The organism is Microbacterium sp. AG238, from assembly GCF_003610405.1.
GTDB lineage: Bacteria > Actinomycetota > Actinomycetes > Actinomycetales > Microbacteriaceae > Microbacterium.
This window is the reverse complement of the sequence record NZ_RAQC01000001.1, coordinates 1872411-1928767: the sequence shown is the minus strand read 5'-3', so window position 1 is coordinate 1928767 and position 56357 is coordinate 1872411. Positions and strand designations below refer to the sequence as shown.

At 70.7% G+C, this 56357-nt stretch carries 55 protein-coding genes (1 of these 55 only partly in view); 18 read left to right on the top strand and 37 right to left on the bottom strand.

Annotated elements, in window-relative coordinates; all coding sequences use genetic code 11:
* Positions 1-57 precede the first annotated feature (57 nt).
* The gene (locus DEU36_RS08980) at positions 58-1692 is read left to right on the top strand and encodes a molybdopterin-dependent oxidoreductase (RefSeq protein WP_120263845.1); all 1635 of its coding nucleotides are present in this window, start codon (positions 58-60) and stop codon (positions 1690-1692) included.
* 100 nt (positions 1693-1792) lie between these two features.
* Here the strand turns inward: DEU36_RS08980 and DEU36_RS08975 are convergent, their stop codons facing one another.
* The 5 genes from DEU36_RS08975 to DEU36_RS08955 all read right to left on the bottom strand — a co-directional run bounded on the left by DEU36_RS08975 (position 1793) and on the right by DEU36_RS08955 (position 8194).
* Positions 1793-3691 (bottom strand): FAD/NAD(P)-binding domain-containing protein, encoded by a 1899-nt coding sequence (locus DEU36_RS08975; protein ID WP_220700907.1) that lies wholly within the window; start codon positions 3689-3691, stop codon positions 1793-1795.
* Positions 3688-5013, bottom strand: a complete 1326-nt coding sequence (locus tag DEU36_RS08970; protein ID WP_120263844.1) for an NtaA/DmoA family FMN-dependent monooxygenase — start codon at positions 5011-5013, stop codon at positions 3688-3690. The genes DEU36_RS08975 and DEU36_RS08970 overlap by 4 nt, the downstream gene beginning before the upstream one ends.
* Positions 5010-6212 carry an LLM class flavin-dependent oxidoreductase gene (locus tag DEU36_RS08965; RefSeq protein ID WP_120263843.1) on the bottom strand — a complete coding sequence of 401 codons (1203 nt, stop codon included), beginning with the start codon at positions 6210-6212 and terminating at the stop codon, positions 5010-5012. Before DEU36_RS08965 ends, DEU36_RS08970 begins: the two co-directional genes overlap by 4 nt.
* A 102-nt stretch (positions 6213-6314) precedes the next feature.
* Positions 6315-6878 (bottom strand): dihydrofolate reductase family protein, encoded by a 564-nt coding sequence (locus tag DEU36_RS08960; protein WP_120263842.1) that lies wholly within the window; start codon positions 6876-6878, stop codon positions 6315-6317.
* On the bottom strand, positions 6875-8194 hold the full coding sequence (locus tag DEU36_RS08955; protein WP_120263841.1) for a hypothetical protein: 1320 nt from the start codon (positions 8192-8194) through the stop codon (positions 6875-6877). Before DEU36_RS08955 ends, DEU36_RS08960 begins: the two co-directional genes overlap by 4 nt.
* 107 nt (positions 8195-8301) lie before the next feature.
* Here DEU36_RS08955 and DEU36_RS08950 point away from each other — a divergent pair, with 107 nt between their 5' ends.
* Positions 8302-9090 carry an inositol monophosphatase family protein gene (locus DEU36_RS08950; protein ID WP_183045325.1) on the top strand — a complete coding sequence of 263 codons (789 nt, stop codon included), beginning with the start codon at positions 8302-8304 and terminating at the stop codon, positions 9088-9090.
* Here DEU36_RS08950 and DEU36_RS08945 read toward each other — a convergent pair.
* On the bottom strand, positions 9080-10060 hold the full coding sequence (locus DEU36_RS08945; protein WP_120263839.1) for a cation transporter: 981 nt from the start codon (positions 10058-10060) through the stop codon (positions 9080-9082). The genes DEU36_RS08950 and DEU36_RS08945 overlap by 11 nt on opposite strands.
* Positions 10057-10554, bottom strand: coding sequence for a transporter substrate-binding domain-containing protein (locus DEU36_RS08940; RefSeq protein WP_259455291.1), 498 nt, complete (start codon positions 10552-10554; stop codon positions 10057-10059). The genes DEU36_RS08945 and DEU36_RS08940 overlap by 4 nt, the downstream gene beginning before the upstream one ends.
* Before the next feature lie 142 nt (positions 10555-10696).
* On the opposite strand from DEU36_RS08940, the gene DEU36_RS08935 reads away from it, so the two are divergent.
* Together DEU36_RS08935 and DEU36_RS08930 are read left to right on the top strand one after the other, a co-directional pair.
* Positions 10697-11983 carry an adenylosuccinate synthase gene (locus DEU36_RS08935; RefSeq protein WP_120263838.1) on the top strand — a complete coding sequence of 429 codons (1287 nt, stop codon included), beginning with the start codon at positions 10697-10699 and terminating at the stop codon, positions 11981-11983.
* A complete protein-coding gene (locus tag DEU36_RS08930; protein WP_310790733.1) occupies positions 11931-13160 on the top strand; it encodes a beta-propeller fold lactonase family protein in 1230 nt (409 codons plus the stop codon). The genes DEU36_RS08935 and DEU36_RS08930 overlap by 53 nt, the downstream gene beginning before the upstream one ends.
* Before the next feature lie 34 nt (positions 13161-13194).
* Here the strand turns inward: DEU36_RS08930 and DEU36_RS08925 are convergent, their stop codons facing one another.
* Positions 13195-14343 (bottom strand): AI-2E family transporter, encoded by a 1149-nt coding sequence (locus DEU36_RS08925; RefSeq protein ID WP_120264463.1) that lies wholly within the window; start codon positions 14341-14343, stop codon positions 13195-13197.
* An 88-nt stretch (positions 14344-14431) separates the two neighbouring features.
* On the opposite strand from DEU36_RS08925, the gene DEU36_RS08920 reads away from it, so the two are divergent.
* A complete protein-coding gene (locus tag DEU36_RS08920; protein WP_120263837.1) occupies positions 14432-14728 on the top strand; it encodes a chorismate mutase in 297 nt (98 codons plus the stop codon).
* A 3-nt stretch (positions 14729-14731) separates the two neighbouring features.
* Here DEU36_RS08920 and DEU36_RS08915 read toward each other — a convergent pair whose 3' ends face one another.
* Positions 14732-15256 (bottom strand): TetR/AcrR family transcriptional regulator, encoded by a 525-nt coding sequence (locus DEU36_RS08915; protein WP_120263836.1) that lies wholly within the window; start codon positions 15254-15256, stop codon positions 14732-14734.
* The gene (locus DEU36_RS16195) at positions 15240-15896 is read right to left on the bottom strand and encodes an N-acetyltransferase (RefSeq protein ID WP_220700906.1); all 657 of its coding nucleotides are present in this window, start codon (positions 15894-15896) and stop codon (positions 15240-15242) included. Before DEU36_RS16195 ends, DEU36_RS08915 begins: the two co-directional genes overlap by 17 nt.
* Before the next feature lie 374 nt (positions 15897-16270).
* Here DEU36_RS16195 and DEU36_RS08905 point away from each other — a divergent pair, with 374 nt between their 5' ends.
* From DEU36_RS08905 to DEU36_RS08895, 3 genes are all read left to right on the top strand, one after another.
* Positions 16271-17569 (top strand): glycine betaine/L-proline ABC transporter ATP-binding protein, encoded by a 1299-nt coding sequence (locus DEU36_RS08905; RefSeq protein ID WP_120263835.1) that lies wholly within the window; start codon positions 16271-16273, stop codon positions 17567-17569.
* Positions 17569-18492, top strand: coding sequence for a proline/glycine betaine ABC transporter permease (locus DEU36_RS08900; protein WP_120263834.1), 924 nt, complete (start codon positions 17569-17571; stop codon positions 18490-18492). The genes DEU36_RS08905 and DEU36_RS08900 overlap by 1 nt, the downstream gene beginning before the upstream one ends.
* A 71-nt stretch (positions 18493-18563) precedes the next feature.
* Entirely contained in the window at positions 18564-19475 is a 912-nt protein-coding gene (locus tag DEU36_RS08895) for a glycine betaine ABC transporter substrate-binding protein (RefSeq protein ID WP_120263833.1), read from the top strand.
* 50 nt (positions 19476-19525) lie between these two features.
* Here DEU36_RS08895 and DEU36_RS08890 read toward each other — a convergent pair whose 3' ends face one another.
* From DEU36_RS08890 to DEU36_RS08875, 5 genes are all read right to left on the bottom strand, one after another.
* Positions 19526-20260 carry a hypothetical protein gene (locus DEU36_RS08890; protein ID WP_259455290.1) on the bottom strand — a complete coding sequence of 245 codons (735 nt, stop codon included), beginning with the start codon at positions 20258-20260 and terminating at the stop codon, positions 19526-19528.
* A 28-nt stretch (positions 20261-20288) separates the two neighbouring features.
* The gene (locus DEU36_RS08885; protein WP_120263832.1) at positions 20289-21149 is read right to left on the bottom strand and encodes a hypothetical protein; all 861 of its coding nucleotides are present in this window, start codon (positions 21147-21149) and stop codon (positions 20289-20291) included.
* 70 nt (positions 21150-21219) lie between these two features.
* Entirely contained in the window at positions 21220-21378 is a 159-nt protein-coding gene (locus DEU36_RS16105) for a hypothetical protein (protein ID WP_183045387.1), read from the bottom strand.
* Between the two features lie 7 nt (positions 21379-21385).
* Positions 21386-23707, bottom strand: coding sequence for a phosphoribosylformylglycinamidine synthase subunit PurL (gene purL, locus DEU36_RS08880; protein ID WP_259455289.1), 2322 nt, complete (start codon positions 23705-23707; stop codon positions 21386-21388).
* Positions 23708-23845: 138 nt separating this feature from the next.
* Positions 23846-25600 (bottom strand): alkaline phosphatase family protein, encoded by a 1755-nt coding sequence (locus DEU36_RS08875; RefSeq protein ID WP_259455288.1) that lies wholly within the window; start codon positions 25598-25600, stop codon positions 23846-23848.
* 47 nt (positions 25601-25647) lie between these two features.
* On the opposite strand from DEU36_RS08875, the gene DEU36_RS08870 reads away from it, so the two are divergent.
* Positions 25648-26298, top strand: a complete 651-nt coding sequence (locus DEU36_RS08870) for a hypothetical protein (RefSeq protein ID WP_120263830.1) — start codon at positions 25648-25650, stop codon at positions 26296-26298.
* On the opposite strand, the gene DEU36_RS08865 is transcribed toward DEU36_RS08870, so the two are convergent.
* Genes DEU36_RS08865 through DEU36_RS08855 form a run of 3 tightly spaced genes read right to left on the bottom strand, consistent with a single transcriptional unit; the run spans position 26234 to position 27676 of the window.
* Positions 26234-26821, bottom strand: a complete 588-nt coding sequence (locus DEU36_RS08865; protein ID WP_120263829.1) for a DUF1349 domain-containing protein — start codon at positions 26819-26821, stop codon at positions 26234-26236. The two genes, DEU36_RS08870 and DEU36_RS08865, sit on opposite strands and share 65 nt — an antisense overlap.
* Before the next feature lie 15 nt (positions 26822-26836).
* Positions 26837-27229: an ester cyclase gene (locus DEU36_RS08860; RefSeq protein WP_120263828.1), complete on the bottom strand. Its 393-nt coding sequence runs from the start codon at positions 27227-27229 to the stop codon at positions 26837-26839.
* A gap of 24 nt (positions 27230-27253) precedes the next feature.
* Positions 27254-27676: a VOC family protein gene (locus tag DEU36_RS08855; protein WP_120263827.1), complete on the bottom strand. Its 423-nt coding sequence runs from the start codon at positions 27674-27676 to the stop codon at positions 27254-27256.
* A gap of 95 nt (positions 27677-27771) precedes the next feature.
* Here DEU36_RS08855 and DEU36_RS08850 point away from each other — a divergent pair, with 95 nt between their 5' ends.
* Together DEU36_RS08850 and DEU36_RS08845 are read left to right on the top strand one after the other, a co-directional pair.
* A complete protein-coding gene (locus tag DEU36_RS08850) occupies positions 27772-28974 on the top strand; it encodes a hypothetical protein (protein ID WP_120263826.1) in 1203 nt (400 codons plus the stop codon).
* Between the two features lie 107 nt (positions 28975-29081).
* Positions 29082-29906, top strand: coding sequence for a helix-turn-helix transcriptional regulator (locus DEU36_RS08845; RefSeq protein ID WP_259455287.1), 825 nt, complete (start codon positions 29082-29084; stop codon positions 29904-29906).
* Between the two features lie 9 nt (positions 29907-29915).
* On the opposite strand, the gene DEU36_RS08840 is transcribed toward DEU36_RS08845, so the two are convergent.
* From DEU36_RS08840 to DEU36_RS08805, 8 genes are all read right to left on the bottom strand, one after another.
* Positions 29916-30440, bottom strand: a complete 525-nt coding sequence (locus DEU36_RS08840) for a GNAT family N-acetyltransferase (RefSeq protein WP_120263825.1) — start codon at positions 30438-30440, stop codon at positions 29916-29918.
* A 23-nt stretch (positions 30441-30463) separates the two neighbouring features.
* Positions 30464-31138, bottom strand: a complete 675-nt coding sequence (locus DEU36_RS08835) for a response regulator (protein ID WP_120263824.1) — start codon at positions 31136-31138, stop codon at positions 30464-30466.
* Positions 31135-33654 carry a DUF4118 domain-containing protein gene (locus tag DEU36_RS08830; protein WP_120263823.1) on the bottom strand — a complete coding sequence of 840 codons (2520 nt, stop codon included), beginning with the start codon at positions 33652-33654 and terminating at the stop codon, positions 31135-31137. The genes DEU36_RS08835 and DEU36_RS08830 overlap by 4 nt, the downstream gene beginning before the upstream one ends.
* Positions 33655-33818: 164 nt before the next feature.
* Positions 33819-34427 (bottom strand): potassium-transporting ATPase subunit KdpC, encoded by a 609-nt coding sequence (gene kdpC, locus DEU36_RS08825; protein WP_120263822.1) that lies wholly within the window; start codon positions 34425-34427, stop codon positions 33819-33821.
* 20 nt (positions 34428-34447) lie between these two features.
* Positions 34448-36625: a potassium-transporting ATPase subunit KdpB gene (gene kdpB, locus DEU36_RS08820; protein ID WP_120263821.1), complete on the bottom strand. Its 2178-nt coding sequence runs from the start codon at positions 36623-36625 to the stop codon at positions 34448-34450.
* Entirely contained in the window at positions 36625-38307 is a 1683-nt protein-coding gene (gene kdpA, locus DEU36_RS08815; protein WP_120263820.1) for a potassium-transporting ATPase subunit KdpA, read from the bottom strand. Before kdpA ends, kdpB begins: the two co-directional genes overlap by 1 nt.
* A gap of 1 nt (position 38308) precedes the next feature.
* Positions 38309-38395 carry a K(+)-transporting ATPase subunit F gene (gene kdpF, locus DEU36_RS08810; protein ID WP_064955215.1) on the bottom strand — a complete coding sequence of 29 codons (87 nt, stop codon included), beginning with the start codon at positions 38393-38395 and terminating at the stop codon, positions 38309-38311.
* A 194-nt stretch (positions 38396-38589) separates the two neighbouring features.
* On the bottom strand, positions 38590-38805 hold the full coding sequence (locus DEU36_RS08805) for a hypothetical protein (RefSeq protein WP_120263819.1): 216 nt from the start codon (positions 38803-38805) through the stop codon (positions 38590-38592).
* 73 nt (positions 38806-38878) lie between these two features.
* On the opposite strand from DEU36_RS08805, the gene DEU36_RS08800 reads away from it, so the two are divergent.
* The 4 genes from DEU36_RS08800 to DEU36_RS08785 all read left to right on the top strand — a co-directional run bounded on the left by DEU36_RS08800 (position 38879) and on the right by DEU36_RS08785 (position 41824).
* A complete protein-coding gene (locus DEU36_RS08800) occupies positions 38879-39214 on the top strand; it encodes a TraR/DksA C4-type zinc finger protein (protein ID WP_103841693.1) in 336 nt (111 codons plus the stop codon).
* Between the two features lie 164 nt (positions 39215-39378).
* Positions 39379-39744: a helix-turn-helix transcriptional regulator gene (locus tag DEU36_RS08795; protein ID WP_120263818.1), complete on the top strand. Its 366-nt coding sequence runs from the start codon at positions 39379-39381 to the stop codon at positions 39742-39744.
* A gap of 63 nt (positions 39745-39807) precedes the next feature.
* Positions 39808-40785 carry an SRPBCC family protein gene (locus tag DEU36_RS08790; RefSeq protein ID WP_120263817.1) on the top strand — a complete coding sequence of 326 codons (978 nt, stop codon included), beginning with the start codon at positions 39808-39810 and terminating at the stop codon, positions 40783-40785.
* 4 nt (positions 40786-40789) lie between these two features.
* A complete protein-coding gene (locus DEU36_RS08785) occupies positions 40790-41824 on the top strand; it encodes a DUF1266 domain-containing protein (protein ID WP_259455286.1) in 1035 nt (344 codons plus the stop codon).
* 39 nt (positions 41825-41863) lie between these two features.
* Here DEU36_RS08785 and sufU read toward each other — a convergent pair whose 3' ends face one another.
* Both sufU and DEU36_RS08775 read right to left on the bottom strand, forming a co-directional pair.
* Positions 41864-42322, bottom strand: coding sequence for a Fe-S cluster assembly sulfur transfer protein SufU (gene sufU / locus DEU36_RS08780; RefSeq protein WP_120263816.1), 459 nt, complete (start codon positions 42320-42322; stop codon positions 41864-41866).
* Positions 42319-43647, bottom strand: a complete 1329-nt coding sequence (locus tag DEU36_RS08775) for an aminotransferase class V-fold PLP-dependent enzyme (RefSeq protein ID WP_120263815.1) — start codon at positions 43645-43647, stop codon at positions 42319-42321. The genes sufU and DEU36_RS08775 overlap by 4 nt, the downstream gene beginning before the upstream one ends.
* Positions 43648-43809: 162 nt before the next feature.
* Here DEU36_RS08775 and DEU36_RS08770 point away from each other — a divergent pair, with 162 nt between their 5' ends.
* Positions 43810-44751, top strand: coding sequence for a hypothetical protein (locus DEU36_RS08770; protein ID WP_120263814.1), 942 nt, complete (start codon positions 43810-43812; stop codon positions 44749-44751).
* A gap of 142 nt (positions 44752-44893) precedes the next feature.
* Here the strand turns inward: DEU36_RS08770 and DEU36_RS08765 are convergent, their stop codons facing one another.
* From DEU36_RS08765 to DEU36_RS08740, 6 genes are all read right to left on the bottom strand, one after another.
* On the bottom strand, positions 44894-46957 hold the full coding sequence (locus tag DEU36_RS08765; protein ID WP_120263813.1) for an APC family permease: 2064 nt from the start codon (positions 46955-46957) through the stop codon (positions 44894-44896).
* An 82-nt stretch (positions 46958-47039) separates the two neighbouring features.
* A complete protein-coding gene (locus DEU36_RS08760) occupies positions 47040-47795 on the bottom strand; it encodes a hypothetical protein (RefSeq protein WP_120263812.1) in 756 nt (251 codons plus the stop codon).
* A gap of 162 nt (positions 47796-47957) precedes the next feature.
* A complete protein-coding gene (locus DEU36_RS08755; RefSeq protein ID WP_120263811.1) occupies positions 47958-48932 on the bottom strand; it encodes a hypothetical protein in 975 nt (324 codons plus the stop codon).
* Positions 48929-50143: an amidohydrolase gene (locus tag DEU36_RS08750; protein WP_120263810.1), complete on the bottom strand. Its 1215-nt coding sequence runs from the start codon at positions 50141-50143 to the stop codon at positions 48929-48931. The genes DEU36_RS08755 and DEU36_RS08750 overlap by 4 nt, the downstream gene beginning before the upstream one ends.
* 53 nt (positions 50144-50196) lie before the next feature.
* On the bottom strand, positions 50197-51201 hold the full coding sequence (locus tag DEU36_RS08745) for a LacI family DNA-binding transcriptional regulator (protein ID WP_120263809.1): 1005 nt from the start codon (positions 51199-51201) through the stop codon (positions 50197-50199).
* A 15-nt stretch (positions 51202-51216) separates the two neighbouring features.
* Positions 51217-52932, bottom strand: coding sequence for a glycoside hydrolase family 13 protein (locus tag DEU36_RS08740; RefSeq protein WP_120263808.1), 1716 nt, complete (start codon positions 52930-52932; stop codon positions 51217-51219).
* Between the two features lie 78 nt (positions 52933-53010).
* Here DEU36_RS08740 and DEU36_RS08735 point away from each other — a divergent pair, with 78 nt between their 5' ends.
* Entirely contained in the window at positions 53011-53529 is a 519-nt protein-coding gene (locus DEU36_RS08735) for an adenine phosphoribosyltransferase (RefSeq protein WP_094260877.1), read from the top strand.
* 324 nt (positions 53530-53853) lie between these two features.
* Here the strand turns inward: DEU36_RS08735 and DEU36_RS08730 are convergent, their stop codons facing one another.
* The 3 genes from DEU36_RS08730 to purS are packed head-to-tail and all read right to left on the bottom strand — an operon-like array spanning position 53854 to position 55776.
* A complete protein-coding gene (locus tag DEU36_RS08730; protein WP_120263807.1) occupies positions 53854-54783 on the bottom strand; it encodes a 2-hydroxyacid dehydrogenase in 930 nt (309 codons plus the stop codon).
* A 46-nt stretch (positions 54784-54829) separates the two neighbouring features.
* Positions 54830-55534 (bottom strand): phosphoribosylformylglycinamidine synthase subunit PurQ, encoded by a 705-nt coding sequence (gene purQ, locus DEU36_RS08725; protein ID WP_120263806.1) that lies wholly within the window; start codon positions 55532-55534, stop codon positions 54830-54832.
* Positions 55531-55776, bottom strand: coding sequence for a phosphoribosylformylglycinamidine synthase subunit PurS (purS, locus tag DEU36_RS08720; protein WP_120263805.1), 246 nt, complete (start codon positions 55774-55776; stop codon positions 55531-55533). The genes purQ and purS overlap by 4 nt, the downstream gene beginning before the upstream one ends.
* A 233-nt stretch (positions 55777-56009) precedes the next feature.
* Between purS and DEU36_RS08715 the strand changes: the two genes are divergently transcribed.
* On the top strand, positions 56010-56357 hold the start of the coding sequence (locus DEU36_RS08715) for an ABC transporter substrate-binding protein (protein WP_120263804.1). 915 nt of this gene lie beyond the right edge of the window; only the first 348 of its 1263 coding nucleotides appear in the window; its start codon is at positions 56010-56012; its stop codon lies beyond the right edge, outside the window.

Here is a 56357-nt window from a genome sequence, read left to right as displayed (position 1 = left end):
CGGCGACGAAGACACTATGCACGGTAGGAGTGATCTGCCGATCGAGAGGCGACAGCGATGGCGAAATCGACCGCATCCGCGAACGAGGCGAAGACCCGGCGCGGGGTCTGGGCCCTGTGGAGCGCGCTCGCCGGCATCGTCAGCGCTGCCGCCTTCCTCGCCGTAGCCGAGCTGGTCGCGCTCCTCGTCGCGCGTGAGAGCAGCCCGATCCTCGCCGTGGGCGCCTTCGTCATCGATATCGTGCCGCAGCCGCTCAAGGAGTTCGCGATCGCGACGTTCGGCTCGGCCGACAAGATCGTCCTGCTCGGCAGCCTCGCGCTCGCCGTCGTGGTCGCCGCCGCGATCGCCGGCATCCTGCAGTTCTTCGCCCGGCCGTTCGGGGTCATCGTCATCGCCCTCGCCGGGGTGATCTCGACGGCCGCCATCGTCACTCGCACCGGAGCCAGCCCGCTCGCCTTCGTGCCGCCCGTGATCGGGACGCTGGCCGGAGTGATCATCCTCGTCTTCCTCATCACGCGCCTCCGGCGCTGGGCGGGCGCAGCGGGCGCCGCGGATGTCGCGGCTGCCGCGGATGCCGTCAACCCGACCACCCCGGCGTACCCGGCCGCTGAGCAGCGCGGGCTCGGTCGGCGATCGTTCCTGGTCGCCACGGGAGGCGTGGGCCTCGCCGCCGTCATCGTCGGAGTCGGCGCCCGCCTGCTCAATGCGACGTCGGCTTCGGTCGACGCGCTCCGCCGTGAGCTGCGCATCCCGGAGCCGCGGTCGACCGTCACGATCCCCGACGGCGCCGAGCTGGATGTCGAGGGGATCTCGCCCCTCATCACCCCGAACGCCGACTTCTACCGCGTCGACACGGCCCTCACGGTGCCGTCGGTCGACCCGACCACGTGGCGTCTCGTCATCGACGGCATGGTCGATCAGCGCGTCGAGCTGAGCTTCGACGATCTCGTCGGCATGGGGCTCGACGAGTACGCCGTCACGCTCACGTGCGTCTCGAACGAGGTCGGCGGTGGCCTGGTGGGCAACGCCATCTGGCAGGGCATCCCGATCCGCGACATCCTGCGCATGGCGGGCCCGCAGTCGGGCGCCGACATGGTGCTGTCCAAGAGTGTCGACGGGTACACGGCATCCACCCCGCTCGAAGCCTTGACCGACGACTCGCGCGACGCGATCTTCGCCGTCGCGATGAACGGCGAGCCACTGCCCCTCGAGCACGGCTTCCCGGTGCGCATGGTGGTTCCCGGTCTGTACGGCTACGTCTCGGCGACCAAATGGGTCACCGAGCTCAAGGTCACCACGTTCGAGGCCGACGAGGCCTACTGGACCCCGCGCGGGTACGCAGCCGAAGCGCCGATCAAGTTCTCGTCCCGCATCGACACCCCGCGCACGGGCACACCGGTCGCCGCGGGCACCGTCGCCATCGCCGGAATGGCCTGGGCGCAGACGGTCGGCATCGACCGCGTCGAAGTGCGGATCGACGACGGCGACTGGCAGGCTGCGACCATTTCGACGCCGATCAACGCCGACACCTGGGTCCAGTGGATGCTGGAGTGGCAAGCCGAAGCCGGCACCCACTACGTCGAGGTGCGAGCCGTCAACAAGAACGGCGACACGCAGGTCGAGGAGCGCGCCCCGATCGCGCCCGACGGTTCGAGCGGTTGGCAGCGCGTGCTGGTGACGGTCTCCGCCTGACCGGCTCCCCACGCCTGTCGACTCGCCAGGAAGTGCGGATGCTGCCCCCGCGCACTCGCCATTCGTGGCGAGTCGACGAAGGGGAAGGGGGAGCAGGGGGCTACGCGAGGCGAGCGAGCGGCGTAGTGGCGCCGAGGACCGCGTCGACGATCGCTCCTGCCGTGCGGTCGGTCTGGCGGATCGAGAGCGCGTTCGATCCCGGGCGGGTGAAAGCACCGCTCTCGGGCAGCGACGTGAACGGGCCGAGCGCGAAGGCGGATGCCGTCGGTGAGCCGTCCCGCCGCAGTACCCGGCCGTCGGCATCGGTGAGCACGCGTACCTCCGCCCCCTGCTGGCGGGCCAGCGCTCGCAGCACGCGGTTCTCGCTCACGGCGGCTCCCGGCCCGGGCAGCCACGCGTCGACGAGGCTGCCCGCGACGGTCTCGCCCGGGACGCGACGGCTGGAGGCGACGAAGCCGCGCTCCGGATCGATGCGGACCTCGATCTCGGGCCCGAGGAAGCGAACGATCCCGGCATCGGCGAGGGCCACGAGCTCCTCGAGCCGGTGCGGGGGCGGGCCGCTTGCGACGTAGCTGAAGAAGGTGTGCCACCGGACCGGCAGCGATCGTGTGCGCGAGTGCTCGTTCCACCGATCGGCGGGGATCTCGGCAAGCGCGAGGAACGACAGCAGCGCTGCGAGGAAGACGCCCTGCGCGGCGCTGCGTTCCGGGGCCGTACGCAGATGCAGGTCGGTGACGATGTGCGCGCGCACCCGCTCGTGCGCGTCGTCGCCGTCGACGAAGGCCGCGGCGGCCAGCGGCCGGTCGAACGAGGCGACGTCGAACCGGTCGAGCGGATCGGGGACCGCCGCCGCGATCGCGTCGAGCAGGGCGGGGTCGTCCCACGCGTGCGACCGCAGCACCGCACGGAACGTCGTCCAATCGCCGACGACGCGGTCGGGGTGTCCCGTGAACAGCTCGCGGTAGTGCCCGTGGAGCAGCTCGCCCGCGATGAGCGGCCAGACATCGGCCTCGAAGTCGATGACACCGGGGCGGGCCACAAGCTCGGCGATCGCCGCGGGCGTCAGCACCTCGCGTTGGGATGCCTCGCCGCGCAGCGCCGACGACACCTTCGAACGGTAGGGAACGCCCCGCCGCGATCCGAGGTGCAGACGCGGCTCGCGTCCCGACGGCACGTACCGCAACCCGTCGCCCTTCTCGACGAAGCGGCCGCCGCGGCCTTGGGTGAGCAGCACCACGAGGTCGACCGCGGCGAGTCCCATGCCGCGCACGATGACGTCGTCGCCGGCCCCGAGCTGCGAGAGGTCGGCGTCGGCGGTGAAGGCGGGCGGCACATAGTGCAGCCGCGCGCGGCGCGCCCCGGCGATGAGGCCGGCGGTGACGGCATCCGGTTCACGACCGGTGTGACCGAGCGCGAAGACGACACCGTCGGCTTCGATCTCGAGCCCGCTCGCCAGGGTCACGCGGTTCTCCGGGCTCACGCTTGCGACCGTGTCGCGGCGCCATCGCACCGTGACCCCCGGGGGCGCCTCGGCGACCGTGCGCCGGTAGAACCACTCCAGGTAGTAGCTGTGCAGTCGGCGCGTGGGAAAGCTCTCGCCGTGCAGCCCGCGCGCCTCGGCAGCGGCGACCTCGTCGTCTATCTCGATGCCTTGACCGGCCGCAGCCAGCTCGCCGCTGCGCCAGAGCTCGGCCCATTCGATGAGCGAGGGGCCGGGACGGATCGGACCGTCGATCGTGCAGCTTTCGTCGGTGAAGACCGTCACGTCGCGCGCCATCGAATTGAGCTTCAGCAGCGGCGACTGCGCGCGCCGCCAGATGCGGCCGGCTCCCGGAGGATGCGGGTCGACCAGCTCGACATGCAGGCGCGGCGCGCCGACCGCGCGCGCATCCGCCGCATCCCCTGCGCCCGCCGCGGCGCCGAACCGCGCGACGATCCGCTCGAGGAGCATGATCGCCCGCGGGCCGGCGCCGACGAAGACCAGCCGGTGGACGCTCACGCCGGTACGGATGCGGGTGCCGGAACCACGGCCGGCAGCCCGAGCAGGTCGCGCAGCGTCGCTCCCTCGTCGTACGAGTCGCGGTACGACCCGCGCTCCTGCAGGAGGGGGACGACGCGCGTGGCGAACTCGTCGAGGCCGTGCGGGGTGAGGTGCCCGACGACGGTGAATCCGTCGGTCGCCCGCTCCTGCACGTAGCGGTCGATCTCGCCCGCGATGTGCTCGGGGGTGCCCACGAATGTGTGCTTGGCCGTCAGCCGGATGACGAGCTCGCGCACGCTCAGCCCCTCGGCTTCCGACAGCTCCCGCAGCGACGCGATCCGCGCCTGCACGGCCTTGTGGCGATTGGCCCAGCCGCGTGCGGTCTCCGAGCCGGTGTCGGGCTCGACGTCGGGCAGCGGGCCGTCGGGGTCGTAGCCGCTGAGGTCGCGGCCCCAGACCTGCTCGAGGTAGGTCAACGCCTGCTCGGGCCGCACCTGCTGCAGGGCGATCTCACGCGATCGTTCGCGCGCCTCGGCATCCGTGTCGCCGATGACGAACGTCGCCGCGGGCAGGATCTTCAGCGAGTCCTCGTCACGCCCCCACGCGGCCAGGCGCCCCTTGACGTCGTCGTAGAACACGCGGGCCGCATCGAAGTCCTGGTGCAGCGAGAAGATGACTTCGGCGTGCTCGGCTCCGAAGTCGCGTCCGTCGGCGGAGTCACCGGCCTGCACGATCACGGGGCGCCCCTGCGGCGAGCGGGGCACGTCGAAGAGGGCGTCGACGTCGAACTGCGGGCCGGAGTGGCGGATGCGGCGGGGCGGCGCTTCGCCCTCGTCCCACGAGTCCCAGAGCTTCTTCGACAGGGCGGCGAACTCCTTTGCACGCTCATACCGGTCGGCGTGGTCGAGGAACCCGCCGCGGCGGAAGTTCGCGCCGTGGAAGGCGTCGGAGCTCGTCACGGCGTTCCATCCGGCGCGGCCGTCCGAGAGGTGGTCGAGTGTCGCGAGCTGACGGGCGAGCTCGTACGGCTCGTTGAACGTCGTGCTCAGGGTGCCGACGAGACCGACGTGGTCGGTGACGGCGGTCAGCGCCGCCAGGATCGCGAGGGTGTTCGGGCGGCCCAGCACGTCGAGCTCGTGCACGCGGCCCTTGTGCTCGCGGAGGCGCAGGCCCTCGGCGAGGAACACGTAGTCGAAGAAGCCGCGCTCGGCCGAGCGCGCGAAGTACTCGAATGCGGCGAAGTCGATCTGGCTGCCCGAGGCGGGGTCGGTCCACACCGTGGTGCTGTTGACGCCGGGGAAGTGTGCGGCCAGGTGGATCTGGCGGGGCGAGCGGCTCACAGGGCGACCTTCTCTCGTGTCGGGGCGGACTCGTTGGCGGAGTCGTGCGCGGGGCCGGCGTACCTGCTCGCGGGACGCGGCAGGCCGAGCCGGCCGCGCAAGGTGGTGGCGTCGTCGTCGCGCAGCACACGGGTCGCGCGCAGCAGCGGGGCGAGACGCTCGGCGATCGCGACGACGTCATCGGGCTGGCGTGCCGGCCGCAGCCGCACACCGTCGACGCCGGTCTCTGCGAGGGCCCGGATGTGCTCGGCGACCTCGGTCGGCGTGCCGGCGACGACCCGCGCGTCCGAGCGGAACTCGCCTCCGACGAGGTCGTCGAGCCGCGCGAGCGCGTCGCGTGCAGCCGCACTCGTCTCCTCGACGAGCACGATCACGTCGGCGAACACGCGCAGGCGCTCGCCAGAGCGGCGCAGCTCGGCGGCGGCTCCGTCGAGCTCGGCGAGGATGCCGGTCGCGGCGGCCGCATCGTGGGGCGTGACGAACACGACGTCGGCGTGCTCGGCGGCGAGGCGGAACGGCACGGTCTGGTGCGCGAGTACCGAGATGATGGGGCGGCCCTGGGGCGAGCGGGGCACGATCGAGGCCCCGGTGATCGAGAAGAACTCGCCCGCGACGTCGATGTTGTGGATGCGGTCGGCGTCGACGAAGCGGCCGCTCGCGGCATCCCGGATGATCGCATCGTCCTGCCACGAGTCCCACAGGCGCCCGAGCGCGTCGGCGACCTCGCCCGCCTCGCGGAACCCGGTCTCGAGATCGATCTCGTCGCGCCGCCCGAAGTTCGCGCGCTCCGCGGCCGACCCGCCGACGACGAGCCGCACGCCCGCGCGGCCACGACTGGCGAAGTCGAGCGTCTGGATGCCGGTGGCGACGTGGAACGGCTCGGTGTGCGTCGTCGTGACCGTCGGGATCAGCCCGATCCGGTGCGTGAGCGGCGCGAGCGCGGAGGCCAGCAGCACCGCGTCGATACGCCCGTGCAGCCACCCGGGGTCGGGGTCGTTCGCGTCTTCCAAGCGGTCGGTCAGCGAGAGCGCGTCCTCGATGGTCGCGAGAGTCACGCCCGCCCCGTCGAGGAGTCGCACCTGGTCGGCCCAGTGACGGGATGTGGTGAACGCGCGCGGCGAGAGCCCGGACGCGCGCCACGCGGCGGGGTGCCAGCCGGCCCGCTCGAGAGCGACGGCGAGATGGATGCGGTGAGACATGAGCCCACTGTCGACCTCGCCCCGAGCGCTGCCAAGGCCGCCCGTCATCCGGCGACACCTGTCGTAACCGGGGTTCGCGTCGCGCGCTCAGATCACATCAGGTCAGGCGCTGCGCAGCCGGTACCGCGTCGCCACAGCCCCCGAGCGGAATGCTGTGCGGTCGACCGCTTCGAGCTCGATCTGCCCGTGCAGGCCCGCGAGCAGCGTCGGCCCCCGTCCCGCGACGACGGGGTGCACGACGAACTCGAACTCGTCGATGAGGCCGAGGTCCGCCAGGGCGGTGGGCAGCATGACGCCGCCGACCCAGAGCCCGGCGCCCGGCTCGGCCTTCAGCGCTCGGACGGCGGTCTCCAGGTCGCCCGAGATGAGCTCGGCGTTCCAGTCGGGATCGCCAAGGGTCGACGACACGACGAACTTCCGGGCGCCGTCGATGGCCTCGGCGAATCTGATCTCGGCGTCATCCATCCACTCGGGCCACTCGCCCGAGGCGGGCCGTCGCCAGGCGGCGGCCATCATCTCGTACGTCACGCGGCCGAGCAGCAACGCGTCGACCCCGGCCATCTGCGCCGTCCAGTAGCCCATCGATTCTTGGTCGGGCGGCAGCCCCGCCTCATGGTGGCAGCACCCGTCGAGCGTCACATTGATCGAGTACCGCAGAGGTCTCATGCCGCATCCCGTCTGCGGCGGATGACGCCGCGACGCCAGTCTGGACCCGCGGGCATCGATATGCGAGGGGTCCAGGCCAGGAGGACGGCGAAGACGACACGTGTCGCGAGCAGGACCCCCCAGATGGCCTCGGCCGAGCCGGAACGTGTGACGGCGAGCAGCGTCAGCCCCGACCCACCGACCGCCCCGTACGCGATCACGAGGGCGGGCAGCCCAGCCGCTGTCGACAGCGCGATCTTGCGGTAGGAGTACAGGACACTTGCCCACGGTTCGATGAGCAGTTGCACGGCCATCATCGCGACGATCAGCCAGCCGAGCTGGTCGAAGACCGGCAGAGCCAGGCGCGAGATCGTCAGCGCCACCGCGATCGCCGCGAGCAGGACGAGACAGTTCGCCTGCACCGTCGACAGGCGCATGGCCCGCCCGCGCCCGAGCCCGCGCCCGCCGCCTCCCCCGCGCTCGGCGATGACGAATCTTGCCCCGACCACGCCGAACTGCTTCAGCGGGACGATGACGGAGCGCATCACCGCCACCGACAGCGCGACCACCGCACCGTCGGCGGGGGAGTGCGCAGTGGCCACCATGATCGCTGCCGTGAAGGTCACCAGGAAGACCAGTCCGTCGACCGACGCGGCCGCGCGCTCGCCGAGTGACCGGATGACGGCGACGGGATGCGCGAGAGCCTCACGCGCCGCCGACGCCACCATGCGCCACGAGATCATGTCCGCTCGCGCGAGCTGTGATCCGCGCACCAGCACTCCCAGGATCGACACGACCGACGTCGTGGCGCCGACGGCAGCCACAGCCGCGAGCGGTGGGACGCCGAGCGCGACGACGACGGCCGCGACGGCGGCTTTCACGAGCGTTCCGGTGACCGCGGTGATCAGGTTGGTGCCGTCGCGGTGCTGCGCCTGGAACGCGCCGTTGAAGACGAAGCCGATCGGCGTGAGCACCGTCGCCGGGATGGTGGCGATCCAATAGACGGCGAAGTACCCGCCCGCGTCCGAGCGCGAGACGACCGGACTGAGGAGCGCGATCGCGATAGCGGCCAGCAGCAGAAGCATCGCCGCCCCCACCGCCCCCGTCAACTCTCCTTCGAGGGAGTGCCCCGCCGTGCGCGCGCGGATGGTGGTGACCACGAAACCGGATGCCACGACCGTCACGATCGCGGCGGTGGAGCCTCCCAGGCCGATCGCCGCCTGGACCTCGTCGGAATAGGCGATCGCCATGACGAGCAGGATGACGACGCTGCCGATCCCCGGCAGGAACATCGCGGATGCCGCCAGCGCGGCACGCCCCAGGTAGTCGCGCCTCACAACTCGATACTGTCAGCAACCCGATTGGCCTGCCCAGCGCCGTTGAGGCTTGCTCTGCCGGTTCCGGCAGGTTCTCGTCGTCTCTGGCTGCCGATAGCGTCGGGCGGGTGGATCTCCAGCGCGCAGCAGACCTGGCCATCGCCCTCGCCCGTGAAGCCGGCGACGTCGCCGTCGCGGAGCGGGCGACCGCCCGCATCGACGCGAAGGGCGACGGCGCCGACCTCGTGACGCACGTCGATCGCGAGACAGAGCGGCGGATCGTCGAGGCCCTGCGGCGCGCGTATCCGGAGCACGCGATCCTCGGCGAGGAGGGCGGCGAGCAGGGCAGCGACGAGGGCGAGTACCGCTGGCTCATCGACCCGCTCGACGGCACGCACAACTACGTGCTGGGGCTCGATGTCTACGGCGTCTGCATCACGCTCTGCCAGCGCGACCGTCCGGTGATGGCGGTCGTCCACGACTCACCGCGGCGCCGCACGTTCTGGGCCATCGAGGGGAGCGGGGCATTCACCGCCGGCGACTCCGACGAATCCGGATCCACCGCACCGCGCCTCGTCATCGAGGGGGCGGGTGCGCTCGCTCACGAGACCGTCGCCTTCACACAGGGTTACGACGTCGGCCATGACGACCCGCGTCGCAACGAGCTGTTCGATCGCCTCGAGCGCGGCACGAAGCGGGTCCTGCGCAGCTGGGCTCCGTCGTCGGACTGGGCGCTGCTCGTGACGGGCGGGCTCGGCGCCCTCGTGGCCTACCGCAACGAGATCTGGGACCTCGTCGGCGGCGCGCTCATCGCGACCGAGGCGGGAGCGGCATCCTGGACCTCGGCCGACGGCGACCTCGTCATCGTCGGCCGACCGGATGTCGTCACGGCGTTGCGCGAGCTCGTCACTCGCTGACCGGCACGACGATCGGCAGCTCGCGCACCGGCACCAGCACGATGTCCTGCACCTTCCAGTCGAGCTCGACGCAGCCTTCGCGCGCCGCTTCCAGCTCGTCGAGGGTCGGCATCCGACCGTCGCGCGGCACGACGAACGACTCGACGTGGAACACGTGTCCCTCGTCACGCACCCGGCTGCCCGCCGCCGACACCCACGGGAGGCTCGCGAGGTAGGCGTCGATCTCGCCCGCGAGCGGATGAGGCTCAGCATCGTCGAACGTCGTCGCTCGCGCGTCCATGAGGTCGATGATCGCGGCCCGCAGGTTCTTCAGCCCGTCGCGCAGGATGCCCGCCGCGATGAAGAGCGCCGCCGCCGCGTCGAGCCACCACAGCCCGAGGCCGATGCCCGTGACGCCCACGATGGACCCGACCGCGGTCATCCAGTCGGCCTTATTCATGTCGGCATCGGCGTAGAGCACCTTGTTGTGCAGCTCGCGCGCCAGCGTGATCTTCGCGCGCCCGAGCAGGACAGGCGGCACGGCTGTCAGCGCCATGACCCCGATCATCAGCCACCCGAGCCAGATCGACGCGCCGAACAGTTCGACCGTGCCGATCGTCGGGTGCTCGCCGCTCAGCAGCCCGATGCCCGACTCGACGATCAGGTAGGTGCCCATCGTGGTCAGGGCGACAGCGGCGACGAGGTGACCGACTCCGACCGAGCGGTGATAGCCGTACGGATGCCGCAGCGTCGGTCGTCGCCGGTTGACGCGGATCGCGATGAGGAACGCCAGCGGCGGGATGAACGACAGCAGGTCCTCGATCCACGCCGCCTTCATCGCCTGCGAGTTGCCGAGCACGAGGAAGACGAGGGTCACGGTGACCGCCAGGAACCCGATCGTGATCCATTCGAGCCGCACCGCGCGGCGAAGCACCTCGACCTGACGTTCCGGCAGCTCGGTCTGTCCGAACCGCACCTCCGACCGGTTCACAGCTCTCCCGCTCTCGCCCGCTCCGAGAGGAAGGTCTCGAGGCGCGACAGGAACGCGTTCTCGCCGAGCGGCACGAGCATGACGACCTTCAGCGTGCTGCCGTCCTTCGCGGTCGCCTCCGCGTACGGGCGTGTGACACCCGCCTTGTCTGTCCACGGGGTCTGGTCGGTGATGCCGCCCGCGATGAGATCGAGCCCGCCGTTCTCGAGTTCGCGCACGAGCGCCTCCTCCGACCCGACGGTCCATTCCACGTCGGCGTCGAGCGAGTCGGCGAAGACTCGGATCGCATCGGGCTCGCTGCCCTGCGGTTCTTCGCCGTCGACCTTCACCCATTCGCCGTCGGGGGAGACCCCGGCCCGAAGCGTCCCTCCCTCGACCGAGGTGAGCGTGCCCGACGGGTCGGTCGGTATCGACAGCCCGCACCCCGCGAGTGCGAACGACGACGTCAGTAGCAACAGGACCGCGCCGACCGCTGTGGCGAGCCGGTGGTGCATGAGACCCTCCTCCATAGGCGTCTGGTGTGGGTATGCGATCTGCATCCCCACTCTGGCGCGCGTGTTGCGATCGCCGTAAGGGGGTTGCGCCCGTGTCGATAGGATGGGGTGCAATCCCTCCTCGACAGAAAGGGAGATCCGCATGCCGGGAATCGTCATCGTCGGCGTCCAGTGGGGCGACGAGGGCAAGGGCAAGGCCACCGACCTGTTGGGCGATCGCACCGACTGGGTCGTCAAGTTCAACGGCGGCAACAACGCCGGGCACACCGTCGTCATCGGTGACGAGAAGTACGCCCTGCACCTGCTGCCGAGCGGCATCCTCTCGCCGGGCGTCAACGCCGTCATCGGCAACGGCGTCGTCGTCGACCTCGAGGTGCTCTTCGCCGAGCTCGAGGCGCTGTCGGCGCGCGGGCTCGACATCTCTCGCCTCAAGGTCAGCGCCAACGCGCACCTCATCACGCAATACCACCGCACGCTCGACAAGGTGACCGAGCGCTTCCTCGGCAAGCGCCAGATCGGCACGACCGGCCGCGGCATCGGACCGGCCTATGCCGACAAGATCAACCGCGTCGGCATTCGCGTGCAAGACCTCTTCGACGAGAACATCCTGCGCCAGAAGGTCGAGGGAGCCCTCGACCAGAAGAACCACCTGCTGGTCAAGGTGTTCAACCGTCGTGCGATCACCGCCGACGAGATCGTCGAAGACCTGCTCTCGTACGCCGAGCGTCTGCGGCCCATGGTGTGCGACACGGGCCTGCTGCTGAGCAACGCGCTCGACAACGGCGACGTCGTCGTCTTCGAGGGCGGGCAGGCGACCATGCTCGACGTCGACCACGGCACCTACCCCTTCGTCACGTCGTCGTCGGCGACGGCCGGCGGCGCCGCCACCGGTGCGGGCGTCGGACCCAACCGTCTCGACCGCATCGTCGGCATCGTCAAGGCGTACACGACGCGCGTCGGGTCGGGCCCGTTCCCGACCGAGCTGTTCGACGAGAACGGCGACTTCCTCCGGTCGCGCGGATTCGAGTTCGGCACGACGACCGGCCGCCCCCGCCGTGTCGGCTGGTACGACGCCCCGATCACGCGGTACGCGACGCGGATCAACGGCATCACCGACCTCGTGCTCACCAAGCTCGACATCCTCACCGGGCTCGACCGCATCCCGGTCTGCGTCGCATACGACGTCGACGGCGAGCGGTTCGACGAGGTGCCGGTCAACCAGTCCGACTTCCACCACGCCAAGCCGGTGCTCGAGTACTTCCCCGGTTGGAAGGAAGACATCTCGACGGCGCGCACGTTCGACGACCTCCCCATCGCCGCCCAGGAGTACGTGCTGGCGCTCGAGAAGATGAGCGGAACGCGCATCTCGGTGATCGGTGTCGGGCCCGCCCGCGACGCCGTCATCGTCCGCCACGACCTCGTCGACTGACGTGCGGCTGCTGCTCGGCGGCTACACCACCGACATGGGCGGCGATGCCGCGGGCATCGGCCTGGTCCACGCCGGCGACCCCGACGGCCCGACCGCGGACGGCCAGCTCTCGTTGCGCACCGAGGTCGTGGCCACGTCGTCGCCGTCGTGGCTCGCCCGCCATCCGCGTCTGGACGTCGTCTACGCCGCGCTCGAGTTCCGCGGTGAGGTGCAGGCCTACCGGCGCACGGGTCCCGACGCGTGGATGCCGCTCGGGCGCCCGGTCGCCGCCGGTGAGGCCGTGTGTCACGTCGCCGTCGCCCCCGACGGAGCCTCGCTCGTCGCCAGCTGCTGGAGCGACGGCCGCGTCGTCCGCATGAGCATCGACGACGCCGGCGTCCCGTCGGCTCCGGTGATCGCGCCCGCCGCGGTCGACCCCTACGGACCCGTTGCTTCGGCGGAGCCGGCCGCGGACGACCTCGATCTCGCCGCTGCCGCGCGGGCTCTGCGCGAGGCCGCCGGTCCCGAGTTCGCCCATCTGGTGCCCGGCTCGGACGCGCCCGCCGCGCCGCATCCCGGTCCGGATCAGGAATCCGAGGCCGCACGCCCGTCTCGGTCGCACCAGGCGCGTCACCTGCCGGGCGGTCTGATCGTGACGACCGACATGGGGCTCGACCTCGTGCGGTTCTGGCGTGACAGTCCGCGCGGGCTCCGGCTCGTCGGGCAGGTCACGCTGCCGCTCGGCAGCGGACCGCGTCACACCCTCTGGCATCCGAGCGGTCACCTGTACGTCCTCACGGAACTATCTCGCGAGGTGGTCGTGCTCGGCGCCGATCGCGCCGGGGAATGGCGGATGCTGTCGGCGACAGGCCTCATCGGTTCCCTCGACGACGACACAGCTGCTGAGATCGCCATGACGCCCGACGGTGAGACCGTCTACGCGGGCATCCGCGGCAGCAACACCCTCGGGGTGCTGCGCGTTCGCGGCACCGGTGACCGGCTCGAGCAACTCGCCCTCGTCGATGCCGGCGTCGATTGGCCGCGCCACCACGTCGTCGTCCGAGACACCCTGCTCGTCGCCGGGCAGCTCTCGGGCGAGGTGGTGTCGATGACGCGCGACCCGCGAACCGGGGTGCCGGGGCGCGTGCGTCACCGCGTCGCAGCCCCCAGCCCGACCTGCATCCTGCCGGTGGCGTGATTCCCGGTCCCGCGAACGGGGGCCGCTATCAGAGTCAGTGCGGCAGTTTCTTCGCGTCCTGACGCGGAATGACGATCTGGTTGATGATCAGCAGGATCGACGCCGTGACGGGGATCGCGACGAGCGCGCCCAGCAGACCCAACAGGGTGCCGCCGACGAGAGCCCCGATGACCACGAGCGATCCGGGAACCGAGACGGTGCGGTTCATGACGCGCGGGGTGAGGACGTATGCCTCGACCTGCATGTACAGCAGGTACGCGGCCGCGAAGATGATCGCCGGCAACGGCGCGGTGGGATTCGTCAGCAGCGTGATGACGGATGCCCCGACCCAGAAGATCACTGTTCCCACGAGCGGGATCAGCGTGATCGCGAACGCGAGCACAGCCATCAGGGCCGCGAACGGCACCCCGAGGATGGTCAGCAGGATGAAGCCGAAGGTCGCGTTCATGAGGGCGAGCACGACCATGCCCGACAGGTAGCCGCCGATCGACTCGGTGATCTGCCGGGTCATGTCGGCGACGGTCGAGCGGGAGCGTGCGGGCGAGATGCGCACCAGCGCGTTCTTCATGCGGGGGAGCGACGCCAGGAAGTACAGGCTGAGCACGAGCACGATGATCGACCCCGAGATGGCGGTCACGACGTTCACGCCGACCTGCAGCAGCCCGCCGCCGATCGCGGCGATGTTCGACGGGTTGGTGACGAAGCTCTGCACCTCGTTCAGCACGTCGCTCAGGCTGTCGCCGAACGTGTTCTCGAGCCAGCGCACCGTATCGCTGCGCAGCATGTCGTTGACGATCGACGGCACATCCTTGGCGAACTGTTCGACCTGGCGCACCACCGGTGGCAGGACGACCCACAGGATGCCGGCGATGATGAGCGCGAGCGCGGCGAACGTGATGACGATGCCCCAGGCGCGCGGGATGCCGCGGCGCACGAGGAACCGCACCACCGGGTCGAGCGCCAGCGCGACGAACAACGCGATCGCGACGTAGATGAGGACCGTCGACAGGCTCGAGATCGCCAGCCCCAGAACGATCGCCGCGAGGGCGCCCAGAGCGAGGAAGAAGCCGGCCGCGAACGGGCGGGACAGCGCTCCCCAGAGGGGCTGATCACGCGTGGCCGCTGCGGACACCGGGGCGGTGGGGGCCGCGGGGGCCGGGGTGCTCGGGCGAGGCTTCGTCATGGTCACACTCTAGGGGCGCGGCTTACAGCGCCGCGGTGGGATCGCGCTCGCCCGTCGAGCAGATAGGGTCGGCGGGGGAGGAGCCACCATGACCGACGCCACGACCGAACTCCATCGCCTGCGCGCGAGCATCGACAACATCGACGCCGCGCTCGTGTTCATGCTGGCGGAGCGGTTCCGCTGCACGAAGCAGGTCGGCGAGCTCAAGGCGACTCACGGCATGCCGGCATCCGATCCCGGTCGCGAAGAACGGCAGGTCGCCCGCCTGCGGCGCCTCGCCGAGGAGGCCGACCTCGACCCCGAGTTCGCGGAGAAGTGGTTCGGATTCGTCGTCGCCGAGGTCATCCGCCACCACCGCATCGCGGCGGAGGACATCGCGGACTGAGCCTCAGTCGCCCGCTGCCGCGAGCTGCCGGATCGATCGTTCGATGCCGGCGCGCTGACCGGCGTCGAGATCGAGGAACCCCGTCGCGCGGCTCACCCACAGTCCGAGCGCCGCCGCCACGGCGGTCAGCTGTGCGGGCGTCGCGCCTTCCGGCTGCAGCCAGTGCGCCCGGATGCCCTGCCATCCGTCGTGCATCCGTCGCCCGCCGAGGGTCTCGACCGCCAGCCGCAGTTCGGCGGGTGTCGCATCTCCTTCGAGCATGCCTGCGACGAAAGCAGCGAGCCGGTGCGGAGGATCGTCGGGCGCTCCGGCGAGATGGGATGCCGCTGACTCCGCCCAGCCGTCGATCAGTCGCCCCGCGACGGCCTCGAGGATCAGCTGCCGCGTGGCGAAGTGGTAGACGATGCCGCTCTTGGTCAGCCCGGTCCGTGCCGCGAGGTCGTCGAAGGTGACCGAATCCGCGCCCGAGTCTGCGAACAGCTCGACGGCCGCGTCGACGATGAGCTCGCGATTACTGGGACGCACCATCTGCTCCGCTCGACTCCGCGTGGCCGCCGCGCCACATGGCCAGGGGTCCGGCCCCGTCGGGCCAGGGGACCCTCGTCAGGGGCACGAAGCCGTGCCGACGATAGAGCGCGGTCGTGCGGGCGTTCGACGATTCCAGGTACGCGGGCGAGCCGTCGGCGTCGACGACCTCGAGTCGTGACGCGAGCAGTGTTCTGCCGATGCCGCCGCCGGTAGCGTCCGGCGCGACGCCGACCGCCTTGAGGTACCAGTGCGGCACGGCCGGCCGGTGCGCGTCGATCGCGTCCGAGACGCGAAGAGCCCGGGCCAGACCGCCGAGGCCGATCGCCCGCACGTACTCCGGCAGGGCGGCCGTGCGCATCCCGGTCTCGCCGGGGGCGGACCACACCGCGACGCCGAGGAGCCTGCCGGTGTCGGGATCGCGCACACCGTCGACCGTGCCGTTCTGCAACGGACCACCGAGGAGGACGGCGCGGAACAGGCGGTGGCGCGCGCGTTCGTCGTCGCCGCGTTCCTGCAGGAGGGCCCGCGTCGGGGCGTCTTCGGCGAACGCGCGGGTCAGCAGATCAGCCGCCGCGTCGATCTCTCCGCGAGCGACGGGTGTGACGGTGCGGGTCGTCGGGGGGATAGGCGTGCGAGTCATGGATAAACTGTACGTGTACTACACATACAGTTACCTGAGAAGGACCACCGGTTTGCCTGCGCGGGCGCGCGCGTTTACCGGAAGTGCCGATCAGAGGTCAAATCGTCGGTTCGATTTGCGACCTCCCCGGGAACGTGAAACGTTGGATGCGGCCCACAGCGGGCCCCTACCCGACCAGTCCGCGGTCGTTGGTGGCAGTCCCTGTGGGTGCCAGACCGGCGAGCGTATGGTCGGCGGCCTGTGCTCGTGGGTCCGACATCCGCAGCCGAGACGCCGTCGCAAGACGCGCCGAGAGGCCGCCACCCGGGCGTAACCGATGCAGCCTGCACCGGCTGCCGAGGTGACCTGTGACCAGTCCGTCTTCTTCGGGGGAAATGACCTCCCCCGCGCTGGAAGCCAAGAATCTGTACAAGGTCTTCGGGCGCAACCCGAAGTCCGTCGTCGAGAAGCTGCGGGCCGGAGCCCAGCGCAACGAGATCGCCGACGCCGGAACCGCCGCCGTCATCGACGCCTCGTTCACCGTGCAGCCGGGTGAGATCTTCGTCATCATGGGCCTCTCAGGCTCGGGCAAGTCGACGCTCATCCGCATGCTCAACGGCCTGCACGACGCCACCGCCGGAACGATCACCGTGAAGGGCGACTCGATCACCGATGTCGCGCCCGCCCGGTTGCGCAGCATCCGTCGCGAGCGCATCGCGATGGTCTTCCAGCACTTCGCCCTGCTGCCGCACCGCACCGTCGCCGCGAACGTGGCCTACCCGCTCGAGCTGCGGGGTGTCGGCAAGGCCGAGCGCCTGGCCAAGGCCGAGGAGATCCTCGCGCTCGTCGGCCTCGAAGGCTGGGGCGACAAGCTGCCCTCGGCCCTCTCCGGCGGAATGCAGCAGCGTGTCGGCATCGCCCGCGCGCTCGCCGCCGACAGCGACATCCTGCTCATGGACGAGGCCTTCAGCGCGCTCGACCCGCTCATCCGACGCGAGATGCAGGAGCAGCTGCTCGAACTGCAGCAGAAGCTGCAGAAGACCATCATCTTCATCACGCACGACCTCAACGAGGCGATGTTCCTCGGCGACCGCATCGCCGTCATGCGCGACGGCCGCATCGTGCAGATCGGCACGCCCGAAGACATCCTGACCGACCCGGCGAACGACTACGTCGAGCAGTTCGTCCAGGACGTCGACCGTGCCCGCGTCCTCACGGCCGCGAACGTCATGGAGCGCCCGCGGCCCGTCGTCGCCGAATCGGCAGGACCCCGCGTTGCCCTCAAGCAGATGCGGGATGCCTTCATGTCGGCGGCCTACGTCGTCGGCCGCGACCGCAAACTCCTCGGTGTCGTCACCGATCGCGACGCGGTCAAGCTGGTCCGTCGCGGCGAGTCGGCGCTCTCATCGGTCATCAAGCCGGCCCCGCAGACCGTCAGCCAGGACGAGGTGCTCATGAACCTCTTCGTCCCGGCCGTCGAGTCGCCGCTGCCGCTCGCCGTCACCGATGCAGACGGACGCCTCGTCGGCGTCATCCCGCGCATCACCCTCCTCGCCGCCCTCGGCCCCGGCCCCGGCGCGACGGAGGAGATCACGATCCCCCTGCAGCCGATGCCGCAGGCCGCGATCGACGAAGTGCTCGCGGAGGCGACCGCCGTCGACGGTGCCGCCCTCCAGAACGGGGAGGTGCGCTGATGGATGGTTTCCGTATTCCGCTCGGCCAGTGGGCCGAGGTCGCGGTCGACTGGATCCGCGACAACGTCTCGTGGCTGCTCGGCGCGATCTCCACCGCCGTCGGCTGGCTCGTCGGCTCGCTCGCCGACCTGCTGCTGAGCGCCCCGATCGTCGTCGTCATCGTCGTCGCCGCGCTGCTCGGCTGGTTCCTGCGGTCGTGGAAGTTCGCGATCGGCACGGCTATCTCGTTCGCGATCATCCTCGGCGTGGGGCAGTGGGTCACGGCGATGCAGACGCTCGCGCTCGTGCTCATCGCGACGATCATCGCCGTCGTCATCGCCGTGCCCCTCGGCATCCTCGCCGCCCGCAGCGACCGCTTCAGCGCGGTCATCAAGCCCGTGCTCGACCTGATGCAGGCGATGCCCGGGTTCGTGTACCTGATCCCCGCGATCGTGTTCTTCAGCATCGGCTTCGTGCCGGGTCTGGTCGCCACCGTGATCTTCGCGCTGCCCCCGGGCGTGCGTCTGACCGAGCTCGGCATCCGCAGCGTCGACTCCGAGACCGTCGAGGCCGGGCACGCGTTCGGTGCGACGCCGGGCCAGATCCTGCGCGGCGTCCAGCTGCCCCTCGCGATGCCGACGATCATGACCGGCGTCAACCAGGTGATCATGCTCGCGCTCTCGATGGCCGTCATCGCCGGAATCGCCGGCGCCCCCGGCCTCGGCAAGGAGATCGTCCAGGCGATGTCGACCGTCAACATCGGCACCGGTGTCGAAGCGGGGCTCAGCGTCGTCATCCTCGCGATCTACCTCGATCGCCTCACGTCCGCTCTCGGCGACATGAAGGGCCAGAAGGGGTCGGTCCTCGGCGCGATCGGTCGTCGTCGCACGGCGGCAGCCGCCGCGACCGCCGCGGAGAAGCGCGAGCTCGCCCCGGCCGCCTGAGCCGCGGCATCCCGAACGTATCCCCCTGCACCACCCATACGGAACGAATGAATCCATACGGAAGGCACACGATGAACAAGCGACACCTCACCGGGATCGTGGCGCTCGGCGCCGCGGCATCCCTCGCCCTCGCCGGATGCGCGAGCGGTAACCAGGCCGAAGGCGGCTCTGGCGAGAACGGCGACAGCAAGGGCACCATCACGCTGGGCTACCTGCCCTCGTGGACCGACGGCCTCAGCACCGCATACCTGCTCGAGAACCAGCTCGAGCAGCTCGGCTACACCGTCGAGATGCAGGAGCTCACCGAGGCGGGGCCGCTCTACGCCGGTCTCGCGCAGGGTGACGTCGACATCTACCCGTCGGCATGGCCCGAACTGACCCACGCCTCGTACATGGAGCGCTACGGCGACCAGATCGACGACCTCGGCGCCTACTACGACAACGCCAAGCTCACGATCGCGGTGCCCGAGTACGTCGACATCACCTCGATCGAAGACCTCGCCGCCAACGCCGACCGCTTCGGCGGCCAGATCTACGGCATCGAGCCGGGCGCGGGCCTCACGAAGCAGACGCAGGAGTCGATGATCCCCGAGTACGGCCTCGACGGCACGTACGAGCTCGTCACCTCGTCGACCGCCGCGATGCTCACCGAGCTCGACACGGCGATCGCCGCGCAGCGCGACATCGTCGTGACGTCGTGGCGTCCGTTCTGGGCCAACGAGCGCTACGGCCTCAAGGACCTCGAAGACCCGCGCGGCGCGATGGGCGACACCGAGGCACTGCACTTCCTCGCGACGTCCGGCTTCGCCGACGAGCACCCCGAGGCGGCCGAGCTGATCGGCAAGATCAAGCTGGACGACGAGCAGTACGCCGCGCTCGAGGACATGGTCGTCAACCAGTATGGCGAGGGCAAGGAAGCCGAGGCGATCACCGCTTGGCTCGAGGAGTACGGCAGCCAGGTCGACGGCCTGCAGACCAGCTGACCCCCTGACGGAGACGAAACCCCCGGGAGCCATCCCGGGGGTTTCGTGCGTCAGGACGCCGTCGGGGGGAGCTGCAGCGCGGCCTTCTCGGCCAGGCGCTCCATCGCGGCATCCGACACCGCGATGAGCCCGTCGAGCTCGGCTCGAACGCGCTCGTACGCCGTCCGGCGCTCGGCGGGCGTGGCAGCTTCGTCCACCGCGACGTTGAGCAGACGCTTGGCCGTGTCGAGTCGACGGCGCTCCGGCTCGCTGAAGGCTCGATCGCGCTGACGGCGGGCATCGCGTTCCGCGACGTCGAACGCGACCTCGGCGTCGGTGAGCGCATCGCGGTAGGCCGTCAGGTCGGCGGCACCGATGCGGACTGACGTCGTCGGCGGTCGTAGGCCGTCGGCGACCTTCTTCGCACGCAGGAAGGCGGCGGTGAGCGGCTGTCGCCCGTCGCTCATGGCCGGGAAGGCGATGAGCTTCGCGACGTCGAGTTCGTACTCGAGCCAGCGGTGCGTCAGGTCGTCATGGGCGTCGAAAAGCTGTTGCAGGCGAGCGCCGGTGCTCAGTTGTTCGTCGTCCGCGGCGACCGGCGTCGCGTCGCCGGCGCGGACCGCGCCCGATCGCATGATGCTCTTCGCTTCGGCCTTCGCTCGGATGATCTCGAGACGGCGCTTATGCCGTCGACGCGCAGACTGCTCGAGAGCCTTCGCCGCGCCGCCGGCGGCGGGTCCGATGATGAAGATCAGCCACCAGTAGCTGCCGGCGAACTCCCACAGCCCGGGCCAGAATCCATCCACCCCGCCATGCTAGCCCTGCGCGGTGGCGTCAGTCGGGCCGGTCGGGACGAGAGGGCCGGTCGGGACGAGACGGCCGGTCGGGACGAGACGGCCGGTCGCGCCGCATCCGGTTCCACATCTCGGTCGAGCGCGTGATCGCGCGCTGCGCATTGTCGAGGAGGTCTTGCGCGACCTCCGCCCAGTCGGGTGAACGGTCGTCGGGCTCGGGAAGCTCGCGCGGCGTGCCCTGCCGGGCGGCGCGCTCAGCGGCATCGAAGGCGTGGGTCGCCCGACGGACCGCCTCGCGGTACGCGCTGTAATCGGCCGGCGCCATGCGCGCATCGCGTGAGGCCGGACGCAGCCACGAGGCCTGCTGGTGCTCGCGGAGGAAGAGATCCATCGGAGGCCAGCGCGCATCGAGCATCATCGGGAACCCGATCGCCTTCGCAGCATCGGTCTCGTAGTCCATCCAGCGAGCCAGGAGCGCGTCGTGCTCGGCCATCAGCCGGGCCAGCGGCATCCGGTCGATCTCCTTGCGCGATGCCGGCATCATCGCGCGCGCCGCCTGCACGCCCGCGCGGCGCGCCTTCAGCTCCGCGACGGCGGCGCGCGCCTGACGCTCCGCGACCTGCAGCCGACGTCGTGCTTCCGGAACCGCGCCCGCCGTCGCGCGAGGGGTCGCCTTCTCGGCCTGTGCGCGCATCAGCTCGGCGCGGGCGACCTTGAGCTGCGCGCGGGCGTGCGTGACGCCCTGCTGTGCGCGGCGGAGGTCGAGCTGCGCGGCATCGAGCTCGAGACGGCGCTGCGAAGGGCGTCTGCGGCGCAGGCCAGCCCAGCCGAGGGCGCCCGCGCTGGCTCCCGCCGGCGCGATCCACCACCATTCGGCCGCGAGCGCGAGGATCGGATCCACTCCTTCAGCCTACGCACCTCGCCGCACCCGCGTCTTCGGGCATACCCGCTCTGCGCGCCCCTGAGCCGTATCAGCCGAAGAGCAGTGCGAAGACGGTCGAGCCGCCGCCCACGACGATCAGCGAGATGATCGCGACCCACGCGGTCACGCGCATGCGACGCGAGCGCCCCCGGGCGAACCCGGCGTACTCGTCGTCTTCGCCCTGCGGCGTCAGGTCACGCCCGCTCATGACACGCTCACGACGTCGGCACCTCGTCGACGATCTCGCCGAAGGCGGCCGGCAGGGTCGCGCGCGACGTGGCACGGATCTCAGCCACGGGCACCGAGAACAGACCCTGGATGTCGAGCACGGACTCGACACCCTCGGCGGCATCCGTCACGCCGATACGGATGACGGGGTAGTTGCGGCCCTCGCAGAGGCCGCGGAACTTCACGTCCTCCTCGCGCGGGACCGAGACGATGACGCGACCGGTCGACTCGCTGAACAGCGCCGTCGCCACGTCGACGCCATCGCGCTCGACGATCTCGCTGAGCCAGACGCGGGCGCCGACACCGAAACGGGTGGTCGCCTCGGCGAGGGCCTGGCCGAGGCCGCCCGTCGACAGATCGTGCGCGGAAGAGACGAGGCCCTGCTGTGAGGCGGCCTGGATGAGGCCGGCCAGACGCTTCTCGGCGGCGAGGTCGACTCTCGGGGGACGCCCGCCGAGGTGGCCGTGGATCGTGTCGGCCCAGGCCGAGCCGTCGAGCTCCTCGGCGGTCGTGCCGAGCAGGTAGATGTTCTCGCCGGCATCCTGCCAGCCCGACGGGATGCGGCGGGCGACGTCGTCGACGATGCCGAGCACACCCACGACGGGAGTCGGGAAGATCGGCTGGTCGCCGGTCTGGTTGTAGAACGACACGTTGCCGCCGGTGACCGGCACGCCGAGCTCGAGGCAGGCGTCGGAGAGTCCGTCGACGGCCTGGCCGAACTGCCACATGACCTCGGGGTTCTCGGGGCTGCCGAAGTTGAGGCAGTCGGTCACCGCGGTCGGGGTGGCGCCCGTGACGGCGACGTTGCGGTACGCCTCGGCGAGGGCCAGCTGCGCGCCCGCGTACGGGTCGAGCTGGCAGTAGCGCCCGTTGCAGTCGGTCGCGATCGCGAAGCCCAGGCCCGACTCCTCGTCGACGCGGATCATTCCGGCGTCGTCGGGGAAGCTGAGCGCGGTGTTGCCGAGCACGTAATAGTCGTACTGGTTCGTGATCCACGACGTGTCGGCGAGGTTCGGGCTCGCCACGAGCTGCAGGAACTGCTCGCGCAGGGCGCCGCCGTCGGTGGCGCGGGGGAGGGATGCCGCCGAGTCGGCCTGCAGCCCGTCGATCCAGGTCGGGTAGGCGACCGGCCGGTCGTAGACCGGGCCGTCGACCGCGACGGTCGAGGGGTCGACGTCGACGATCTGCTCGCCGTGCCAGAAGATCTGCAGGCGGCCGTCGCCGGTCACCTCGCCGAGCACGCTCGTCTCGACATCCCACTTGCCGACCACGGCGAGGAAGGCGTCGAGCTTCTCGGGGGCGACGATCGCCATCATCCGCTCCTGGCTCTCGCTCATGAGGATCTCCTCGGGCGTGAGCGAGGGGTCGCGCAGCAGCACGTTCTCGAGGTCGACCCGCATGCCCGATCCGCCGTTGGCGGCGAGCTCGCTCGTGGCGCACGAGATGCCGGCGGCGCCGAGGTCTTGGATGGCCTCGACGAGCTCGCCCGCGTACAGCTCGAGGCAGCACTCGATGAGCACCTTCTCGGCGAACGGGTCGCCGACCTGCACCGCGGGGCGCTTGGTCGGCCCGCCGTCGGCGAAGGTGTCGGAGGCGAGGATCGATGCGCCGCCGATGCCGTCGCCGCCCGTGCGGGCGCCGAACAGCACGACCTTGTTGCCCGCGCCGGTGGCGTTGGCGAGCTTGATGTCCTCGTGGCGCATGACGCCCACCGCGAGGGCGTTCACGAGCGGGTTGCCCTGGTAGACCGAGTCGAAGACCGTCTCGCCGCCGATGTTCGGCAGGCCCAGGCAGTTGCCGTAGAACGAGATGCCGCTGACGACGCCGTGCACCACGCGCGCGGTGTCGGGGTGGTCGATGGCGCCGAAGCGCAGCTGGTCCATGACGGCGACGGGCCGCGCGCCCATCGAGATGATGTCGCGGACGATGCCGCCGACGCCGGTCGCGGCGCCCTGGAACGGCTCGATGTAGCTCGGGTGGTTGTGCGACTCGACCTTGAAGGTCACCGCCCAGCCCTCGCCGACGTCGACGACGCCCGCGTTCTGGCCCATGCCCACCATGAGGCGGGTCTTCATCTCGTCGGAGACCTTCTGGCCGAAGCGGCGCAGGTAGTTCTTGCTCGACTTGTAGGAGCAGTGCTCGCTCCACATGACCGAGTACATCGCCAGCTCACCCGAGGTGGGGCGGCGGCCGAGGATCTCGCGGATCTTGGCGTACTCGTCGGGCTTGAGGCCCAGGGCTCCGTAGGGCTGCTCACGCTCCGGAGTAGCGGTGGCGTTCTCGACGGTATCTGCGACAGGGGTGCTCACGCGGCTGGACTCCAGGACTCGGGATGCCGGACGCGATCAGTCTAGTTGGCGCGCAGAACCGTCGAGTCGCCAGAAAACGCGGATGCGGGAGGTCCGGCATCCGCGCTTTGCGGCGACTCGACGGCTCGGGCCGGTGTGTCAGGGGGTGTTGTACGCGCCGAAGAGGCCCGTGCCGTGCTCGACGAGCGCGTCGTATGCCTCGCCGTACGTCGCGGGCAGGGTGCTGCCGGGGTCGAAGCGCGACGTCAGCAGCCCGAGCAGTCCTCGCGCCGGCGGGGTGAGCGGCCGCTTGTGGTGCTTCTCGTCGGGGGCCTTCGCCGCCCCCTTCTCGGGGTTCGGCGGGGCATAGAGCGACTGCGGCTGCGGCCAGGTGTAGGGCTGACGCGGCGTCGTGAGGTTGACCGCGTTGAAGATCGGGTTCGCGGTCTCGTCGCGGACGTTGAGCGGCCGCAGCCCGTGCAGACGACACAGCGTGTTGATCACCGAGCCGTGGTGCATCTCGTCGTGGATCACGGTTCCGGCCGCGGTGTACGCGCTCACCACGATGGCCGGCACCCGCAGACCGAGGCGGTCGAAGGCGAACCCCATCTCGCCGGGGCCGCTCGCGTCGGGCGGTGGCGCGGCCGGTGGGGCGACGTGGTCGAAGGTGCCGCCGTGCTCGTCGAAGGTGATGACGAGCGCGGTGTTCATCGCGTTCGAACCGGATGCCGACGCGCTCGTGCGGATCGCGTCGTACACGTCCTGCGCGAGCTTGTCGCCGGCGCGCACGTCGCTGTCGGCGCTGTTGGTGATGCGGATGCGGCTGCCGTCGGGCAGCTCGAGCTCGCCCTCGCGGGTCGCGCCCCACGGCGGGTGCATGTCGTTGTGGTTGAACACCATGCGCGGCTCGATGAAGGCGTAGTCGGGCAGCTCGCCGTTCGCGGCATCCTCGTAGAACTGCTCCATGACGCGGAAATTGGTCTTCCAGTACCGCTCGAGCACGGGCGCGTGGAGCATGCCGGTCAGCGACACGAGCTGCGTCGCGTCGTAGTAGACACGCCACGACAGGCCGGCGTCTTCGAGGCGGTTGAAGATCGTCGGCGCCGCGGGCGCGTCGATCCACTTGTCGTAGTTGTCGCCGGTGTGGTTGACGACGTAGCCGTGCGAGGTGGAGGCATGGAAGAAGCTGCGGTTGCAGAAGGTCTGCGACGGCACCCCGGCGAACCAGCGGTCGTAGACGGCGAACTCGCGGGCGAGCGTCGAGATCACCGGCAGCATCTCGGGCGAGAAGCCGCCCATGGCCGTCGTGTACTCGTCGACGGTGGGCTCGCGCTTCTTCGCGAGGCGGTAGTTGACGATGTAGTCGTGCACGAACCCGTCGTTGCGCGGCGCGCTCCCCGCGGCGGGCGCGTTGTACGGCGGCTGCAGCCCATTGCGGGCGATGTCGGCGTTGGCGGGCGGGTCGATCGTCCCGAACAGCTGCGTGTTGACGTGCGGGTAGGTCTCGCCCGGGTCGGGCTGCGGCTGCTGCATGATGTGGTCGGTCGCGCCCGTGTAGACGTGCGCGGGCACGACCGTGCCGTCGGGAGCGGTGTTGGCGTAGTCGCCCTGCAGGATGCCGTCGAAGTCGGCCGCACTCTTCTCGTCGGCCGTGTAGAGGTGGCCGAGGAGGTTGTCGAAGCTGCGGTTCTCGAACATGAGCACCACGACGTGGTCGAAGCCGGCGACGTTCCGCGCGGCGAGGGGCGCGAACTCGGGCGGATGGGCGGTCATCGCCGCCGTCACCGCGGCACCGGCCGAGCCCCCGACCGCAAGGCCCGCAGCCCCGAGGCCCGCACGGCGGAGGAAGTCGCGACGCGACGGTCGGCGGCTCGCCCAAGAGGCGTCGGTCTCGTTGCGATCGGCGTCGGTCACGCTGCTCCCCTCGCTCGGCGCTCGGCGATCAGGCTACTCTCACACCCATGGATGACGGCCTGCGTTTCGATCGGGGTGCCCGCTACGGGGCGGCGATCGTCGCGGCGACGTTCGCGACGTACCTCGCCGTCGCGTCGGACTTCTCGGCGATCGTGCAGGCCGAGATCTACGCCGGCGCCATCACGAACGACATGCCGTACGTCGACACGTTCCAGTTCGTTCTCGTCGTCGCGACCCTCGTCGCTGCGTTCGCGCTGCTGCCCACCTCGCCGATGCGTCGCGTCGGCGGGGTGACGCTCGCCTGCGTCGCCCTCTTCCTGTGGGCGACGTTCGGGCTGCTGCGCGGAGCCGGTCACCTCGCGCACCTCGACCCGCTGTGGGCGGTCGTGCTCAACCAGGGGTTCATCGCGCTGCTCGCCGGCGTGGGCGGCTGGGTGGTCGCGCGGGGGCGGCATCCGTTGTCATGGGTCGTCATGGTCGTCGCGCTGGTGCCGCCGATCGTCGGTCCGCGGTTGGTCGAGGCGAACGTCACGAGCGGCGGCTACGCGTTGGCGATGCAGGGCATCGTGATCGTCGGCGGGCTCGCCGCGGCGTGGGGCGCGGCCGGCATCGACTGGTGGGTGCGCCGGCGGCTCAGTGGTCGGGATGCAGCGACGGGTCGGCAGCCACGCTCCGCCACGACACGAATCGAACCGTGAGCCCGGCGCGCGTCGGCGCGCAGCAGAACGGTCCGGCAGCGACCTCCGCCGCCGGGTCGAGCGGCGTCACCCGGACGAGGCGCCAGTCCTCGTCGTCGACGCGGGCTCTGATCGTGACGGCGTCGCCCGACCGGCTCGCGCGCACCGTGACGACTCGGCCCGCCCAATCGGTGACGGGGCAGAGCGACCAGTCCGACATCCCGCGGGTCACGACCGCGCCCAAGCTGTCGGTGCCGTCGCTGTGCTCGACGCCGGCTTTGATCCACGTCTCGTCGTCGACGCGGAGGAAGACGCCCGCCTGATCGAACTGCGCCGAGAAGTCGAGCACGAACGCGACCTCGACCGCGGTGCCCTGTGCCATCGGCGCGAGCAGGGCGTGCTCGTCGTCGTGCACGAACCCGTACGACGTCACGCGCCAGGCATCGCTTCCCTCGTGCGCCGTGACGAGCAGGTCGTGGCCGTCGAGCGTCGCGGCGGCGGGCTCGTTGGTCCACGATCCGGCGGACCAGGCGATGTCGGTCATGGGGTTCCTCTCGGGTCAGTCGCGCAGCTGGGCCAGCAGCGCGGCGTGATCGGTCGTGCCGGCGAGCTCGACGATGCGCCCTCCCGCCACCCGCAGGAACCCGAACTCCGCCACATTGACGTGGCGGCGGGTGGGTCGGATGCCGCGGAACGGGCCGGTGTGCGTGCCGCTCGCGCGCACGTGCGCGGCGATGCGGTCGTCCTCGACGACGAGCTGGATGCGGCGCACCTGCCAGTCAGGGAAGGCGTCGAGCACCTCGACGACGTCGGCCATCCACGCGTCGGCGCCGGCCGGCAGGTGCGCTCGCCGGACCTCTGGGTCGATGAAGGAGCGGATGGCGTCGAGGTCGTGGCGGTTGCAGGCCTCGAGGTACTCGGCGTACCAGGCGTGCATCTCCCACGGTTCCATCCGCCCATTATCGGCGGTGCGGTGTCAGCTGCCCGCGCGACGATCAGGCAGGGGTGATTCGTCCGCCGCGACGACCTCGACCTTGAAGCCCGCCGCGTTCTCGAGCCAGCCGGCGTAGTGCTGGGGGCCGCCGGCGTGCGGGTAACGCTCCTGGTACAGCGGCATCCAACCTGCGGACGGGGCGTCGGCCACGATCGCGTCGACCTCGGCGGGGGAGCCGCCGCGGAAGGCCAGGTGGTTCAGGCCCGGGCGCCGACGGTCGTGCTCGATGCCGACCGTGTTCGGGGAGGTGGTGAGCGTCAAGTACGCCCCGCCCGCGGCCCACGACTCGCCCTGCGGCCACGTGCTCTCGAGGTCGAAGCCGACCCGCCGAAGCAACCAGCCCCATTCCCGGCGGGCGGACTCGATGTCGCTGACCCAGAGCTCGACATGATGGAAACCTGCCATGGCTCCCAGTCTCGTGCAGCAGCTCGGCATCCTTCTCCGGCGGTGGCTATGCTGCGGCGGGAGTGTCCGACCGTCCCCGGTGTGAAAGGTGTCCCATGACCGGCCCGAGAGATGTGACCGATCAGCCGGCTGGTTCCGTCAGCGATTGGGGGTCGTATCGGCTCAACCTCACCGGTCCCGACAGTCATGTCCTCACGATCCAACCCGGACGAGGAGACCTCTCGCTCGGGCCCGCCGACGGGAAGCCGGTCGACCTGCAGATCGGGCCGGACGACGCGATCGACTGGTCGGCGTTCGATCCCTTCGCGACACCTGCAGGTTCTCCGTGGCCCAGACACATCGTCTATCGCGGTAACGACGCCGGCTTCTTCGCCTGGGCGCGGCGGCGCCCGATCGAGAACTTCTCGTGGACGCCCGAGTTCGCCGACGACCGCGACGTGGATGCCGCGGGTTCCGACATCCACAGCCTGTTCCTCCGTCTGGGCGCGCTGCGCGGATCGTTGCGTCTGACGATGCCGGCGGTCTACCACCTCAGCGTCGCGGGCGACCTCGCCCGGCTGCGGACGGACGGGGCGCTTCCGCGATCGCTCTCGCTGCTGCCGGCGCTCGGCCGCGCGACGGGGGAGCCGGTCGTCGTCCCCGACCTGGGTCCGTTACGAGACGTCGAGTCGGTGACGCTGTCGGGCGCTCCGCTCGGTCGTCCGATCTCGCTGACGGCGCTCCGGCAGTTCACCCGGATCGAGAGCCTGTCGCTGCACGGGAGCTTCACCGACTGGGAAGCGCTGGGCGAGCTCGACGCGCTCCGCGGTCTCGAGATCCGCTTCGTGCCGAACCTCGACGGGATGCCGTCGCTCGACACGTGGCCGTCGCTCGAGCGGCTCATCGCATTCAACGTCGACGAGGCGGGCGGAAAGGTCCTCCGCTCGCAGATGCGTGCGCGCGCGAAGACGCGACCGTGGGACGACTACGCATCGGTCGTGAAGCTGCGAAAGCCCGAGTGGTGGCAGCAGGAGTACGGCCGCCCGTTCGCGGGCTGGGACGCCCGACGAGCGAAGATCGCCAATGCCGCCTACGACGCCGCGCTCGCGTCGCTCGCCGCGTCGCAGGACCTCGGCGAGGCTCGCGCCGCGATCGTCGCCTTCGTCGAACGCTTCAACAGTGTGCCCGGCATCGAGACGACCGAACGCGAGGACGTCGGCGACGCGGTGCTGCAGCTGCAGACCCAGGCGCGTCCCATCGCGCTGGGCGTCACCGCGGAGGACGCGCTGAGCTGGTTCGACGAGACGCGAGACTTCTGACGGAGGCGGGTGCGACTTCGGGAGGAGCGTCCGACCTTCGGATGATCTCGTGCCGGAGCGGGCGAATCCGCTGCGAGCGAGCCGCGCCGGTGGCATAGCCTCGCCCCATGACACCCCTCGTTTCGCGGTTCCTCGCGCCGATCACCGGGCTCCTCGCGCTCGCGCTCTGGCTCGCGGTGGCGGGGCTGGATCGCCTCGACGTCGTACTCGTGCGCGACGACACCTTCGCGACATCCGTTTACGGCCTCGCGGTCATGGTCGGCTTCGCTGCCGCCATGGCGCTGGCCGGCGTTCGTCCGACCTGGTCCGCGGTGCTGCTGGTTACCCTGCTCATCGTGCAGCTGTTGTTCTGGCCGGCTCGCTTCAGTCAGGTGAGCTGGGTCGGCTATGCGCTGCTGCTGCCGCTGCCCGCATTCCTCTCGCGGAGCACCCCTCCCGAGCGCCGTCGCCTCGTGCTGGCGTGGGTCCTCGTATGCGCGGTCGCTGTCGGTGCGTTGTTGACCGTTCCCGCGCTCTCGATCTCCGGCCGGTGGGGCACCGTCAGTGGCAAGGACCTCGCCGGAGGTCTCGACGCCATCGCGCTCTGTACGACGCTCAGCGTTATGGGCGCGTGGCTCGGGTGGCGTCTGGGGCGGCCGCGCCTGACGCCTGCGGACCGCCGCCCCACTGCGAAGCGCCCGGCCGACGAAGCTGCGACGGCGTCCCTCCCGCTCTCGCACCGTGAGCGCGAGGTGTTCGATCTCGTCGCCCGGGGCCGGTCCAATGCGGAGGTAGCTGCCAACGCCTTCATCAGCGAGGCGACGGTGAAGTCGCATGTCGGCAGCATCCTGAAGAAGCTCGGACTGTCGTCACGGAGCGAGCTCATCGCGTTCGCGTGGTCCAACCGCTTTCTCGAACCTGCCGTCGGCGCTGACCGCTCAGGCTCCGACTGACGCGGCCGCTTACAGCTCCGCAGTCATCTGCACGCGAGGGCCGAGGGCGTCGAGGCCCATGCGGTTCTCGGTCTCGACGAGCATCAGCTCGAAGCCCGAACGAGGCTCGGTGACGGCGAAGCCGAGGCGCGCGTAGAACGGGGCATTCCAGGGCACGTCGGCGAACGTGCGCAGCGACATCCGGTCGTGCCCGCGGTCGCGGGCGTACGCCATCGCCGCCTCGACGAGCTTGCGGCCGTACCCGCGGCGGCCGTGCGCGGGCGACATCGACAATTGTTCGAGGTGGGCATGACCATCGAGCTCGAGCACATGGACGAATCCGGCGATCACGCTCTCGCCGGCCTCCTCGCCCTCACCGCCAGAGACATCCGCGACGAGCAGGAAGCCCGATTCCGCGGCGCGCTCCGCACCGGTCGGGGCGGGCCACCAGGTCGGCGGGTCGAGCAGGTCGCGCAGCAGCGCGTCGGCATCGTTCTCGATCTGCTCGAGGAGGCTCAGCTCGTCAGGTCTGGGCGGGCGGATGTCGAGGGGCACGGCCCGATCGTACCCAGCAGCATTCAGTCGACGATGAGCCGGTAGCCCATGCCCGACTCCGTGATGAGGTGCTCGGGGCGGGCCGGGTCGGCCTCGAGCTTCTTGCGCAGCTGCGAGACGTAGAGCCGCAGGTAGCCGGTGTCGTTGACCTGCTCGGTGCCCCACAGCTCCTTCAGCAGATCCTGCCGGGTCACGAGCGCTCCCGGGCTGCGCGCGAGGAAGTCGAGCATCCGCCACTCGGTCGGAGTGAGGTGCACGCGCTCGCCGCCGCGGGTGACGGTCTTGGCGGCCCGGTCGATCTCGACATCCGCGAACCGCACGACGGCGACGGATGCGGCACCGCCGGCCCGCCGGGTCAGCGCGCGCAGTCTCGCGAGCAGCTCGTCGATCTGGAAGGGCTTGGTGACGTAGTCGTCGGCCCCCGCGTCGAGCGCCGCGACCTTGTCGGCCGACCCCGTGCGCCCCGACACGACGATGATGGGCACGGCGCTCCACCCCCGCACGGCCTCGATCACTGCGACGCCGTCGAGGCGCGGCATCCCGAGATCGAGCACGATCACGTCGGGGTGCTCGGATGCCGCGGCGGCGATCGCGGCGGCGCCGTCGCCCGCCGAGACGACGTCGTACCCGTGCGCGGCGAGCGTGATGCGCAGCGCCCGCACGAGCTGCGGGTCGTCGTCGGCGAGGAGGACCTTCACGCCTCGATCCTGCCCTCTTGCGCGGCCGACGACGCCAGCGGCAGCTCGATCACCATTGTCAGGCCGCCCCCGGGAGTCTGCTCGGGCATCAGCTGACCCTGCATCCCCTCGGTGAAACCCCGCGACAGCGCGAGCCCCAGCCCGAGCCCGGTCGTGTTGTCGGTGTCGCCGAGTCGCTGGAAGGGAGCGAACACATCGCCGTGACGTTCGAGCGGGATGCCGGGACCGTGGTCGATCACGCGGATCTGCGCCCGCCCGCCCAGCGAGCTCGTGCTGATGCGCACCGGCGTGTCTGCCGGTGAGTGACGGTGCGCGTTCGCCAGCACGTTCACGATCACCCGCTGCAGCAGAACGGGATCGGCGCGCACGGGCTCGATCGCCTCGTCGAGGGCCAGCTCGACGGCAGCCGGGCCCAGGTCGAGCTCGTCGACGGCGGCGAGCACGGCGTCGGCGGTGTCGACGGGCCGCAGCGCGACGGCGAGGGCACCGGCCTCGATGCGGCTGACGTCGAGCAGATCGGTGACGAGCGAGGTCAGGGTGCCCAGGCTCTCGTCGGCGGTGGCGAGGAGCTCGTCGCGGTCGGATTCGTCGAGCGCCGGGCCCGCCGCCCGGAGCCCGCCGAGGGCCGCGACGGCGGCGGCGAGGGGACGCCTCAGGTCGTGGCTCGCCGCCGAGAGGAGGGCGCTGCGCACCCGGTCGGTCTCCGCCAGCACCGAGGCCGAGCTCGCGGCCCGCTGCAGGTCGGCCTGCTCGAGGGCGGCGGCGAGCTGCGCGACGACGACATCCAGCAGCCGGCGTTCCGAGCCGTCGAGCTGCTCCGACTCGCTGCCGTGCAGCTCGAGCACGGCCTCGCGTCCGACGTTGACGCGCAGGTGGCGGTCGTCACGCACGGGCTCGCCGTCGGCGGCGATCACGGTTCCGTCCGCGGCGATCAGGCGGGCTCCCGACATCCCGAACGCCTCGCGCGCCCGGGCGACGAGCGCGGGGATCGAGCCGTCGCCGCGCAGGACGCTGCCCGCGACCGCGGCGAGCAGCTCGGCCTCGGCGGCGGCGCGTCGTGCGGCGCGGGTGCCCCGGGCAGCCCGGTCGACGATCACGCTCACGAGCAGGGCGATCACGACGTAGAGCGCGAGCGCCCAGGTGTGCAGAGGGTCGGCGACCGTCACCGTGTAGAGGGGTGCGACGAAGAAAAAATCGAGCGTCACGCCCGACATCACCGCCGCGAAGACGGCGGGCCACAGGCCGCCCACGAGCGCGACCACCACGACCAGCAGCTGATACGCCAGCACGTCGCTCGTGATCGACTCGGGACTCCGCAGTGCGACGAGCAGCCAGGTCAGCAGCGGGCCGCCGATCAGTGCCACGACGAATCCGAGCATCCGGCGGCGCACACTCAGCGCGCCACCGGCCACGCGGGGCAGCGTGAAGCGACCGCCGGCGGCGGCGTGGGTCACGACGTGCACGTCGATGTCGCCCGATTCGCGGATCACGGTGGCACCGATGCCCGGGCCGCTGAGGGCCGCCGCGAGCCGGCCGCGACGGCTCACGCCGACGACGAGCTGCGACGCGTTGACCGACCGGGCGAACTCGACGAGGGCGGCGGGGATGTCGTCACCGACCACCTGGTGGTAGCTGCCGCCGAGCGATTCGACGAGCGCTCGCTGCGCGGCGAGGGCCGCCGGGTCGGCGGTGCGCAGGCCGTCCTGGCCCGACACGTGAACGGCCAGCAGCTCGCCGCCGGCCGAGCGGTCGACGATACGCGCGCCGCGCCGGATCAGCGTCTCGCCCTCGGGTCCGCCGGTCAGTGCCACGACGACGCGCTCGCGCGCCTGCCAGGTGCCCCGGATGCCGTGCTCGGCGCGGTAGTCCTGCAGGGCGCTGTCGACCTCGTCGGCCAGCCACAGCAGCGCGAGCTCGCGCAGGGCGGTGAGGTTTCCCAGCCGGAAGTAGTTCGACAGGGCGGCGTCGATCCGCTCGGCGGGGTAGACGAGGCCGGCGGCCAGTCGGTCGCGGAGCGACGGCGGTGCGAGATCGACGAGCTCGATCGGGTCGGCCGAGCGCACGACGGCATCGGGCACGGTCTCGCGCTGCGCGACCCCGGTGATCTGCTCGACGACGTCGCCGAGCGACTCGATGTGCTGGACGTTCACCGTCGTGATGACGTCGATACCGGCATCCCGCAGCTCCTCGACATCCTGCCAGCGCTTCTCGTTGCGCGACCCGCCGACGTTGGTGTGGGCGAGCTCGTCGACGAGCGCGACGCGCGGAGCTCGGGCGAGGACGGCCTCGAGGTCCATCTCGTCGAGGGTGACGCCGCGGTGCTCGAGGCGCCGCCGCGGAACGATCGGCAGGCCCGCGGCCATCGCCGCTGTCGCGGCCCGGCCGTGGGTCTCGACGATCGCGACGACGACGTCGACCCCGGCATCCTGCAGCCGGCGCCCCTCCTCGAGCATCTCGTAGGTCTTGCCGACGCCCGGCGCCGCGCCCAGCAGCACCCGCAGTCGTCCCCGCTTCACGGCATCACCCTAGTTCTCCCGGGTCCGGATCGCCCGGCGCCCTCGCACCCTCGAGCCGCGATGCAAGGGATCGGGCGCGACACCCCGGCGAACGGCATCCCGCTTCGGCGCGGCGCCCCGCATCCCTTGCATCGGCGCCCGCCCGCCCTCGGGATCGGATGCCGTCACCGTGCGACACCGTCCAGCGCCAGGTTCAGTTCGACGACATTCACTCGCGGCTCGCCCAGGAACCCCAGGTCGCGGGCCGTCGTGTGCGCGGCGACGAGGTCGCGCACCTCCGCCGCCGAGAGCCCGCGCTCGGCCGCGACCCGTGCGACCTGCAGCTCGGCGTATGCCGGCGAGATGTGCGGGTCGAGGCCCGAGGCCGACGCGGTGACGGCATCCGCGGGGACGTCGGCGACGTCGACGCCCTCGCGGTCGGCGATCGTCGCCCGCCGCTCCTCGACCGCGGCGACGAGGTCGGCGTTGTTCGGGCCGAGGTTCGATCCGCTCGACGCCGCCGCGTCGTAGCCGTCGCCGGCCGCCGAGGGGCGTGGCTGGAAGTACTGCGGCAGCGCCTCGCCGTCGGCATCCGCGAACGACTGGCCGATGAGCGACGAGCCGACGACCTGGCCCTCGGTTTCGCGCAGCAGCGACCCGTTCGCCTGCGCCGGCAGCGCGAGACCGATCAGCGAGATGAGCAGGGTGTACCCGACTCCGAGCACGAGGGTGAGAACGATCATCGCGCGGACGGCGACGGCGGAGGTGCGCAGCGAGGCGCGAGCGGTGGACATGACAGGTCTCCAGACGGGGCTCAGAAGCCCGGGATGAGGCTGACGACGAGGTCGATCAGCTTGATGCCGACGAACGGTGCGATGACGCCGCCGAGCCCGTACACGACGAGATTGCGGCTCAGGATCGACGAGGCGCTCGCCGCGCGGTAGGCCACTCCCCGCAGCGCGAGCGGGATGAGCACGATGATGACGATCGCGTTGAAGACGATCGCGCTCGTGACGGCGGATGCCGGCGACGACAGCTGCATGATGTTGAGTGCGGCGAGTCCCGGGAACACCCCCATGAACATCGCGGGGATGATCGCGAAGTACTTGGCGATGTCGTTCGCGAGCGAGAACGTCGTGAGCGCCCCGCGCGTGATGAGCAGCTGCTTTCCGATGCGGACGATGTCGATGAGCTTGGTCGGATCCGAGTCGAGGTCGACCATGTTGCCGGCCTCCTTCGCCGCCGACGTGCCCGTGTTCATCGCCACGCCGACGTCGGCCTGCGCCAGAGCCGGAGCGTCGTTCGTGCCGTCACCGGTCATCGCGACGAGGTGGCCGCCCTCCTGCTCCTTGCGGATCAGGGCGAGCTTGTCTTCGGGTGTCGCCTCGGCGAGGAAGTCGTCGACACCCGCCTCTCTCGCGATCGCGGCAGCGGTCAGCGGGTTGTCGCCCGTGATCATGACGGTGCGGATGCCCATCGAGCGCAGCTCCTCGAAGCGGTCGCGCAGCCCGTCCTTGACGACATCCTTCAGGTGGATGACGCCGAGCAGGGTTCCGGTTCCCGACGCGTCGAGGGTCGCGACGGCCAGCGGTGTGCCGCCGGACTGCGCGATCGCGTCGGCGTGGTGCAGCAGCTCTGCGCGGGCCTCGGTTGAGACCGGTCGCGCCGACGCGTCGAGCCAGGCGAGCACCGACCCCGACGCGCCCTTGCGCACCTGCGTGCCGTCGGGCAGGTCGACGCCGCTCATGCGCGTTTGTGCCGTGAAGGCCACCGCGACGGCGTCGCGAGGGAGCTCGGCGACGACATGCTGCGAGGCCGCGAGCTCGACGACCGAGGTGCCCTCGGGCGTCGGGTCGGATAGCGACGAGAGGGATGCCGCGCGGGCGAGGTCGGTCGCGTCGACGCCGGTCATCGCGACGAACTCCGACGCGCGCCGGTTGCCGTAGGTGATCGTGCCGGTCTTGTCGAGCAGCAGGGTCGTCACATCGCCGGCCGCCTCGACGGCACGACCCGACATCGCCAGGACGTTCCGCTGCACGAGGCGGTCCATGCCCGCGATGCCGATGGCCGACAGCAGCGCGCCGATCGTGGTGGGGATCAGGCAGACCAGCAGTGCGACGAGCACCGGGATGCTGACGGGGGAGGCGCTGTACGACGCGATCGGATTCATCGCCAGCACGACCACGACGAAGACGATCGACAGGCTCGCGAGCAGGATGTTGAGGGCGATCTCGTTTGGTGTGCGCTGCCGCGCAGCGCCCTCGACGAGGGCGATCATGCGGTCGACGAACGTCTCGCCGGGCTTCGACGTGATCCTCACGACGATGCGGTCGGAGAGCACCCGGGTGCCGCCCGTGACGGCGCTGCGGTCGCCGCCGGACTCCCGGACGACGGGAGCAGACTCGCCCGTGATCGCCGATTCGTCGACCGTTGCGATCCCGTCGACGATGTCTCCGTCGCCCGGGATGAGCTCGCCCGCTTCGACGAGGACGACATCTGCGAGCCGGAGGTCGGCCGAGGGCACTTCCTCGGTCGCGGCGCCGCGGGCTGCGGCATCCGTCCGCTCGTCGTACGAGACGACCCGGCGCGCGGTCGTGGTCGTCCGCGTCTTGCGCAGCGCCTGTGCCTGCGCCTTGCCGCGGCCCTCGGCGACCGACTCCGCCACGTTCGCGAAGAACACCGTGAGCCACAGCCAGACCGCGATGCCCCACGTGAACCCGGCCGGAACCGCCGTGCCGCCCGAGGTCTCGGGGCCGCCGAGGAACGGCTCCGCGATCGCGATCGCCGTGGTGAGGGCCGCGCCGATCCAGACGAGGAACATCACGGGGTTCCGCCATTGCGCGGCGGGGTTGAGCTTGCGGAGGGCGCCGGGGAGGGCGGCGCCGACCTGCGCGAGGCTGAAGGCGCTGCGCCGGCGCGGTGCCGGACTGGCGTCCGGGTCCGCAGACGACGGGCCGGATGAGGGCCGGGTTTCGGTCAGAGGGGCAGACATCAGGAGAGTCCTTCGGCGAGGGGGCCCAGGGTGAGGACCGGGAAGTAGGTGAGCGCGGTGATGATGACGACGACGCCGGCGAGCAGGCCCGCGAACTGCAGACGGTGCGTCGGCAGGGTGCCGGCGCTCGACGGCACGGTGTCTTGAGCGGCGAGCGATCCGGCGAGGGCGAGCACGAGCACGATCGGGATGAACCGGCCGAGCAGCATCGCGACGCCGAGCGCCGTGTTGAGCCACGGGGTGTTGGCGGTGAGGCCGGCGAAGGCAGACCCGTTGTTGTTCGCCGCAGAGGTGAACGCGTAGAGGACTTCGCTCAGGCCGTGGACGCCCGGGTTCCAGATCGAGGTGCCCTCGACGTCGGCGCGGACGGCCGGGATGGCGAAGCTCAGCGCGGTGCCGGCGAGCACGAGCGTCGGCGTCACGAGGATGTACAGACTCGCGAGCTTGATCTCGCGGGGCCCGATCTTCTTGCCGAGGTATTCGGGCGTGCGTCCGATCAGCAGGCCGCCGACGAACACCGCGAGGATCGCGAGCACCAGCATCCCGTACAGCCCCGAACCGACGCCGCCGGGCGCGATCTCGCCGAGCATCATGTTGAGCATCGGCATCATGCCGCCGAGTGGCGTGAAGCTGTCGTGCATCGCGTTGACCGCGCCGGTCGAGGTGAGCGTGGAAGCGCCGCCGAACAGGGCCGACGCGGCGACGCCGAACCGGGTCTCCTTGCCCTCCATCGCGGCGCCCGCGAGCTGGGCCGCGGCGCCGCCGCCGGACGCCTCGGCCCACGAGCCGAGGGCGATCGAGGTGAGGAAGATCCCGCCCATGACCGCGACGATCGCGTAGCCCTGGCGATCGTCGCCGACGATCCGGCCGAAGGCGCGAGGCATGGCGAACGGGATGACGAGGAGCAGCAGGATCTCGAACAGGTTGGTCCACGGCGTCGGGTTCTCGAACGGGTGGGCGGAGTTCGCGTTGAAGAACCCGCCGCCGTTCGTGCCGAGCAGCTTGATGGCCTCCTGGCTCGCGACCGGCCCGCCGGGGATCGACTGCGCTCCGCCGGCGACGGTCTGCACGTCGGTGAATCCGGCGAAGTTCTGGATGACGCCGCCCGCGAGCAGCACGACGGCCGCGACGATCGCCATCGGGAGGAGGATGCGGCCGAGCCCGCGCACGAGGTCGACCCAGAAGTTGCCGATCGTGCCGGAGCGGCGGTAGGCGAAGCCACGGACGAGGGCGATGGCGACGGCGATCCCGACCGCCGCCGAGACGAAGTTCTGCACGGCGAGACCCGCGAACTGCACGGTGTAGCCGAGCGTCGCCTCGGGCGAGTACGACTGCCAGTTGGTGTTGGACACGAACGAGATGGCGGTGTTGAACGCGAGGTGCTCGCTCGGCGCGGGCAGGCCGAGGCTGAACGGCAGAAGCGGCTGGATCCGCTGTAGCCCGTATACGACCACGACGCCGACCAGGGAGAACAGCAGCACGCCCCGGGCGTAGGCCTGCCAGGTCTGCTCGGTGCGCGGGTCGACGCCGATCAGGCGGTAGACGCCCCGTTCGACGGCGAGGTCGCGCGGCGATGTGTAGACGTGGGCGATGTAGTCGCCGACGGGCCGGTACAGCAGGACGAGGATGAGGACGAGGGTCGCGATCTGCAGCGACGCGAACCCGATCTGCGCGGCATCCACGTCAGAACCGTTCGGGCCGCACGAGGGCGACGACGAGGTAGACGATGGCGGCGACGGCCAGCACCGCCGCGAGGAGCGAGAAGACCATCACAGCTTCTCGACCCCCCGGGCGATGAGGCCGGCGACGGAGAAGAGCGCGAGGATCGCGGCGAGATAGATGAGGTCGAGCACGAGATCCGATGCAACACCCCGCCGGATGCCACACCCGCTGTCCTCACGGAATCCATACGGCCTCGCGCCCGCTCCTCACGCCGCCCTCACGGTCGTGCGGGATTCCAGGGATCAGGGCGCGAGGGGCGAGGACTCGTCGTCGATGACCCCGATGCCGACGGCGTGGTGGCTCGGCTCCTCGTCCTTCTTCTCGGGAGCCTTGGGCTCTTCGCCCGGCTCCTTCGCGACGCTGGGCTCTTCGAGCTCCTCCGTCGAAGGCGTCTCGTCGGGTGCGTGCTCGGCGCCCTCGTCGGCGTGCTCAGCCTCGTTGTCGTGGTGATCGGTCATGTCGTACTCCCTTCCGCCCCCAGCGTGCGCCGATCCGGCCGTCGATGTCACCGGCTTGACGTAGGGTCGCGGGATGGACCCGGAAGCGCGACTGCACGAGCGTAAGCGCGAGCTCACCGTGCAGCTCGACCGGCTGGATGCCGACGACGACAGCCTCCGTCACGACCGTGCCGACGCGACAGCCGATGACGAGCACGACCCCGAGGGCTCGACGCTGTCGGGGGAGTGGCAGCGGGTCGAGGCCCTGCGCCGCGCGGCGCGGGCCGAGCTCGCCGAGGTCGAAGCCTCGCTCGCCCGCGTCGCCGCCGGAACATACGGGGTGTGCGCGAGCTGCGGCCGCGACATCCCGGTCGAGCGCCTCGAGGTCCGGCCCCACGCGACGATGTGCGTCGCGTGCGCTTCGCGCTAGCCGCGCGGGTAGGTGCCCGCGCCGCCCGCGTCCGAGCGAACTTCGGAGAATCACGCGAGATTCGGACGGATGCGGCATCCTGGTCCGACTTTCGCGCCGATCTCCGAAGTTCGTTCCGCCGAGGGCATTGACACCGACCGACCCGAGCCCTAACGTACAACCAAATGGTTGCACGAAACGAACCCCGGCCGAGTGAGCGGAGCGAGCTGAGCGATGACGACATCGACCGCCTCTTCCACGCGCTCGCGACGGCGACGCGTCGCGACATCCTCCGCCGGACGATCGAGCACGAGCAGTCGGTGTCGGCGCTCGCGGCCGACTACGACATGTCGTTCGCCGCGGTGCAGAAGCACGTCGGCGTGCTCGAGACCGCCGGCCTCATCGTCAAGCGAGCCGAGGGGCGCGAGCGGCTCGTGCGCGCCGACCCCGCCATGATCGCCCGCGCCCGTGCGCTCCTCGCCCGCTACGAAGACCTCTGGCGGGCCCGCGTCGACCGCCTCGACGCGCTGCTCGCCGAGCCCGAAGACTGACCCCCGCAAACCCACAGAACCGCACCACACCGCACGCGCACCATCTGTTCGAAGGAGAATCCGATGCCCGTCACCGACATCACCACCGATGCCGACAACCTCACGATGACGCTCGTGGCGGATGTCGCCGCGCCCGTCGACCGCCTCTGGCGCGCGTTCACGCAGCCCGCGCAGCTCGAGCGCTTCTGGGGCCCTCCCGGCTGGCCCGCGACGTTCACGCGGTTCGACTTCACCCCGGGCGGACGCGCGCAGTACGCCATGTCGAGCCCACAGGGCGAGAAGTCTCGGGGCACCTGGGAGTTCATCGCCATCGACGAGGGCCGCAGCTTCGAGGTCCTCGACGCCTTCGCCGATGAGAACGGCGAGCCGATGGAGCAGTTCCCGGCGATGCGGATGGTGTTCTCCTTCGATGCGACCGACACGGGCTCGCGGCTGACGAACGTCACCTACTTCACCTCGGCCGAGGGCCTCGAGCAGGTCATCGCCATGGGCGCGATCGAGGGCTCGCGCCTCGCGATGGGACAGCTCGACGCTGTCGTGCAAGACCTCCGCGCTTTCGCGCAGGGCCAGGGCACCCGCGTCGAGCTGCTCGACGACACCCACGTGCGCATCACGCGCTTCATCGACGGTCCGCGCGAGCTCGTGTGGCGTGCGCATCACGAGACCGAGCTGCTGAAGAAGTGGATGCTGGGTCCCGACGGCTGGACCATGACGGTCGCCGAACCCGCCACGGATGTCGGCAGCACCTACCGCTACGCGTGGGAGCAGGACGGCGCTCCCGAGACGGCGTTCGGATTCGAGGGCGAACTGCTGCAGCTCGACGCGCCCCGGCGCGAGGTCACGACCGAGCGGATGTCGGGAGCCGACGGCCCCGGCACGATCAACGATCTGCAGCTGTACGAAGAAGACGGCGCCACCCTCCTCACGCTCCTCGTCGAGTACCCCGACAAGGAGACGCGCGACATGATTCTCGCTACCGGCATGGCCGACGGCATGGAGGACTCGTACGCCCGTCTCGAGACGGAGGTACTGACAAAATGATGGGGTGACCGAACCCGTGATCGCCCTGCAGAATCATCCCGGCGACGTGGAGTTCCCCGTCCGCCCGCGGCGGCGGTACACGCGGATGCTGGACGCGCGGCGCAAGGCCGACCCCAAAGCCATGGGCAAGCGAGCCCTGCCCGTGACGGCGATCGCGGTGCCGATCGGCATCCTGGGCTTGGTGCTGTCATACGTGTTGGTGGGCAGCGAGGATTTCGGGAACAACCTGTTCGGTCTTTTCCTGGGGATGTGCGCGGGCCTGCTCGTGGCGTCGATCGTCCTCGCCGCGCGCGACGCCCGCGCTCCGCGAGATGCGCAGCGGCAGTACCTCGCCCTCGCGGCGCGGAGCCCGCTCACGCCGCGACAGCAGCAGATCCTCGCCCTCGACGCCGCAAGCGACTTCGCGATGCGCGGCTGGAACTCGTCGCTCGCGTTCACGCCGACCTTCGCCGAGCTGCCGCAGGATCTGCGCTCGAAGCACCGCGACGGCGCCGACGGATCACCGTGGTTCGCGCTTCCGCTGCCGGGCATGCAGCAGCTTCGTGCAGCACTCGACGAGCAGTTCAAGATCGTCTCGCGCTCCGACGCCGAGCTGCTGGTGGCTGACACGCTCGCGCGGGGCGTGCTCTCGACACGGTTCGCCGAAGTCGCGCAGAGCGATGCCGCGGAGCACATGATGTCGCGCATCGCGGCCCTCACCGATCTGCCGGTCTTCGACATCCACGACCTCGCCCGTGGCGACGACGCTCGCCCGCCGCGACTGCTGCTCGCCGCCGACATCGAGCGCGCGATCGGCGGTGTCCGCTACGCGTACGTCGCCGGCTACCTGACGGCCGACGAGGCGTGGTCACTGCTCGAGCCGTTGGCGAGCCGGGCCTTCACCACGTACCGCCATCGCGACGAGTACTGGCGCGAGGTCGTCGTCGCCACGGCGTTCCGCACGGACTCGCTCGAGTCGGTGCAGCGCCAGCGCGAGACGCTCGCCGAGCTGCAGCGGTCGGACTGGCCCGCGGCATCCGTCGCCTGGCCGTCGGCCTGAACGGTGCCTGGCCGTCGGCCTGACCGGCCGCGACGCGGTTCAGGCGCGGCCGAGTCCGTCTTCGAGCGCGACCCAGGCGAGCATCGCGCACTTGACGCGAGCCGAGAACTTCGAGACGCCCGACAGCGCCGCGGCGTCGCCGAAGGTCTCCTCGTCGAGGGGAATGGTGCCGCGCGAGCGCAGCGCCTCGCGGAAGCGCTCGATGAGCGCGACCGCGTCGGCCCGCGTCATCCCGTCGCCTTCGATCTCCTCTTCGACCAGCGAGGCCAGCATCGAGGCCGAGGCCTGCGAGATCGAGCAGCCGGTGCCCTCCCACGAGACCTCGGTGATGCGGTCGCCGTCGACGGCGACGCGCAGCGTGATCTCGTCGCCGCAGACGGGGTTCTTCTGGTGCGAGTCGGCATGCGCCGCGTCGCCGACGTCGTGAAGCGGGTTGCCGACCGGGTGCTTCGAGTGATCGAGGATGAGCTCCTGGTACAGCGAGTCGAGCCCGGTCATGCGTGTGCCCCTTCGGCCTCGTCGGTGACGCCGAAGAAGCCGCGGATGCCGCGCACCGCGTCGAGGAACAGGTCGACGTCGTCTTCGGTGTTGTACAGCGCCGTCGAGGCGCGGACGGATGCCGTCATCCCGAACTGCCGGTGCAGCGGCGCGGCGCAGTGGTGTCCGACCCGCACGGCGATGCCCTGGGCGTCGAGGAACTGGCCCGCGTCGTGCGCGTGCACACCGGCGACGTCGAACGACCACAGGCCGACGCGGTCGGTGCCCGGCGCATCGCCGAGCAGGCGGATGCCGGGGATCTCGCGCAGCCCCGCGCCCATGCGCTCGGCCAGCGCGACCTCGTGCGCGTGGATGTTCGCGGGCCCGACATCCTGCAGGTAGCGGACGGCGGCGGCGAGACCGATGGCGGGTCCGACGGCCTGCGTTCCGGCCTCGAACTTCTGCGGAGCCGGCAGGTACTCGGCGTGGTCGAGCGTGACGGTGGTGATCATCGACCCGCCGGTGAGGAACGGCGGCAGTGCGTCGAGCACCTCGGCGCGGCCGTACAGCCCGCCGATCGCATAGGGGCCGAGCATCTTGTGGCCGCTGAAGACGGCGAGATCGATGCCGAGCGCGGGAAGGTCGAGCGGCAGGTGCGGCGCCGACTGGCAGGCATCGAGCACCGTCATGGCGCCGACCGCCTGCGCGAGGGCCACGATCTCGGCGACCGGATTGACGATGCCGAGCACATTCGAGACGTGCGTGAAGGCGACGATCCGGGTGCGTTCGCCGATGATGGATGCCGCGGCATCCAGGTCGAGCGTGCCGTCGGCCTGTGCGGGGATGTGGCGCAGCACGGCTCCCGTGCGGGCGGCGAGCTCCTGCCAGGGGATGAGGTTGGCGTGGTGCTCGATCGCCGTCGTGACGATCTCGTCGCCCGGGGAAAGCGCGTAGGGCGCTGATGCGGGTGCGCCCCGGCCGAGCGTGGCGTTGCCGATCGCGTAGGCGACGAGGTTGAGGCCCGCGGTCGCGCCGCTGGTCCAGACGAGCTGCTCGGGCTGCGCCCCGACGAAGCCGGCGACCGTGGCGCGGGCATCTTCGAACAGATCGGTCGCTTCGGCCGCGAGAGTGTGCGCGCCGCGGTGGACGGCGGAGTTGGCGTGCGTGAGGAAGTCGCGTTCGGCATCGAGGACCGCGGTGGGCTTCTGACTCGTCGCGGCGGAGTCGAGGTACACGAGCCGGTGCCCGTTGACGTGCTCCGACAGGATCGGGAAGTCGGCGCGCAGCGACACCGCGTCGAGCGGGCTGACGCGCGGCGAAGCGGCGGGAACGGCGGGAGAGCTCACCCCTCTAGGCTACGCCCGCCCGCCGACGCGAGCTCGGGCCGGGTCGAGCTGGATCGGCGAGAACGTACCCCCGCCGCGAGAACGCACCGTGTGGGGTACGCGCTCGCGGCACCGGTACGCGCTCGCTGCGGACGAGCGCGGCGCGCTGGCACGATGAGGGGTATGAGTGACACGACTTCCGGTGAACTGCACGATGCGGCGCGTGACCGCGCGCGGCGCGACCAGCTGACCGCGCACGCCGACGCCGCCCGCGGCCTCGTCGCGCAGCGCGAGCGCGACCTCGCCGAGCTGCAGCAGAAGCTGCGGGTCGAGACCGCCGACGTGCGCCGTCTCGAGCGCTTCTCGCCGGCGCAGGTGTGGGGTCTCCTCCGCGGCGACATCGACGACAAGCTTGCGGTCGAGCGGGCGGAGCAGCAGGCGGCCGAGCATGCCGTCGACGGCGCGACCGAGCGGCTCGCGCACGCCCGGGTCGACCTGGCCCGGATCGAGGACGAGATCGCCGCGCTCGGCGACGTGGATGCCGCCTACGCGGCCGCCCTCGCCCGGCGCGAGCACGAACTGCGGGCCGCCGATCCGGATGCCGCGGCCGAGCTCACGCGGCTCGACTCCGAGGCCGGCGTGCTCAGCGCCGAGGCACGGGAGATCGCCGAGGCGCGGTCGGCGCTCGAGCGGGCCCAGGAGGCTCTCGGCGCTGCACAGCAGGCCCTCGACTCCGCGGGAGGCTGGTCGACCTATGACACCTTCTTCGGCGGCGGCATGGTCGCCGACTGGATGAAGCACGACCGCATCGGACGGTCCGCCCGCGCCTTCACGGTCGTGAACCGGGCGCTCGAGACTCTGGCGACCGAACTCGCCGACATCGACGCGCCGCCCCTCGCGGGCGTGCAGATCTCGGAGTCGCTCGCCGTCTTCGACGTGCTGTTCGACAACGTGATCGCGGACTTCATGGTGCGCCAGCGCATCGCCGACGCGCAGGCCGCGGCATCCGATCTTCGCCTGCGTCTCGATGGCCTCGGCGACTACCTCGCCCAGCGGGCGGATGCCGTCGAGACGCGCACCGCCGCCCTCCTCGCCCACCGCGAACGTCTCCTTCTCGACGCCTGACGGACGCCCGGCACCAGGCACGCAGCGCGCGAGAGCCTACCGTTCGCTCGAGAGGGCACCGTGGAGGGTGCGGTGTCGCGGCGAGGGTACGTTCTCGCATCGACCCGGCCCGCGGACGCCCGGCGCGGGCGCGGGCGCGGGCTCAGCGCTCGTCGGGCGAATCAGTGTGGGCCACGAGGCCGTAGGTCGCGGAGGCGCGGCCCGCGCGGTCATCGCCGGGCATGGGGCGCGAGCGCCGACCGTAGACGATCTCCGACGAATCGAGCAACCAGGGCACAAGGGTGATCTGCACGCCGTGCACCATCATCAGCTGCTGCGCGATGCGGCGTGCGCGTCGGTTGTGCAGGAAGGTCTCCCACCAGTGTCCGACGATGTACTGCGGCAGGTAGACCGTCACGACCGCCGAGCCGTGCTTCTCACGGTATTTGCGGATGAAGGCGGCGAGCGGAGCCGCGTACTGGCGGTACGGCGACTCGATGATGACGAGCGGAACCGGCACCCCGTGCACCTCCCACTCGGTCTGCACGTCCTGCGCGGACTCCTTCGACACCGCCACGTGCACGGCGATCGTCTTGTCGTGCTTGGCCGACAGGGCGTAATCGATGGCCTTCGCGACCGGCTTCTGCAGGCGGTTCACCAGGACGAGGGCGACGTCCCCCGTCGACCCGAAGTGCACGTCGTCGTCCATCGCGATCTCGTGCTCGACGTCGCGGTAGTAGCGGCTCACGCCGACCATGAGGAAAGCCAGGATCGGGATGGCGATGAACACGAGCCACGCGCCGTGGGTGAACTTCGTCACCGTGACGATCAGGAGGACCGCCACGGTGAAGGTCGCTCCGATTCCGTTGATCACGAGACCGCGTCGGGCCTCCGCGCGGTCGGCGGTGGCAGTCGGATGCAGCAGCCGCAGCTCGCGCCTCCAGTGCTTGACCATGCCGACCTGGCCCAGCGAGAACGAGACGAACACGCCGATGATGTACAGCTGGATGAGCGTCGTCAGGTCGGCCTGGAAGACCACGAGCACGAGGATCGCGGCGAGCCCCAGGATGATCATGCCGTTGGAGAAGACGAGACGGTCGCCGCGGGTGTTGAGCGACTTCGGCGCGTATCCGTCGCGGGCCAGCACCGCCCCCAGCAGCGGGAACCCGTTGAACGCGGTGTTCGCGGCCAGCAGCAGCACGCACGCGGTCGCGGCCTGGATGATGAAGAACGGGATCGAGCCCATGCCGAACGTCGCGGCGGCGATCTGCGCCATGAGACTCGGCTGCGGCTGGTTGACGCAATCGAAGCCGACGAGGGCGCACGGATCCTCGGCGTAGTGCACGCCGGTGATGAGGCCGAGTGCCGTCAGCCCCGAGAACAGCAGGATGGCGATCGTGCCCATCATGACGAGGGTCTTCTGCGCGTTCTCGACCTTCGGGGCGCGGAAGGCCGGCACGCCGTTCGACACCGCTTCGACGCCGGTCAGCGCCGAGCAGCCGCTCGAGAACGCCCGCAGGATCAGCAGGATGAGCGCGACCTGGCTGAGGCTCTCGGCTTCCATCGCGAACTGCGCGCTCGACGCCACGGGCGCATCGCCGAGGAACGTGCGGATGAGTCCCGTCGCCACCATGACGCCGACCGAACCGATGAAGATGTAGGTCGGCACGGCGAACGCCGACGAGGCCTCACGCACGCCGCGGAGGTTGACGATGATGATGAGGACGACGAAGCCGACCGCCAACTCGACCCGCCACGGCGCGAGCCCGGGCAGCGCCGAGATGATGTTGTCGACACCGGAGGCTACTGACACCGCCACCGTCAGGATGTAGTCGACCAGCAGCGCGGCCGCGACGACGACGCCCGCCTTCTCGCCGAGGTTCGTGCGTGCGACCTCGTAGTCGCCGCCGCCCGAGGGGTAGGCCTTGATCAGCTGCCGGTAGCTGAGGACGACGACGACGAGCAGGGCCACGACCGCGAGCGCGACCCACGGGCTGAAAGCGAGCATCGCCGTGCCGCCGATCGCCAGGATCATCAGCAGTTCCTGCGGCGCGTAGGCGACCGACGACAGGGCGTCTGAGGCGAAGATCGGCAGCGCCCGGCGCTTGGGCAGGAGCTGCTCGTCGAGCTTCTCGGAGTCGAGCGGATCGCCGATGAGGATGCGCTTGGCGATGGGCGTCGAATCCTCGCCCGGCTCGCGACTGTCAGTGGTCACGGCGGGCGACATTACGCCTGGCGCGGCATCCTGCGCAATCTCGCCGCGCCGAGCGTCACCAGAGTGTTGCCGAACCGCCGCATCCGCTTCGAGATCAGAGCCCGCTGTAGGGGCGATACAGGATGTCGACGAGGCCGAGGCCTTCAGCCGTGTCCGCGAACACGCTGTACGAAAGGTCCTGCACGGTGCCCTCGGGCGAGAGGACATCAGTCCGGTCGATATCGAAGACGAAGCGCAGTTCGCCGTGCTCGGGCATCGGCCATTCGTCATCGGGACCGTTCGAGCGCACCGCATCTGCCGGCGAGCCGATGGCGAGCCCGAACTCAGACGTTATGGGCACTGTCTGTACTTCGTTCGCCCGGATGCTCACCCACGTCGGGATGCTGTATTCATCTCGCGGCTTGTTGCCGTCGACGAAGATCATGTCGTACAGGGTGAATCCGGCCCAGTCGTAGATCGTGTAGTCGGGAAAGTGATTCCCATCACCCGGGTAAACGCCGAGCCCGGGCTCCATTCCGAACGCCTCGGTCAGAGCGGCGACGGCGGGCCCGACCTCATCGCGCCAGCGGAACTCGAGCAGCGTCGACCCGTCGTCGGCGACGATCGTGAAACCTGTCGCCGCCATGACGATCTCGGCCGCGAGGGGAGCGGCATCTGTCGGCGTCGTTGTCGGCGTGGGTGTTGGGGTAGGCGCCGGTGTCGCGCTGGTCGGAGCCGGTGACGACGGCGCCGCCGCGGGCGCGCCATCGCGCTGCGTGAGCAGGAACACGACCACCGCCGCCACGACCAGCAGCGCCCCCGCCACGATCGAGAGCACGATGAGGGGCCGCCGCGATGTCGCTGTGGTCATACTCGCCATCCTGGCAGGGCAGTCACCGCCGCCGGCATCCCGGGTCGGTACGCGGATGCAACGAATCGGTCACAACGCGCCGCGTGCGGATGCCGCGCCGCGGCGTGTCGGTGACGAACCCTTGCATCCGGGGCCCCGCCACCCCGGCGCCGGGGCTCCGGATCAGCGACCGGCGCGGAAGGTGTAGGTGACGGTGACCTTGCTGCCCTCGACCGTGACGGCTGCCCCGAAGCGGCGCTGACCGTCCTGGTAGAACGTGTTGCGGTCCGAGCCGAACACGAACGACCCGCCCTGCCCGGAGTCGGGACCGAGCGCGGCGACCTCGTCGGCCGACATGTCGAGCTCGACGCCGAAGTCGTCGGTCACCGGGACGTCGATGTCGGAGTCGTACGAGATGAACGTCGGTGCGGGCACCTCGGCACGCGGACGGTTGCCCTCGCTCAGGAAGACGTCGTACAGGCGGAAGCCCTCCCAGGCGTAGATCTTGTACGCGTAGTTCTCGGCGTCGCCGTTCTGGAAGTCCTCGGTCGGCGCGGCACCGAAGAGCTCGGTGAGGGCAGCCACGGCGGGAGCCGCGTCATCCGCCCATGCGTGGGTGAAGACGGTCGAACCGCTCGCGTCGGCGATCGTGAACCCGTCGGCGGTCACCGCGACGCCCGACGTCGCCGCGGGGGCGCTCGGGCTCTCCGATGGCACCGGGGTGTCCGACGGCTGCGGAATCGACTGCGTCGCCGGAGCGGTCGGCACCGGATCGGCCGCGGGCTCCTGGCGCTGCGACTGCTGCGTCAGGTAGATCACGAAGACCACGACGACCGCGACGACCAGCAGCCCCGCGATGCTCGAGAGGATGACGAGCAGACGGCGGTCGCCGCCGCCTCCGTCGTCGTTCTGATCGGCCAGACGCGGCGCGAGGGGCTCGTCGGGCCAGCCCGCCATGACCGGCGGCATCCCCGACGCCTTCTCGCGCTTGGGTCCGGGCTCACGCGACGCGCGGGGCTTCTTCTCGCGAGGCTCGCGCTGCTCGCGAGGCGCCTTATCACGAGGCTCGCGCGGCGTCTTCTCGCGCTTCGCGCGCCCGGGCTTTTCCGGGGGCTCGTACGGCTCGAAATCGGCGAACGGGTCGTTGGGGTCGCTCATGCGAGGAACTCCTTGGCTGCCACGACGAGGTTCTCGACACCGCGCTCGATCGTGGGGTGCATGACCGGCGCGAAGAACGGGGAGTGGTTTGTGGGGATGTCGCGCTCGACGGTCCCCGCCGCGACGGCATCCGCGAACTTCTGCGGGTCGACGCCGCCCCAGAACCAGAACACGAGGGGAACGCCGGCCTCGCGCGCGAACCACGAGACGTCCTCGCTGCCGGTGAACATGCCCGGGTCGACGACGCTCCCCTCGCCGAAGGCGCGCTCGAACGCGGCGCTCAGGCGGGCTGTCGCCGTGTGGTCGTTGATCGTCGGGGGCAGGGTGTGGTCGACGGTGATGGTGGGCTCGGTCTCCGCTCCCGACGCCACCGCTTCGGCACGGACGATGCGCTCCACCTTCGCCATCACGCGCTCGCGCGCGGCGTCGTCGGGGTATCGCAGGCTGAGCTCGAGCTTCGCCTCGGCGGGGATGATGTTGTTCTTCAGGCCGGCGTGGATCGAGCCGACCGTCACGACGGCGACATCGCGCGGGTCGACCTCGCGCGAGACCACCGTCTGCAGGCGCATGACCGTCGCCGCCGCCATGACGACGGGATCGATCGTCGAGTGCGGGCGCGAGCCGTGTCCGCCGCGGCCGTGGAGCACGACGCTGAGGCCGTCGGATGCCGCCATCTGCGTGCCGGGTCGCACACCGATGACACCCGCGGGGAGGGGCGTGACGTGCTGGCCCAGCACGATGTCGGGCTTCGGGAAGCGCTCGAGCACGCCGTCGGAGATCATCGCCTGCGAGCCGGCACCGTACTCTTCGGCGGGCTGGAAGACCGCGACGACGGTGCCCGACCACTCGTTCTGCGTGGCGATGAGCTGTTCGAGGGCGCCGAGGAGCGCGGTGACGTGCATGTCGTGGCCGCACGCGTGCATGACGGGCACGTCGTTGCCGGCGGGGTCGACGCCGCGTGCCGTCGAGGCGTACTCGAGGCCGGTCTGCTCGGGCACCGGCAGGCCATCCATGTCTGCGCGCAGCCAGACGACCGGGCCGTCGCCGTTGAGGATGGCGGTGGCGACACCGGTGCGACCGATGCCTTCCTCGTACTCGAGGCCGAGCTCGCTCAACCGGGCCGCGATGACAGCGGCCGTCCGCGTCTCCTGGAACGACAGTTCCGGGTGCCGGTGGAGGTCCGTGTACAGGGCGTCGAGGTCGAAAGCCATACATCGAGCCTACGGGAGCGCACCTGCGCGCTGCCCGGGATGCCACGGCGGTTTCAGGCGGGCGGTGCGGTGCTCGACCGCTCCACGAGCGCGAAGTCGAGGTCGGCGGGGGGTTCGGATGCTGCCCCGCGCAGCCCCGCGATCATCGCCGAGGCCACGCGCTCGCCCTGTCGTCCCGGAAACTGATCGACCGTGGTGAGGCCGAAGAACCCGCCGAGGTCGTGGCCGTCGACCCCGATCACCGACAGGTCCTCCGGAACGCGCAGCCCGAGCTCGCGCGCGGCAAGCATCGCGCCGATCGCCATCTCGTCCGAGGCCGCGAAGATCGCGGTCGGGCGGGTCTCGGCGCCACGGAGCAGCCGCGTCGCGGCCTCGTGGCCGCCGGCCATCGTGAAATCGGCAGCCGCGAACCGGTCGCCACGCGCGGGCAGGCCGGCCTCGGCCAGTGCGGCCTCGAACCCGCGTCGGCGCTGTGACGGGATGTGGAAGTCGCCCTCGAACTGCGGATGCAGGCCGATGTGGGCGATGTCGCGGTGCCCGAGGCCGAGGAGATGCTCGGTCGCCGTCCGGGCGACCTCGATCTCGTCGACGGTGAGCGAGCGCAGGCCGGCGAGCTGCCCGCCCATGGCGATCACCGGCAGGCCCAGGTCGCCCAGCTGCGCGATCTCGTCGCGGGCGAGGGCCATCGACACCACGATGACCCCGTCGACCCGCTGGCGTCGCAGCGAGGTGGCGAACACCCGGCGCCGCTCGTCGGCCTCGGCGGTCAGGGCGTACAGCGCGACGTCGTAGTCGTCACGCTGGAGGGTCGCGGCAATGCCCGTGAGCACGCGCGAGAAGAACCACCGGTCGAGCATCGGCACGAGCACGCCGATGTTGCGGGTGCGCCCGGATGCGAGACTCGACGCCGCCGACGAGACGACGTAGCCCAGGTCGGATGCCGCCCGCAGCACGCGCTCGCGCGTCGTGGGTGACACCGGGCCCCGGCCGCTGAGGGTGCGGGAGACGGTCGCCGTCGAGACCTCCGCGCGTCGCGCGACGTCGTCGATGCCGACCATCTCCCGCTCCTTCCGTCAGCTCGTGCGGATCCAGACCGCCGCGTCGACGGGCAGCTCGGAGCTTCCCGAGGTCGTCCCGGTGAGCCCCGCGACGCTCGAGACCAGGATCTCACCGGCGGGGAGCGTCACCGCGCTCGTGCCGGTGTTGGCGACGACGAGCACGTCGCCGTTGCGGAACGCCACGACGTCGTCGCCGAGCTGCAGGTCGACCCACTCGAGCGTGCCGGCGCCGAGGTCGTGCTGGCGACGCGCGGCGAGCAGTTCACGGTAGAGGGTCAGGGTCGAGGCGGGGTCGCCGTCCTGGACCGAACGCGCGAGGTCGTGCCATTCCTCGGGCTGCGGCAGCCACGAGGCGCCCGTCGGGCTGAACCCGTAACCGGGGGCGTCGGCGTCCCACGGGATCGGCACGCGGCATCCGTCACGGCCGTAGCGCTCGCCGTCGGTACGGAACCAGGTCGGGTCCTGACGGGCGTCGTCGGGCAGGTGCACGACCTCGGGAAGCCCGAGCTCCTCGCCCTGGTAGAGGTAGGCCGAGCCGGGGAGGGCGAGCATGAGCGTCGTCGCGGCGCGGGCGCGGGCGAGTCCCACGACGGCATCCGGCTGGCCGGGGGAGTCGGGTCCGAGCCCGTGGCCCTGGGGGTTCTCCGCCGTGAGAGCCAGGCGCGAGGCGTGTCGGACGACGTCGTGGTTGGAGAGTACCCAGGTGGCGGGCGCGCCGACGGCGGGGAACGCGCGCAGCGACTCGGAGATCACCTCGGTGAGGTGATCGGCGTCCCACTCGGTCTGCAGGTAGGGGAAGTTGAACGCCTGGTGCATCTCGTCCTGGCGGACCCACAGGGCGGTCTCGTCGACGGTCGGCAGCCACGCTTCGGCGCACAGGGCGCGGTCGCCCTCGTACTCGGCGAGGATGCGGTTCCATCGGCGGTAGATGTCGTGCACGCCCTCCTGGCCCCAGTAGGGGACGTCGAGGCTGTCGCCGCCCATCGATCCGGCGTCCTCGGCCGGCACGAAGTCGGGCAGGCCGTCGGACTTGACCAGGCCGTGGGCCACGTCGACGCGGAAGCCGTCGACCCCGCGGTCGAGCCAGAAGCGGAGGATGCGCTCGAACTCGTCGCCCACCTCGGGGTTGGCCCAGTCGAAGTCGGGCTGGGTCGAGTCGAAGAGGTGCAGGTACCACTGGCCCGGCGTGCCGTCGGGGTTCGTCGTGCGCGTCCAGGCGGGGCCGCCGAAGACCGACTCCCAGTTGTTGGGCGCCTCGTCGCCGTTCTCGCCCTTGCCGTCGCGGAAGATGTAGCGCGCGCGCTCCGGGCTGCCCGGCTCGGCGGCGAGGGCCTTCTGGAACCACGCGTGCTGATCGGACGAGTGGTTGGGGACGAGGTCGACGATGACCCGGATGCCGCGGGCATGCGCCTCCTCGAGCATCGTGTCGAAGTCGGCGAGCGTGCCGAACAGCGGGTCGACGTCGCAGTAGTCGGAGACGTCGTACCCGGCATCCTTCTGCGGCGACCGGAAGAAGGGACTCAGCCACACGGCGTCGACGCCGAGGTCGGCGAGGTCGCCCAGGCGCGAGGTGATGCCGGCGAGGTCGCCGATGCCGTCACCCGACGCGTCGGCGAAGGAGCGGGGGTAGATCTGATAGATGACGGCGGTGCGCCACCACTCGGCGCCGGGCCGGGAGATCCCGATCGGGGCGAGGGTGGATGCCGCCGTGTCCACGGAGGAGGAGGTCATGGCGCTCACTCTAGTGCAAGCGCTTGCAGTCGCGCCGTCACCGTCGGCGGCCTCTCGAAACGGGCCTAGGGTGGTTCGGTGACTTCCGACCCCCTCGAGCACGCCGAGTCGCTCATCGCGCTCATCCCGGACTTCCCCGAACCGGGCATCCTCTTCCGCGACATCTCGCCGCTGCTCGCCGACGCCACCGCGCTGCGCAGCGTCATCGACGCGATCATCGCGCCCTTCGCCCGTGAGTTCGACGTCGTCGCCGGCGTCGAAGCGCGCGGATTCCTCATCGCCGGCGCCGTGGCCGCCGCGAGCGGCGTCGGCATGGTGCCGATCCGCAAGGCGGGCAAGCTGCCGCGCCCGGCGGCATCCGTCTCGTACGACCTCGAGTACGGTCAGGCCACGATCGAGATGGCCGACGACCTGCCGCGCGGTACGCGGGTGCTGCTCGTCGACGACGTGCTGGCCACGGGGGGAACCCTGCGTGCCGCTCAGCGTCTGCTCGAAGGCCTCGGGCACCGGACCGTCGGGACCGCCGTGCTGATGGAGCTCACCGAGCTCGGCGGGCAGGACGTCTGCGGTCCGGTCCACACGATCTTCCGCGTCTGATCCGGTCCGGTCCCGTGCACCTGTGCCGTGCGCAGGTTGAGCGTCGCGCGGAGGCTCCTCGCGGCGGGTCCGGGACGTTCATCCTGTAGACGGGACGCGCAAGCTCCGACCCCGACCCGGTTTGATGGCCGAGCGCGAGACGCAGCTCGTTGCCGACTCCGGGCCGCCGGGGTCGCGTGAACAGGCTCTTAAGCAGGCCGGCTTCAGGCTGAGCGTGCCGTGAGCGGGGCGACGGTGCCGTCCGACGGCTTTCAGCCTGCGTACGGCACCCGGGACCGCGGGCCGAGCCGTGCCCGAGACCGGCACGGGCCCGGCAGCGGCGGCTCAGCCCTCGACGATGTTGATCGACTCCTCGCCGGCGGCGAGGCGCTCGATCTGCGTGCGGACGAGCTTCGCGATGCGCGGGCGCATGGCGTCGGCGGCGCCACCCACGTGGGGCACGACGAGGGCGCCGGGCGCGCGCCAGAGCGGGTGATCCTCGGGCAGCGGCTCGGGGTCGACGACGTCGAGGGCGGCGCGCAGTCGCTCGGACTGCAGCTCGGCCACCAGTGCGTCGGTGTCGAGCACGGTGCCGCGACCGACGTTGACGACGAGCGCGCCGTCGGGGAGGAGCGCGAGCTCGCGCGCGCCGATCAGGCCCTTCGTCGGCTCGCCGCCCGGCAGCGTGATCATGAGGATGTCGGTGCTCGGCAGCAGCTCGTCGAGCTCGTCGATGCCGTGGATGTGCACCCCGTCCTCGTCGCGTGCGCGGGATGCGACCGGCACGATCGTCGTCTCGAAGGGCAGCAGGCGGGATGCCACGGCCTTGCCGACACCGCCGTAGCCGAGCACCAGCACCGTGCGGTCGGCGACGCTCCGGCTGAACTGCGGCGCCCACCGCGACGACTCCTGATTGCGGACGTAGTCGGCGAGGTCGCGCTGCGCCGCGATCGCGAGGCCGACGGCGATCTCGGCCGTCGCGGTCTCGTGGACGCTCGACGCGTTCGCGAGCCTCGTGCCCTCGGGCAGGTACGCGCCCATGCCCTCGTAGCCGATGGACTGGCTCTGGAGAAGCCCGACCTTCACGCCGCCGAGTGCGCTGAGCAGTCGCTTGCCCGACATATAGGGCGGGACCACCATGTCGAACGCGTCGCGGGGCGCGGGGGAGCGGAGGTCCCAGACGACCAGCTCGACACCGTCGGGAACGGCCCCGATGTCGGCTGCCAGCTCATCGGTGGGAACGCTGACGACGACGCTGCGGGGGGATTCGCTCATGCCCCCACGCTACCGACCCGGGAAGACGTCTCGGCCCGCGCCCGCGTCAGACGCGAGCGAGGACGGCGGCGACGGCCGACGTGAAGAAGGTGAGTCCGTCGGTGCCCGAGCGCATCGCGTCGGTGGTGTTCGGGCCGAAGCCGGGCTCGACCGCGTGCTCGGGGTGGGGCATGAGCCCGACGACGTTGCCGCGCTCGTTCGTGAGCCCGGCGATGTCGTCGAGCGAGCCATTGGGGTTCACGCCGCGGTAACGGAACGCGACGAGGCCGTCGCCCTCGATCTGCTTCAGCGTCTCGGCCGAGCAGGTGAAGCCGCCGTCGGCGTTCTTCAGCGGGATGACGATCTCTTGGCCCGCGTCGAATCCGCTCGTCCAGGCGGTGTCGGCGTTCTCGACGACGAGCCGCTGGTCGCGGCGGATGAACTGCTGGTGGGCGTTGCGGATGAGCCCGCCGGGCAGCAGGTGCGCCTCGACGAGCATCTGGAAGCCATTGCAGATGCCGAGGATGGGCATGCCCTTGTCTGCGGCATCCTTCACCTCGGCCATGATCGGCGCGAGCGCGGCGATCGCACCGGCGCGGAGGTAGTCGCCGTAGCTGAAGCCACCGGGCAGCACGAGCGCGTCGACGCCGTCGAGGTCGTGCGAGCCATGCCAGAGGGCGACGGGCTCGGCGCCGGCGAGACGGACGGCGCGCTGCGCGTCGCGATCGTCGAGAGAGCCCGGGAAGGTGATGACCCCGATGCGCGCGGTCACTCCACGACCTCGATGTTCACGACGTCCTCGATGACCGAGTTCGACAGGATCTCGTCGGCGATGCGGCGAGCGGTCTCGAGAGTCGCCTCGTCGGCGCGGTCGACCGTGAGCTCGAAGCGCTTGCCGATGCGGACGTCGGAGAAGCCGGCCACGCCGAGGCGGGTCAGGGCGCCCGATACCGCCTTGCCCTGCGGATCCAGCAGCTCGGCCTTGGGCATGACGTCGACGACGATGGTGGGCATTGCTCGCTCCGGAGGTCGCGGGATGGGTGCGCGACCAGTCTACGGGTGGGATGCCGCGCCCCGTTGCCGCATCTGGCCGGCCTCGTGACCGGATCGTGACCATCGTCTTTGGGAGCGCTCCCTTGTGATCCTGGGAGCGCTCCCGTATGGTCATGGTCAATCGGTGAGAGCGCTCCCACAGTCGGGTGCGCAGCACCGCGCACCAGATACCCGCAATCACGAAGGAGTGACACGTGAATTCACGCGCACTGCGGCGGATCGGCCTCGTGGCCGGCGTCGCAACCACCTCGGCCATCGTCCTCGCCGGATGTTCGGGCGGAGGTGACCAGGCCGCATCCGGTGGCGACTCCGACACCGTCACCCTCGCGACGTTCAACGACTTCGGCTACACCGACGAACTGCTCGCGGAGTTCACCGAGGAGACCGGCATCAAGGTCGTCCACACCAAGGCGGCGACCTCGAACGACGCCCGCACCAACTTCTTCCAGAAGCTCGGCAAGACCGGACTCGCCGACGTCGAGGGCGTCGAGGTCGACTGGTTCCCCGAGATGATGCAGTACTCCGACCTCGTCGCGCCGGTG

Bases quoted from the DNA above. Each gene is read 5' to 3' on its own strand.
- DEU36_RS08855 (WP_120263827.1), bottom strand. From the start codon at position 27,676: ATGGCAGGTTTCCATCATGTCGAGCTCTGGGTCAGCGACATCGAGTCC.
- DEU36_RS08965 (WP_120263843.1), bottom strand. From the start codon at position 6,212: ATGTCTCACCGCATCCATCTCGCCGTCGCTCTCGAGCGGGCCGGCTGG.
- DEU36_RS08800 (WP_103841693.1), top strand. From the start codon at position 38,879: ATGGACCCGGAAGCGCGACTGCACGAGCGTAAGCGCGAGCTCACCGTG.
- DEU36_RS08750 (WP_120263810.1), bottom strand. From the start codon at position 50,143: ATGGCTTTCGACCTCGACGCCCTGTACACGGACCTCCACCGGCACCCG.
- DEU36_RS16195 (WP_220700906.1), bottom strand. From the start codon at position 15,896: ATGACTCGCACGCCTATCCCCCCGACGACCCGCACCGTCACACCCGTC.
- DEU36_RS16105 (WP_183045387.1), bottom strand. From the start codon at position 21,378: ATGAGCGGGCGTGACCTGACGCCGCAGGGCGAAGACGACGAGTACGCC.
- DEU36_RS08740 (WP_120263808.1), bottom strand. From the start codon at position 52,932: ATGACCTCCTCCTCCGTGGACACGGCGGCATCCACCCTCGCCCCGATC.
- DEU36_RS08980 (WP_120263845.1), top strand. From the start codon at position 58: ATGGCGAAATCGACCGCATCCGCGAACGAGGCGAAGACCCGGCGCGGG.
- DEU36_RS08920 (WP_120263837.1), top strand. From the start codon at position 14,432: ATGACCGACGCCACGACCGAACTCCATCGCCTGCGCGCGAGCATCGAC.
- DEU36_RS08900 (WP_120263834.1), top strand. From the start codon at position 17,569: ATGGATGGTTTCCGTATTCCGCTCGGCCAGTGGGCCGAGGTCGCGGTC.
- purS (WP_120263805.1), bottom strand. From the start codon at position 55,776: ATGCCCACCATCGTCGTCGACGTCATGCCCAAGGCCGAGCTGCTGGAT.
- DEU36_RS08895 (WP_120263833.1), top strand. From the start codon at position 18,564: ATGAACAAGCGACACCTCACCGGGATCGTGGCGCTCGGCGCCGCGGCA.
- DEU36_RS08915 (WP_120263836.1), bottom strand. From the start codon at position 15,256: ATGGTGCGTCCCAGTAATCGCGAGCTCATCGTCGACGCGGCCGTCGAG.
- DEU36_RS08805 (WP_120263819.1), bottom strand. From the start codon at position 38,805: ATGACCGATCACCACGACAACGAGGCTGAGCACGCCGACGAGGGCGCC.
- DEU36_RS08770 (WP_120263814.1), top strand. From the start codon at position 43,810: ATGAGTGACACGACTTCCGGTGAACTGCACGATGCGGCGCGTGACCGC.
- DEU36_RS08860 (WP_120263828.1), bottom strand. From the start codon at position 27,229: ATGGAACCGTGGGAGATGCACGCCTGGTACGCCGAGTACCTCGAGGCC.
- DEU36_RS08940 (WP_259455291.1), bottom strand. From the start codon at position 10,554: ATGCACCACCGGCTCGCCACAGCGGTCGGCGCGGTCCTGTTGCTACTG.
- DEU36_RS08905 (WP_120263835.1), top strand. From the start codon at position 16,271: ATGACCTCCCCCGCGCTGGAAGCCAAGAATCTGTACAAGGTCTTCGGG.
- DEU36_RS08745 (WP_120263809.1), bottom strand. From the start codon at position 51,201: ATGGTCGGCATCGACGACGTCGCGCGACGCGCGGAGGTCTCGACGGCG.
- DEU36_RS08730 (WP_120263807.1), bottom strand. From the start codon at position 54,783: ATGAGCGAATCCCCCCGCAGCGTCGTCGTCAGCGTTCCCACCGATGAG.
- DEU36_RS08935 (WP_120263838.1), top strand. From the start codon at position 10,697: ATGCCGGGAATCGTCATCGTCGGCGTCCAGTGGGGCGACGAGGGCAAG.
- DEU36_RS08795 (WP_120263818.1), top strand. From the start codon at position 39,379: ATGGTTGCACGAAACGAACCCCGGCCGAGTGAGCGGAGCGAGCTGAGC.
- DEU36_RS08865 (WP_120263829.1), bottom strand. From the start codon at position 26,821: ATGACCGACATCGCCTGGTCCGCCGGATCGTGGACCAACGAGCCCGCC.
- DEU36_RS08790 (WP_120263817.1), top strand. From the start codon at position 39,808: ATGCCCGTCACCGACATCACCACCGATGCCGACAACCTCACGATGACG.
- kdpB (WP_120263821.1), bottom strand. From the start codon at position 36,625: ATGTCTGCCCCTCTGACCGAAACCCGGCCCTCATCCGGCCCGTCGTCT.
- DEU36_RS08850 (WP_120263826.1), top strand. From the start codon at position 27,772: ATGACCGGCCCGAGAGATGTGACCGATCAGCCGGCTGGTTCCGTCAGC.
- kdpC (WP_120263822.1), bottom strand. From the start codon at position 34,427: ATGTCCACCGCTCGCGCCTCGCTGCGCACCTCCGCCGTCGCCGTCCGC.
- DEU36_RS08870 (WP_120263830.1), top strand. From the start codon at position 25,648: ATGGATGACGGCCTGCGTTTCGATCGGGGTGCCCGCTACGGGGCGGCG.
- sufU (WP_120263816.1), bottom strand. From the start codon at position 42,322: ATGACCGGGCTCGACTCGCTGTACCAGGAGCTCATCCTCGATCACTCG.
- DEU36_RS08755 (WP_120263811.1), bottom strand. From the start codon at position 48,932: ATGAGCGACCCCAACGACCCGTTCGCCGATTTCGAGCCGTACGAGCCC.
- DEU36_RS08925 (WP_120264463.1), bottom strand. From the start codon at position 14,343: ATGACGAAGCCTCGCCCGAGCACCCCGGCCCCCGCGGCCCCCACCGCC.
- DEU36_RS08760 (WP_120263812.1), bottom strand. From the start codon at position 47,795: ATGACCACAGCGACATCGCGGCGGCCCCTCATCGTGCTCTCGATCGTG.
- DEU36_RS08845 (WP_259455287.1), top strand. From the start codon at position 29,082: ATGACACCCCTCGTTTCGCGGTTCCTCGCGCCGATCACCGGGCTCCTC.
- DEU36_RS08960 (WP_120263842.1), bottom strand. From the start codon at position 6,878: ATGAGACCTCTGCGGTACTCGATCAATGTGACGCTCGACGGGTGCTGC.
- DEU36_RS08765 (WP_120263813.1), bottom strand. From the start codon at position 46,957: ATGTCGCCCGCCGTGACCACTGACAGTCGCGAGCCGGGCGAGGATTCG.
- kdpF (WP_064955215.1), bottom strand. From the start codon at position 38,395: ATGGTCTTCTCGCTCCTCGCGGCGGTGCTGGCCGTCGCCGCCATCGTC.